Annotated in this window: 51 protein-coding genes and 4 pseudogenes (2 of these 55 cut by a window edge); 28 read left to right on the forward strand and 27 right to left on the reverse strand. The window is 59.7% G+C overall.

Features of this window, described 5'->3' with window-relative positions; translation table 11 throughout:
* Positions 1–421, reverse strand: partial view of an MBL fold metallo-hydrolase gene (locus ALO80_RS11880; RefSeq protein ID WP_055009149.1) — the 5' end (the start) only. It extends 455 nt beyond the left edge of the window; only the first 421 of its 876 coding nucleotides appear in the window; its start codon is at positions 419–421; the stop codon falls past the left edge of the window.
* A 108-nt stretch (positions 422–529) separates the two neighbouring features.
* Between ALO80_RS11880 and ALO80_RS11885 the strand changes: the two genes are divergently transcribed.
* Complete coding sequence (locus ALO80_RS11885) at positions 530–1,420, forward strand: LysR family transcriptional regulator (RefSeq protein ID WP_083493247.1); 891 nt, start codon at positions 530–532, stop codon at positions 1,418–1,420.
* Positions 1,421–1,534: 114 nt separating this feature from the next.
* Here ALO80_RS11885 and ALO80_RS32540 read toward each other — a convergent pair whose 3' ends face one another.
* From ALO80_RS32540 to ALO80_RS11935, 11 genes and pseudogenes are all read right to left on the reverse strand, one after another.
* A complete protein-coding gene (locus ALO80_RS32540) occupies positions 1,535–2,302 on the reverse strand; it encodes a methyl-accepting chemotaxis protein (RefSeq protein ID WP_395514956.1) in 768 nt (255 codons plus the stop codon).
* A 90-nt stretch (positions 2,303–2,392) separates the two neighbouring features.
* Positions 2,393–3,475 (reverse strand): annotated as a pseudogene (locus tag ALO80_RS32545) (cache domain-containing protein); the annotation flags it as partial.
* A gap of 229 nt (positions 3,476–3,704) precedes the next feature.
* Positions 3,705–4,277, reverse strand: a complete 573-nt coding sequence (locus ALO80_RS11895) for a sarcosine oxidase subunit gamma (RefSeq protein ID WP_055009151.1) — start codon at positions 4,275–4,277, stop codon at positions 3,705–3,707.
* A 3-nt stretch (positions 4,278–4,280) separates the two neighbouring features.
* Positions 4,281–7,187: pseudogene (locus tag ALO80_RS11900) on the reverse strand (2Fe-2S iron-sulfur cluster-binding protein).
* On the reverse strand, positions 7,184–7,489 hold the full coding sequence (locus ALO80_RS11905; RefSeq protein WP_055009152.1) for a sarcosine oxidase subunit delta: 306 nt from the start codon (positions 7,487–7,489) through the stop codon (positions 7,184–7,186). Before ALO80_RS11905 ends, ALO80_RS11900 begins: the two are co-directional and overlap by 4 nt.
* Positions 7,490–7,502: 13 nt before the next feature.
* Positions 7,503–8,744, reverse strand: coding sequence for an FAD-dependent oxidoreductase (locus tag ALO80_RS11910; RefSeq protein ID WP_055009153.1), 1,242 nt, complete (start codon positions 8,742–8,744; stop codon positions 7,503–7,505).
* Positions 8,726–9,628 carry a bifunctional methylenetetrahydrofolate dehydrogenase/methenyltetrahydrofolate cyclohydrolase FolD gene (gene folD / locus ALO80_RS11915; protein ID WP_055009154.1) on the reverse strand — a complete coding sequence of 301 codons (903 nt, stop codon included), beginning with the start codon at positions 9,626–9,628 and terminating at the stop codon, positions 8,726–8,728. The genes ALO80_RS11910 and folD overlap by 19 nt, the downstream gene beginning before the upstream one ends.
* On the reverse strand, positions 9,625–10,491 hold the full coding sequence (purU, locus tag ALO80_RS11920) for a formyltetrahydrofolate deformylase (RefSeq protein WP_054985370.1): 867 nt from the start codon (positions 10,489–10,491) through the stop codon (positions 9,625–9,627). Before purU ends, folD begins: the two co-directional genes overlap by 4 nt.
* Positions 10,492–10,766: 275 nt before the next feature.
* Positions 10,767–11,495: a DUF4198 domain-containing protein gene (locus ALO80_RS11925; RefSeq protein ID WP_055009155.1), complete on the reverse strand. Its 729-nt coding sequence runs from the start codon at positions 11,493–11,495 to the stop codon at positions 10,767–10,769.
* A gap of 37 nt (positions 11,496–11,532) precedes the next feature.
* Positions 11,533–13,644 (reverse strand): TonB-dependent siderophore receptor, encoded by a 2,112-nt coding sequence (locus tag ALO80_RS11930; RefSeq protein WP_055009156.1) that lies wholly within the window; start codon positions 13,642–13,644, stop codon positions 11,533–11,535.
* Between the two features lie 182 nt (positions 13,645–13,826).
* A complete protein-coding gene (locus ALO80_RS11935) occupies positions 13,827–15,128 on the reverse strand; it encodes an Nramp family divalent metal transporter (protein WP_055009157.1) in 1,302 nt (433 codons plus the stop codon).
* 158 nt (positions 15,129–15,286) lie between these two features.
* Here ALO80_RS11935 and ALO80_RS11940 point away from each other — a divergent pair, with 158 nt between their 5' ends.
* Positions 15,287–16,036 carry a carbon-nitrogen hydrolase family protein gene (locus ALO80_RS11940; protein ID WP_055009158.1) on the forward strand — a complete coding sequence of 250 codons (750 nt, stop codon included), beginning with the start codon at positions 15,287–15,289 and terminating at the stop codon, positions 16,034–16,036.
* A gap of 6 nt (positions 16,037–16,042) precedes the next feature.
* Here ALO80_RS11940 and ALO80_RS11945 read toward each other — a convergent pair whose 3' ends face one another.
* The 3 genes from ALO80_RS11945 to ALO80_RS11955 form a co-directional block, all read right to left on the reverse strand.
* Complete coding sequence (locus ALO80_RS11945) at positions 16,043–17,296, reverse strand: MFS transporter (protein WP_055009159.1); 1,254 nt, start codon at positions 17,294–17,296, stop codon at positions 16,043–16,045.
* 106 nt (positions 17,297–17,402) lie between these two features.
* Positions 17,403–17,585, reverse strand: a complete 183-nt coding sequence (locus ALO80_RS11950) for a DUF1289 domain-containing protein (RefSeq protein ID WP_005617534.1) — start codon at positions 17,583–17,585, stop codon at positions 17,403–17,405.
* A 1-nt stretch (position 17,586) separates the two neighbouring features.
* Positions 17,587–17,958 (reverse strand): hypothetical protein, encoded by a 372-nt coding sequence (locus ALO80_RS11955; protein ID WP_024656685.1) that lies wholly within the window; start codon positions 17,956–17,958, stop codon positions 17,587–17,589.
* A 77-nt stretch (positions 17,959–18,035) separates the two neighbouring features.
* Between ALO80_RS11955 and ALO80_RS11960 the strand changes: the two genes are divergently transcribed.
* The 7 genes and pseudogenes from ALO80_RS11960 to ALO80_RS11990 all read left to right on the forward strand — a co-directional run bounded on the left by ALO80_RS11960 (position 18,036) and on the right by ALO80_RS11990 (position 24,159).
* On the forward strand, positions 18,036–18,227 hold the full coding sequence (locus ALO80_RS11960) for a hypothetical protein (protein WP_055009160.1): 192 nt from the start codon (positions 18,036–18,038) through the stop codon (positions 18,225–18,227).
* Positions 18,228–18,374: 147 nt separating this feature from the next.
* Positions 18,375–18,569 (forward strand): annotated as a pseudogene (locus ALO80_RS29465) (tlde1 domain-containing protein); the annotation flags it as partial.
* Positions 18,570–18,594: 25 nt separating this feature from the next.
* The gene (locus ALO80_RS11965) at positions 18,595–18,864 is read left to right on the forward strand and encodes a hypothetical protein (RefSeq protein WP_055009161.1); all 270 of its coding nucleotides are present in this window, start codon (positions 18,595–18,597) and stop codon (positions 18,862–18,864) included.
* 122 nt (positions 18,865–18,986) lie between these two features.
* Positions 18,987–20,078: an SMP-30/gluconolactonase/LRE family protein gene (locus ALO80_RS11970; protein ID WP_055009162.1), complete on the forward strand. Its 1,092-nt coding sequence runs from the start codon at positions 18,987–18,989 to the stop codon at positions 20,076–20,078.
* 109 nt (positions 20,079–20,187) lie between these two features.
* Positions 20,188–21,024 carry a DUF1206 domain-containing protein gene (locus ALO80_RS11975; protein WP_055009163.1) on the forward strand — a complete coding sequence of 279 codons (837 nt, stop codon included), beginning with the start codon at positions 20,188–20,190 and terminating at the stop codon, positions 21,022–21,024.
* A gap of 211 nt (positions 21,025–21,235) precedes the next feature.
* Complete coding sequence (locus ALO80_RS11985; protein ID WP_055009165.1) at positions 21,236–23,221, forward strand: methyl-accepting chemotaxis protein; 1,986 nt, start codon at positions 21,236–21,238, stop codon at positions 23,219–23,221.
* 17 nt (positions 23,222–23,238) lie between these two features.
* Positions 23,239–24,159, forward strand: a complete 921-nt coding sequence (locus ALO80_RS11990) for a substrate-binding domain-containing protein (protein ID WP_055009166.1) — start codon at positions 23,239–23,241, stop codon at positions 24,157–24,159.
* Between the two features lie 70 nt (positions 24,160–24,229).
* Here the strand turns inward: ALO80_RS11990 and ALO80_RS11995 are convergent, their stop codons facing one another.
* On the reverse strand, positions 24,230–25,174 hold the full coding sequence (locus ALO80_RS11995; protein ID WP_055009196.1) for a DNA/RNA non-specific endonuclease: 945 nt from the start codon (positions 25,172–25,174) through the stop codon (positions 24,230–24,232).
* A gap of 209 nt (positions 25,175–25,383) precedes the next feature.
* Between ALO80_RS11995 and ALO80_RS12000 the strand changes: the two genes are divergently transcribed.
* The 3 genes from ALO80_RS12000 (at position 25,384) to ALO80_RS12010 (ending at position 29,420) form a co-directional block, all read left to right on the forward strand.
* Complete coding sequence (locus tag ALO80_RS12000; protein ID WP_055009167.1) at positions 25,384–26,997, forward strand: methyl-accepting chemotaxis protein; 1,614 nt, start codon at positions 25,384–25,386, stop codon at positions 26,995–26,997.
* A gap of 167 nt (positions 26,998–27,164) precedes the next feature.
* Positions 27,165–28,961 carry a methyl-accepting chemotaxis protein gene (locus ALO80_RS12005; protein ID WP_055009168.1) on the forward strand — a complete coding sequence of 599 codons (1,797 nt, stop codon included), beginning with the start codon at positions 27,165–27,167 and terminating at the stop codon, positions 28,959–28,961.
* Between the two features lie 147 nt (positions 28,962–29,108).
* Positions 29,109–29,420, forward strand: a complete 312-nt coding sequence (locus ALO80_RS12010) for a DUF6482 family protein (RefSeq protein WP_055009197.1) — start codon at positions 29,109–29,111, stop codon at positions 29,418–29,420.
* A gap of 7 nt (positions 29,421–29,427) precedes the next feature.
* Here ALO80_RS12010 and ALO80_RS12015 read toward each other — a convergent pair whose 3' ends face one another.
* The 3 genes from ALO80_RS12015 to ALO80_RS12025 form a co-directional block, all read right to left on the reverse strand.
* A complete protein-coding gene (locus tag ALO80_RS12015; protein WP_055009169.1) occupies positions 29,428–29,826 on the reverse strand; it encodes a RidA family protein in 399 nt (132 codons plus the stop codon).
* 71 nt (positions 29,827–29,897) lie between these two features.
* Entirely contained in the window at positions 29,898–31,874 is a 1,977-nt protein-coding gene (locus ALO80_RS12020) for a DNA topoisomerase III (protein WP_055009170.1), read from the reverse strand.
* Positions 31,875–32,036: 162 nt separating this feature from the next.
* Positions 32,037–32,864 (reverse strand): HDOD domain-containing protein, encoded by an 828-nt coding sequence (locus ALO80_RS12025; protein ID WP_054985352.1) that lies wholly within the window; start codon positions 32,862–32,864, stop codon positions 32,037–32,039.
* Between the two features lie 333 nt (positions 32,865–33,197).
* Between ALO80_RS12025 and ALO80_RS32550 the strand changes: the two are divergent.
* From ALO80_RS32550 to ALO80_RS12100, 16 genes and pseudogenes are all read left to right on the forward strand, one after another.
* Positions 33,198–34,229 (forward strand): annotated as a pseudogene (locus ALO80_RS32550) (HAMP domain-containing protein); the annotation flags it as partial.
* A gap of 93 nt (positions 34,230–34,322) precedes the next feature.
* On the forward strand, positions 34,323–35,087 hold the full coding sequence (locus tag ALO80_RS32555) for a methyl-accepting chemotaxis protein (protein ID WP_371904939.1): 765 nt from the start codon (positions 34,323–34,325) through the stop codon (positions 35,085–35,087).
* A 299-nt stretch (positions 35,088–35,386) separates the two neighbouring features.
* Complete coding sequence (phnC, locus tag ALO80_RS12035; RefSeq protein WP_055005898.1) at positions 35,387–36,220, forward strand: phosphonate ABC transporter ATP-binding protein; 834 nt, start codon at positions 35,387–35,389, stop codon at positions 36,218–36,220.
* 35 nt (positions 36,221–36,255) lie between these two features.
* Positions 36,256–37,266 (forward strand): phosphonate ABC transporter substrate-binding protein, encoded by a 1,011-nt coding sequence (gene phnD / locus ALO80_RS12040; RefSeq protein WP_055005897.1) that lies wholly within the window; start codon positions 36,256–36,258, stop codon positions 37,264–37,266.
* A gap of 28 nt (positions 37,267–37,294) precedes the next feature.
* A complete protein-coding gene (phnE, locus tag ALO80_RS12045) occupies positions 37,295–38,083 on the forward strand; it encodes a phosphonate ABC transporter, permease protein PhnE (RefSeq protein ID WP_055005896.1) in 789 nt (262 codons plus the stop codon).
* Between the two features lie 36 nt (positions 38,084–38,119).
* Complete coding sequence (gene phnF / locus ALO80_RS12050; protein WP_054985347.1) at positions 38,120–38,869, forward strand: phosphonate metabolism transcriptional regulator PhnF; 750 nt, start codon at positions 38,120–38,122, stop codon at positions 38,867–38,869.
* A 14-nt stretch (positions 38,870–38,883) separates the two neighbouring features.
* On the forward strand, positions 38,884–39,348 hold the full coding sequence (phnG, locus tag ALO80_RS12055; protein WP_055009171.1) for a phosphonate C-P lyase system protein PhnG: 465 nt from the start codon (positions 38,884–38,886) through the stop codon (positions 39,346–39,348).
* Complete coding sequence (gene phnH, locus ALO80_RS12060; RefSeq protein WP_055009172.1) at positions 39,348–39,944, forward strand: phosphonate C-P lyase system protein PhnH; 597 nt, start codon at positions 39,348–39,350, stop codon at positions 39,942–39,944. Before phnG ends, phnH begins: the two co-directional genes overlap by 1 nt.
* Positions 39,944–41,023: a carbon-phosphorus lyase complex subunit PhnI gene (locus tag ALO80_RS12065; RefSeq protein WP_055009173.1), complete on the forward strand. Its 1,080-nt coding sequence runs from the start codon at positions 39,944–39,946 to the stop codon at positions 41,021–41,023. Before phnH ends, ALO80_RS12065 begins: the two co-directional genes overlap by 1 nt.
* 11 nt (positions 41,024–41,034) lie before the next feature.
* On the forward strand, positions 41,035–41,907 hold the full coding sequence (locus ALO80_RS12070) for an alpha-D-ribose 1-methylphosphonate 5-phosphate C-P-lyase PhnJ (RefSeq protein WP_162491453.1): 873 nt from the start codon (positions 41,035–41,037) through the stop codon (positions 41,905–41,907).
* The gene (phnK, locus tag ALO80_RS12075) at positions 41,904–42,725 is read left to right on the forward strand and encodes a phosphonate C-P lyase system protein PhnK (protein WP_055009174.1); all 822 of its coding nucleotides are present in this window, start codon (positions 41,904–41,906) and stop codon (positions 42,723–42,725) included. The genes ALO80_RS12070 and phnK overlap by 4 nt, the downstream gene beginning before the upstream one ends.
* A gap of 41 nt (positions 42,726–42,766) precedes the next feature.
* Entirely contained in the window at positions 42,767–43,483 is a 717-nt protein-coding gene (phnL, locus tag ALO80_RS12080) for a phosphonate C-P lyase system protein PhnL (RefSeq protein WP_055009175.1), read from the forward strand.
* On the forward strand, positions 43,477–44,622 hold the full coding sequence (locus tag ALO80_RS12085; protein ID WP_055009176.1) for an alpha-D-ribose 1-methylphosphonate 5-triphosphate diphosphatase: 1,146 nt from the start codon (positions 43,477–43,479) through the stop codon (positions 44,620–44,622). Before phnL ends, ALO80_RS12085 begins: the two co-directional genes overlap by 7 nt.
* On the forward strand, positions 44,622–45,188 hold the full coding sequence (gene phnN, locus ALO80_RS12090; RefSeq protein ID WP_055009177.1) for a phosphonate metabolism protein/1,5-bisphosphokinase (PRPP-forming) PhnN: 567 nt from the start codon (positions 44,622–44,624) through the stop codon (positions 45,186–45,188). Before ALO80_RS12085 ends, phnN begins: the two co-directional genes overlap by 1 nt.
* The gene (phnP, locus tag ALO80_RS12095) at positions 45,179–45,928 is read left to right on the forward strand and encodes a phosphonate metabolism protein PhnP (RefSeq protein ID WP_055009178.1); all 750 of its coding nucleotides are present in this window, start codon (positions 45,179–45,181) and stop codon (positions 45,926–45,928) included. Before phnN ends, phnP begins: the two co-directional genes overlap by 10 nt.
* Before the next feature lie 138 nt (positions 45,929–46,066).
* On the forward strand, positions 46,067–48,430 hold the full coding sequence (locus ALO80_RS12100; protein ID WP_055009179.1) for a glucose/quinate/shikimate family membrane-bound PQQ-dependent dehydrogenase: 2,364 nt from the start codon (positions 46,067–46,069) through the stop codon (positions 48,428–48,430).
* A gap of 62 nt (positions 48,431–48,492) precedes the next feature.
* On the opposite strand, the gene ALO80_RS12105 is transcribed toward ALO80_RS12100, so the two are convergent.
* The 8 genes from ALO80_RS12105 to ALO80_RS12140 form a co-directional block, all read right to left on the reverse strand.
* On the reverse strand, positions 48,493–50,016 hold the full coding sequence (locus ALO80_RS12105) for an amidase (protein WP_055009180.1): 1,524 nt from the start codon (positions 50,014–50,016) through the stop codon (positions 48,493–48,495).
* A 122-nt stretch (positions 50,017–50,138) separates the two neighbouring features.
* Positions 50,139–51,290 (reverse strand): M20 family metallopeptidase, encoded by a 1,152-nt coding sequence (locus ALO80_RS12110; protein ID WP_055009181.1) that lies wholly within the window; start codon positions 51,288–51,290, stop codon positions 50,139–50,141.
* On the reverse strand, positions 51,287–52,714 hold the full coding sequence (locus tag ALO80_RS12115) for a M20 family metallopeptidase (RefSeq protein ID WP_055009182.1): 1,428 nt from the start codon (positions 52,712–52,714) through the stop codon (positions 51,287–51,289). Before ALO80_RS12115 ends, ALO80_RS12110 begins: the two co-directional genes overlap by 4 nt.
* Positions 52,711–53,733: an ABC transporter ATP-binding protein gene (locus ALO80_RS12120; protein ID WP_055009183.1), complete on the reverse strand. Its 1,023-nt coding sequence runs from the start codon at positions 53,731–53,733 to the stop codon at positions 52,711–52,713. The genes ALO80_RS12115 and ALO80_RS12120 overlap by 4 nt, the downstream gene beginning before the upstream one ends.
* Positions 53,730–54,731 (reverse strand): ABC transporter ATP-binding protein, encoded by a 1,002-nt coding sequence (locus tag ALO80_RS12125; RefSeq protein WP_055009184.1) that lies wholly within the window; start codon positions 54,729–54,731, stop codon positions 53,730–53,732. Before ALO80_RS12125 ends, ALO80_RS12120 begins: the two co-directional genes overlap by 4 nt.
* Positions 54,732–54,747: 16 nt before the next feature.
* Positions 54,748–55,656, reverse strand: coding sequence for an ABC transporter permease (locus tag ALO80_RS12130; RefSeq protein ID WP_055009185.1), 909 nt, complete (start codon positions 55,654–55,656; stop codon positions 54,748–54,750).
* Between the two features lie 8 nt (positions 55,657–55,664).
* Positions 55,665–56,582 carry an ABC transporter permease gene (locus ALO80_RS12135; RefSeq protein WP_055005885.1) on the reverse strand — a complete coding sequence of 306 codons (918 nt, stop codon included), beginning with the start codon at positions 56,580–56,582 and terminating at the stop codon, positions 55,665–55,667.
* Between the two features lie 102 nt (positions 56,583–56,684).
* On the reverse strand, positions 56,685–57,137 hold the end of the coding sequence (locus tag ALO80_RS12140) for an ABC transporter substrate-binding protein (RefSeq protein ID WP_055009186.1). The gene runs 1,068 nt beyond the window's last position; 453 of the gene's 1,521 nt are visible here — the last part of the coding sequence; the start codon falls outside the window, past its right edge; its stop codon occupies positions 56,685–56,687.

Consider the following 57,137-nt stretch of genomic DNA (forward strand, 5'->3'; position numbering starts at 1 on the left):
GCACGATCAGGCTGGCTGGCGCATTGTCCTTGAGAATCGGGCCCCAGTAGGCGAGTTTGCCCTGCATCGAAGCCTTGATCGCCTTCACGGTAGGCGCGCTGGCGACGATCTTTGCTTCTGGGAACGCGGCTTTGATGACGTCCAGACCGAAGTAGTAATCCGGGTCACTGTGGCTGATGTAGACCGTGGTGAGTTGCTTGCCGCTGGCCTTGATCTTTTGCACCAGAGCCTCGGCATCGTTGCGCTGGAACTGCGCATCGATGAGCACCGCGTCATGCTTGCCGGTGATCAGTTCGGAAGATACCGGGAAGACGGCTTTTTCGGCCGGGTTGTACACCTCGATTGCCAAGGGGGCGGCTGCCTGAGCTGCGAGAGGGAAAAGAGCAGCGAAGGACAGGGCAAGCAGGGATTTACGCAACATGGGATACGACCTTTGTTCGGGCAGGGCTGAGGTCGTTATCTTAGGTTGCCTCAAGTGAAACAAAAGCCTCAGTATTGACAACTATTGATTGCTCATATCGGACGAATTGTGGATCGGATCATAGCGGCACGGGTATTCATCGCTATCAACGAACGGGGCAGCCTCATTGCTGCCGCCGAGGCGCTGGACATGTCACGGGCGATGGTCACGCGATATCTGGCGCAGATGGAGAGCTGGGCCGGAGCACGATTGCTGCACCGGACCACGCGCAAGCTCGGCTTGACCGCCCCCGGACAAATGACGTTGGTGCGTTGTCAGCAGTTGATCGAGCTGGCCGACGCAGTACCACTGGCAGCCGATACGCAAGTCGACGAGCCACGCGGCATGCTGCGCATCGCCTGTTCGCAGTCGCTGGCCCTGGCCGTTCTGGCACCCGCGGTGACGGCTTACCTGCAACGCTACCCCGGCACCTCGGCAGACCTGCTTATCGGCAACGAGGCGGTGGATCTGGTCAGCGAGCGAATCGATCTGGCGATCCGCATCACTAATCAATTGGACCCCAACGTAATTGCCCGTCCGCTGGGTCAATGCGCTTCGATAGTGTGTGCTTCTCCAGCTTATCTTGCCGTGCACGGCACGCCGTCCAGACCGCAGGAACTGCCTGCCCACAATTGCCTGACCTATTCGTACTTCGGCAAGAGCCTCTGGGAGTTCACCCGCCAGCAACTGCCGCTCAGTGTGCCGGTCGATGGCAACCTGAGTGCCAACGATTCAGTGGTGCTGCTGGAGGCCGCAGTGGCTGGTGCCGGTATCAGCCTGCAGCCAGTGCATTCGGCAGCGCCGCTGATTGCCAGCGGCAAGCTGATCGCCCTGATGCCGGAATACCAGCCACAGGCACTGGGGATACATGCGATCTACACCTCAAGGCACCATCAGTCGGCAACGCTGCGCACTTTTCTGGATTTTCTGACTGAATGGTTTGAGAGGGACGCAGATTAGATCACCTGCTGTGAACAGGACGCAGAGCGTCCAGAACGGCATGCCCACGCGGAGCATGGGTACGATAGGGGACACACAGACGCCCATCGTTCCTTACGCTCCGTGTGTGCAGTATCAGGTCTTGAACTTGCGCACCAGGCCGTCCAGTTCGCTGGACAGTATTTCCAGGCTTCTGGAGTCGGCGCGGGCCGAGTCGGAGAGGTCGGCGATCAATTGGGCATCGCCATGGATCTGGCTGATGTGCCGGTTGATGTCTTCAGCGACCTGATGCTGCTCTTCGGCGGCCGTTGCGATCTGAGTGTTCATGTCGCGAATCACATCCACCGACTCACGGATTTGCCCGAAGCTGCTGCGCGCTTGCCCGATCTTGGTCACCGATTGCTGCGAAACGTCGAGACTGGCGTGCATCTGTTGCGCCACCGAAGCCGTGCGTTTGGCCAGATTGCCCAGCAGGCTGTCGATTTCGGCGGTCGAGTCGGAGGTGCGTTTGGCGAGTGCGCGGACTTCGTCTGCCACTACCGCAAAGCCGCGACCCTGTTCGCCTGCACGGGCTGCTTCGATGGCGGCGTTGAGGGCCAGCAGGTTGGTCTGCTCGGCAATCGAGCGGATGGTGTTCAAAATCGACTGGATGCCGGTGCTGTCTTTTTCCAGTTGTGTCATGTCCTTGGCCGAGCGGGCGAGTTCCTCGCTGAGCTGGTCAACACTGCGTACGGCATCATCGATCTGCCGCTGACCTTCACGCGCCTGCTGTTGACCACTGTCAGCCGAGTCGGCGGCCTGGCTGCAGGAACGGGCGACTTCATTGGACGTGGCGACCATTTCATGGAAGGCGGTGGAGACCATGTCTACCGCTTCACGCTGACGGCCAGCGGCTTCGGCCATGTCATTGGAGACACGTGTCGAACTGTGTGAGGCTTCGAGAATCTTCCCGGCGGCCTGACCGATGTGCTGGATAAGGCTGCGGATGGCGGTCAGAAACTTGTTGAACCAACCCGCCAGTTGCGCGGTTTCATCCTTGCCGCGCACCGCGAGGTTCCGGGTCAGGTCGCCTTCACCGCCAGCGATGCCTTCCAGGCCGCTGGAAACACTGTGGATCGGACGGACAATCACGCTGGCAAAACTGGCGCCGACAATCGCAAAGACCACCGCCAGTACCGCAGCGATAATGCCGATCAGCCAAGTGAGGCGGGTGGCCGAGGCCATCACTTCGTCCTGTTTGATCAGGCCGATGAAGTTCCAGCCCAGTTGCTCGGACGGGTACACGTTGGCCATGTAGCGTTCGCCGTTGAGTGTCACCTCGACCAGGCCAGTGCCAGTCTTGGCCAGCTCGGCGAAACCGTCGCCCAGATCACCCAGCTTCTTGAAGTTATGCTCTGGCTGCTTGGGGTCGACCAGCACGGTGCCGTTCTTCTCCATCAGCATCAGGTAGCCGCTGTCCCCCAGTTTGATCTGCTTGACGATGTTGGTCAGTTGCTTGAGCGATACGTCGATGTTGACCACGCCGCCAGGGTTACCCAGCTTGTTGGGAATCGCGCGGATGGTGCTGACCAGTACCGCATCATCGTTGGCCCAGTAATAGGCATCGCTGCGCACGGTCTTTCCGGCGTTGGCCATTGCGGTCTTGTACCACGGGCGTACACGCGGGTCGTAGTTGCTCATTTTTGGGTCTTCCGGCGTCATGATGTAGCTGCCGTTGATCAGACCGTAAGAGACGTAGGAGTAAGCAGGGTGAGCCTTGGCGATACTGGCGAACAGTTCGGTGGCCTGCCGGTCATTCTCGGATTGCGCGGTAGCGGCTGCGCCCATGTAGTTACGAAAATCATCGCCCGCGCCGGCAATCAGCGGGTGTGCCGCAATGTAGTTGACGTTCTGCGTGATGCCGTCGAAAAACAGCTGCATGGCGTTGTCGACCTGACGAATCTCCCGTCCGCTGCTGTCCACGAAATCGCTGGTTGCCTTGTCACGCAGGTTCACGATCACGATGGCGGCCACGACGAGTATGGGCAAACAGGCAATCACCGCAAAAGCCCAGGTCAGTTTCTGCTTGATGTTCATTTGAGCTCCAGAATATCCATAACTACCGCGAATGTTGGCGCTGCTTACCCGTAGTCGGTCGCGCCGGGCGAGGACCCGGAGCTATGTCTTGTGGCCTACCAGAAGAAAGTCGGCTCGTCGTCCGTGTTCTTTAGCTCACATGGCGGTAATGGGTATGCGTGTCGTTTCTGGGGCAGGGCTGTCCGCAATCCCTGACCCGGTGATATCGATCACAGGTCGGCACCAACCATTACAGGCAGCGCCCCCCGAACTCGGCCATGGCATCCAGCACTGCGTCCTTGAAATACGCCAGCGAAGCGCGATCGAACAGAATCTGAAAACACTGTTCGGGCTGTGCGCCAACGTTGATCACGATCACATTGATGCGCGCTGCCGAGGTCTGAGCCACCCAACCGGCTTGGAAGGCCTCGGGACGCAGATCGACGCCACACAGTTTGGCCATCACCTCCGGAATGCATGAGCCACTCAATTGCAGCCACGCATGGCTGTCTTCGCGAGGCAACAGATAGTTGGCATTGTGGTCCAGCTCCCAGCGCGCCTCCTCATCGGCAATCCGCTGGCCGTTGTCGAGCGGGCTGCCCAGCAACAGGTATTCGGTTTGCGACAGGCGTGCAACATGGCTGCCGTCGGCCTGGGTAACGGCGCGGTTCGGCGTCTCTGGCAGGCTGAAACCGCGTGCCGCCAAGTATTCGGCGCTGTGCAAACCGCGAAATCCTGTGCGTGGCAAATGGGTCAGGTCTTCCAGTGTGCACAGGGAGCGCACCTCGGTCATGCCGGAGCGGTCTTTGCTAAGGCGGGTCATGGATCAGAGCTCCTGGCGCTGGTTTTCAGGGTCAAAGAAGGGCAGTTTCACGACGGTCGCCTGAACCACTACGCCGTCTTCGACGCGAATCGGAATCTGCTGGCCGGGTGCGCTCTGGTCACACGCGGCATAGGCCATACCGATAATCAGACCCAGCGTCGACGAGTACTCGCAGGAGGTCACGTTGCCAGTAATGTCCGGACCTTTGAGCACCAAATGCCCCTCAAGCGGCAGCGGGCTGGCTTTGGGCAAGGTAAAGCCCACCAGCTTGCGCTTCTGCGGCTGCGCTTCGAGGATGTCTACCGAGCGGCGACCGACAAAGAAAGGTTTGCTCCGGCTGACCGCCCAACCCATGTCGATTTCGGCAGGGTGCGTCATGCCATCAGTGTCCTGGCTGATGATCACGTGGCCTTTTTCCAGACGTAACAAACGTTGTGTCTCGACGCCGAACGGGCGCATGTCGAACGCCTTGCCGGCCTCGGTCAATGCGTCCCAGAGCGTGAGGGCATGCCGCGCCGGGACATGAATTTCATAGCCCAGTTCGCCGACGAAACCGACCCGCAACAGCCGTGCCTTGATACCGGCAACGGTGCCCAGGCGTACGCCGAGGTAAGGGAAGCCTTCGGCCGAAAGATCCAGGTCGGTACAGACTTGCTCCAGCACCTTGCGTGAATCCGGGCCTGCCACGTTGACCGCAGCAATGGCTGCTGTGACGTTGGTGATGTCGACGTTCAGGCGCCACTGGGCATTCCACTTGAGCATCTGCTGGTAAATGCGATCCACGCCGCTGGTGGTGGCAGTGACGTAGAAATGCTGTTCGGCAAAGCGCGCGCAGACACCATCGTCGATGACCACGCCTTGCTCATTGGTCATCAGCGCATAGCGTGAACGCCCGACCGGTTGCTTGAGAAACGCAAAGGTGTACAGGCGGTTGAGCAGTTCGGCAGCATCTGGGCCGCGCACGTCCAGGCCGCCGAGTGTCGACACGTCGATGATCCCGACCTTGTTGCGCACATGCAGCGCTTCCTGCTGCATGCAGGCATCGCGTTGCGATGGCTCGCCATAGAACGCTGGACGCTGCCAGATTCCCGCCGGCATCATCTTCGCGCCTGCCTGCACATGACGCTGATGCATGGGTGTCTGGCGATACGGATCGAAGGCTCTGCCCGCAACGTGCGCCAGTTTCTCTGCCTCGAAGGGCGGCCGGGCAGTGGTCACGCCAGTTTCGCCGACGCTGCGCTGGGTCGACGCGGCCACCAGCCGTGCGGTCGGTAACGCCGAGTGACGACCTTGCGAGGGGCCCATACCGACTGTGGAATAGCGTTTCACCAACTGGATGTCGCGATAGCCGATGCGCGTTGCGTTGACGATGTCGCGTACCTGCAGGTCTTCATCGAAATCGACAAAATCCTTGCCCTTGGGATGCGGGAAGATCGGCCAGGGGAAGTTGACCTGCGCTTCGCTGCGCAGCGTGGCCGGGCTATCAAACGATTCCAGCCCCATTGCCGAGACCACGCTGGTGGCTGCACGGGTTGCATCGGACAGCACGTTGTCCAGCGCATGATAGCCGTTAACCGAACCGGCGATACTCAGGTTCTGTGGCAGGCTGCTGATCGCGAACTCGGCCTGCCGATCATCATAGGCGAGTTTGCCGCCCGCCTGACACAGCAACTGGTAGACCGGCATGTAGCCGCCGGACATGCACAGCAGGTCACATTCGATACTCGACCCTGTGTTCGCCACCTGACCCTAGCCGGTGATCGTGCGCAGCTCGACCCCGCTCACATGGCGCATGCCTTTCTCGTGTAGCGCCTCATACACCGTCGTACTCATATGGCAGACGATGCCGCGCTTTTCCAGCGCAACCTGTAATGCCTGGTCTGAGGGATGGGTGCGCATGTCGGCAACTGCAGCCACCTCGACACCCTGATCGTGCAGGTCCAGCGCTGCCAGATAGCCGTCATCGTTGCCGGTCAGCACCACAGCGCGCTTGCCGGGTTTGACGGCGTACAGCCTGATCAGGCGCTGGGCGGCGCTGGTCAGCATCACGCCGGGCAAATCATTGTTGCGAAAAATAACCGGCTGGTCGAACGAGCCGCTGCACACCAGGCAGTGTGTGGCGCGCACTTTGTACAAGCGCTTGCCCTGAATCACCGGCAGGTAGTTGTCGGTGAACCAGGCATTGCAGGTGGCTTGTGTAAGGACTCGAATATTGGCGTGCGCCTGCACCGCGTCGTTCAGTTCACGTCGCAGTTGCCCGGCACGCTGACCGTCGATATCGAAGCGCGCGTAGGTCAGTGAACCACCGAGTATCGGTTGCTGTTCGATCAATAGCACCTTGGCTCCGGCGTTGGCTGCGCTCAATGCCGCCTGCAATCCCGCAGGACCCGCGCCGATCACGGCCAGGTCAGTGAACAGGTAGGCCTTGTCGTAATATTCGGGCTGGAAGTTCAGGTCCAGCACACCAAGGCCAGCCTTCTTGCGAATGATCGGCTCCCAGACTTTCCACATGCCTTTGGGTTTGTAGAACGAGCGGTAGTAGAAACCCACCGGCATGAACTTTGAGAACTTGCCCAGCCAGGCATCCCTGTCGTGGTCCAGCGAGCCACTGAAGTTCTGTCCGGTTGCCTCCAGGCCCTCCTGCAGAGCGAAGGTGTCGGCCAGCACATTGGGCTCCCGAGGCAGTTGGACGAGACTGTTGGCGTCCTGTCCGGCCATGGTCAGCGGACCCCGAGGGCGGTGATACTTGAACGACCGCGAAAGCAGAAAACGCCCGTTGGCCAGCAGGGCACTGGCAATGCTGTCGCCTTGCAGGCCCTGATAGGTCTTGCCATCGAAGCTGAAGGTGAGCGGTTGGTTGCGATCGATCAGCAAGCCCATAGGCGCGGGCAGGCGGGCTGGGGTGGTCATCCTGCGATCTCCTTGGATGGGCGGGGAGCGAAGTCGATACGTGCGGTGAATATTTCCCGCGGGTCGAAGGTGCGAATAATCTCGTCGCTGCCGGTATGGCGCTCGGCCAGGAACCAGTAGCTGGACGGATTGTGCATCCACCACTCGCGCACCACGCCCAGGGTGTCTTCACTGTTGAACACGTAATCGGCCCACTCGGCGTCGCTACAGGTTTGCGGGTCGGGCATGTGCTTGAATTCGCCGCCGTAAGAAAACTCGCTGATATTGCGCGGCCCGTTGAGCGGGCAGTTCATGATTTTCATGTGTCGCTCTCCGTCAGTGGCTGGCCGCTGTCGCGCCCATTTCGTTGACTTGCTGAAAGGTCGAGAAGCGTTCCAGCGCGAAGGGTCTGATCAGCTCAGGCACCTTGCCGCCGCTGGCCACCAGTTCGGCCATGGTCTTGCCACAGATCGGCGTTGCCTTGAAACCCCAGGTGCCCCAACCTGCATCCAGGTAATAATTCCTGACCGGCGAAAGGCCCATGATCGGGCTGTAGTCCGGGGTCATGTCGGTGATCCCGGCCCATTGGCGCATCAGTCTGGCGTTGGCCAGGAACGGAAACATCTCGATGGCATGGGCCAGCAGACTTTCCTTGAGGTCCAGGGTCGAGCGGGTGTTGAACAGCGGGTAGGGATCAGAGCCGCCGCCAAACACCACCTCGCCACGGCTGGTCTGCTGAACGTAACAGTGCAGCGCGGACGAACTTACCAGCGGGTCAAGGAAAGGCTTGAAGGGTTGAGTGACCATCGCTTGCAGCGGGAAGGTCTGGATCGGCGAGCGGATTCCGGCCTTCTTCATCATCTGCGAACTCATGCCCGCCACCGCCTGCACGGCGCAGCCGCACTGGATGGTGCCGCGATTGGTCTTCACCGCAGTGATGGTGCCGTTCTCGATGACCAGTTCCTGCACTTCGGTCAATTGATGAATCTCCACACCGCGCTTGGCCGCCTGCCTGGCGTAGCCCCAGGCGACCGCGTCATGCCGGGCGGTGCCGCCGTCGATGTGCCACAGGCCTGCGAGCACTGGCAGATGGCCGGGGTCCAGATTCAGACTCGGCACCAGTTCGCGGATCTGCTGGCGGTCGATCATCTCGGTGCGGCCGCCGAAATGCTTGTTGACCTCGGCGCGCTGGCGGAACGAGCGTACGGTGGCATCGGTGTGTGCGAGGGTCAGTTGGCCACGCTCGGAGTACATGATGTTGAAGTCGAACTCATTGGACAGGCCCTGAAACATCTTCACCGATTCGGCATAGAACTTCACACCTTCACTGGTCAGGTAATTGGAGCGGATCACCGCCGTATTGCGCGCCGTATTACCACCGCCCAGATAGCCTTTTTCCAGCACGGCAATGTTGCTGATACCGTGGTATTTCGCCAGGTAGTACGCAGTTGCCAGTCCGTGACCGCCGCCGCCGATGATTACCACGTCGTAGCAGGGCTTGAGTTCCCTGGGCGCAGGCAGGTCCACCTCGACCGGGTATTCAGGGCTGAGCCCGTATTTCAGTAGATTGAAAGGCATACGGCCTCCGATTGGCTGCGTTGCGCGTCGGCTTGCTGTCTGGCAGCAATCACCGTGTTTTTCATCAGAAAGGCGATGGTCATAGGTCCCACGCCACCAGGCACCGGCGTGATGGCAGAGACAACATCAAGAACGTTGTCGAAGTCGACATCGCCCACCAGGCGACTGCGGCCCTGATCGTCGACGCGGTTGATGCCGACATCGATCACCACCGCGCCAGGCTTGAGCCAGCTGGCGTCGATCATGCGCGGTCGGCCAACCGCTGCGACGACAATGTCGCCCAGACGGCACAAGGCTTTGGCGTCGGTACTGCGCGAATGCACCACCGTTACCGAGCAATGCGCTCGCAACAGCAGGGCAGCCATCGGTTTGCCGACAATATTGGACCGGCCGATCACCACCGCATGCCTGCCGCTCAGATCTGCGCAGGTCTCTTCAAGCAAGTGCATGCAGCCGCTGGGAGTGCAGGGCGTCAGTACGGTACGTCCCTGGCTGAGACCGCCAACGTTTTCACTGTGAAAACCATCAACGTCCTTCATCGGGTCAATGGCTTGCAAGGCGCGCGCTTCCTCGATATGCGCTGGCAGTGGCAGTTGCAGGAGGATGCCGTGCACCGAGTCGTCGGTGTTCAGCTCGGCAATCAGCGCCAGCACCTGTGCCTGGCTGCTCCGGGCAGGCAGACGGTGCTCCAGAGAACGAATGCCTGCTTCCTCGGCGCGCAGGATCTTGTTGCGTACGTACACCTCACTGGCGGGGTCGTCACCGACCAGAATGACGGCCAGGGCGGGCTCGATGCCCTCGGCCTTCAAGGTTTTCACATCGGTTCTGACCTGTTCCAGAACACGAGCGGCGGCTGCCTTGCCGTCGATGATTCGCGCGCTCATCTGAATATCACCGTTCGGTCAGTGTTGAGAAAGACACGGTGCTCCAAGTGATACTTCACCGCCCGCGACAGGGCGATGGTTTCGTTGTTGCGTCCTGCCGCAACCAGGTCGTCGGGCAGGTAAACGTGATCGACGCGCTGCACTTCCTGCTCGATGATCGGGCCTTCGTCCAGGTCGCTGGTAACGTAGTGCGCGGTGGCACCGATCAGTTTTACGCCTCGCTCATAAGCCTGATGATAGGGCTTGGCCCCCTTGAACCCCGGCAGAAACGAGTGATGGATATTGATCGCCCGGCCTGAAAGCTGTTGGCACAGATCGTCAGAGAGAATCTGCATGTAGCGCGCCAGCACCACCAGTTCAGTGCCTGTTTCTTCGACCACCCTCATCAGCGCGGCCTCCTGTGCCGATTTGGTCTCCTTGGTCACAGGCAGATAAATGAAGCGAATACCCTCACGCTCGGCCATCGGTCGCAGGTCCAGGTGGTTGGACACGATGGCGGTGATGGTCATGTCCATCTCGCCTTTGTGATGGCGATAAAGAAGGTCCGTCAGGCAGTGATCGAACTTGCTGACCATCAGCAGCACGCGCATCGGTCGACGTGTGTCGTGCAACTCCCACTGCATGGCAAAGTCTTTGGCGACGGCGTCGAAACCGCCTTTCAACTGCTGGATATCGCCGTCGTGTCCATCGTTGAAACGAAACACCGCGCGCATGAAAAAGGTGCCGCTGTACTCGTCGTCGAACTGGGCCATTTCACCGATGTAGCAGCTGTTACCGGCCAGATAGGAAGTCACCGCCGCGACAATGCCGGAGGTCGCCGGGCAGCTGATCTTCAGGATGAAATGGTTTTTCTCGTGTTGCATGGCTCGTCCTCTGGAAAGTGGCGGCAGCTCGGCAAAAGGGCAAAAAAGTCAGATACAGAGGGTCTTGAGTCACGAATAAAATTCTCTACAGGAATTTAATATTCTTAAAGGCTGTTTTATAGGCGAAAGGAAAAGCAGCGTCCAGAGGTTTCTGGAAACTTTGTTTACTAAAGGGAATATGGAGGGGTGGAGCAGTAGCGTGCGCAGGATTTGGTTTTACCTGCCATCAGGCGGAAAACACCCGAAGCGGGCGTTTTCCAGGATACAGAAGGGGATCAGTCGTGGTGCGCTTCACCCACAAACGTCAACGAGGTAAATAATCCCCGCTCGGCGATGTCGACGTTGTCCTTGACGGGCAATGTGGCTTCGGCAGCGATGACATTCAGCCCTGCATTGCGCACGATGACGCTGGCCAGGCCCTGGGCGTCGGTTTCGGCGCTGACGACGTCTGGCGCGCTGCGGTAATCGCCGATCAGCTTGATGCCGGCGGCGGGCTTGCCGTCGATCAGCACGCGTACCGGTAATGGCTTGCCCACGCCGACTTTCAACGGATCAGCCTGCGGCACGATCACAAAATTCAGCTTGCCGAATGATGGCAACTGAGCGCCTTGCGCGTAGATAGCCACGCTGTATTTGAAGGTATGAATCGAGTCGGTGCCACTCGGCACTTTGCTGCGGCCCTCATTGATCCACTTCTTCTCGGTATTGCGCGTCCACATGCCGTTGTCCAGAGCTACCGTCATTACGGCGGGCGGTTTGAGCGGCACCAGTCGCGCGTGATCCTCCAGGCGCTGTACGGTCACCGGGATCATTTTGCCTCCCAGGTCGTAGGCCCATGCGCCGCTGACTTTCTGAGCCTTGAAGGCGTTGTCTTCTGCGCCATGACCATAGATCACTTCGATGTTGCCGCGGCGTTGTTCGGTCCACAGCCCGTGGGCACCGACCTGTGTGGCAAACAGTGCGCCGAGCAGGCCCAGGGTCAGAAAAGGTTTTGTTGACAGCATGTTGCATCCTTAGTGGTGTGAATCGAGGGTGTCGACATCAGAGGCCGAGTGTCAGGCTGACCGTGAAATTGCGCGGTTCGCCAGGCGCGACCCAGTAGTTGCTGTAAGAGCGCTCGTAGTATTTTTCGTCGAAAATGTTGTTCAGGTTCAAGCCCACTGTGACGTTATCGCTGGCTTTGTAGTGGGCCAGCAGGTCGACAGTCTGGTAGGCGGGCAGCTCGAAATCAGTCCCTGACTGACCGGAGCGGTCACCGACGTAGGTATACGCAGCACCCACGTCCGAGCCGCGTAGCACGCCTTCCTGAAATTCATAGACGCTCAGCAGGCTGCCGCTGTGTTTAGCGACACCAAGAATGCGACTGCCTGCCGGGATGGTTCGGTCGCCTTTGGTCACTTCGGCATCGATATAGGCGAACGCACCGATCACGCGAATGGCTTCGCTGACCTGACCGGTCAATTGCAGATCCAGGCCCTGGCTGCGAGCCTTGCCTACCGCGCGATTGGTGTCGGTGCCCGGATCCAGCGCCAGAACATTTTCCTTTTCGATATGGAAGGCGGCGAGGGTGGTGCTCAGACGGTCGTCGAACAGCTCGCTCTTGATCCCGACCTCGTAACCGACGCCTTCTTCCGGGTCGAAGGTCTTGCCGGCTGCGTCCAGGCCGTTGTTGGGCTTGAACGAGGTGGACGCGTTGGCAAACAGGCCCACCTGCGGCGTGAGCTGGTAAAGCAGCCCGGCACGCTGGGTGAACGCATCGTGACGCTGGCCGGAGGTGGCGTTGGTGGTGAAATCATCGACCTGTTGATCGAAATGTTCGTAGCGCGCGCCGATCATCCCGCGCAACTTGTCGGTAAAAACAATCTGGTCCTGCAGGTTAAGCGCACGGCTTTCAACGTGCTCGTAAAAGTCAGTGCCGGAGCGTGCGCCGTCGGGTTTCGGCTGGCCGTACACGGGATTGTAGATGTCGATGGCGTAAGGACCGCCTGCAATCGTGGTAACGCGCTCGTTCTTGCGGTAGTTCTCGTATTCAGTGCCGATCAGCACATCGTGTTGCAGACCGACTGCATCGAACTGGCCGCGCAATTCCAGTTGGGTGATGCTGTCATGCCAGTCATTGTCGCGCTCGCGGTAACGGCGATTGACGGTACGGCCGTCGGCGTTCAAAGGGCGTGCTTCACTGGCAAAACCTGACATTTCGCCTTGCTTGTAGTGGCTGGCCAGACGCAGAGACCATGCATCACTGAGCTGGTGGTCAAGGGCGAGCTGGACACTGTTGTTGTCATTGTCGATATCGTCGTCGGGTTCGCCGAGAAAGGTCGAGCGCGACACGCCGCTCCACTTGTTGTTGGGGGCAACTACGCCTCGGTCGAACGTCGATGTGTGGCGCACGAACTCGGTTTCCACCAACAGACTGGTCTCTGGATTCAACTGCCAGCTGAATGACGGGGCCACAAACACCCGTTTGCTCTCTACATGATCACGAAAGCTGTTGTTGTCTTCGACGGCCAGATTCACCCTGGACAGCAGTTTGCCTTCTTCATCCAGCGGCGCATTGACATCCAGTGCGGTGCGATAACGATCCCAACTGCCCGCGCTGGTCTGCAAGGTCGAGAATGCGTCACGCTGGGGTTTTTTGGTGACGATATTGACGGTTCCGCCTGGATCGCCACGGCCGTACAGACTGGCAGCGGGGCCTTTGAGCACTTCGATACGTTCGATGTTGGCGGCATCCGGCGTGGTCGGGTAGCCGCGATTGGCGCTAAAGCCGTCCTTGTAGAATTCGGAAGTGGTGAAGCCGCGGATGCTGTATTCGTAGAGAGTCAGACCGCCGAAGTTGTTCTGCTTCGACACGCCTCCGGCAAACTCCAGCGCACGCTCGACGCTGTTGCTGCCCAGATCCTTGAGCACCGAGGCAGGCACTACGCTGATTGACTGCGGAATATCCCTGATCGCGGTGTCGGTTTTTGTAGCGGTGGCCGAGCGGGTGGCCCGATAGCCCTGGAGCGGGCTCGTAGCCGTCTCGTACTGATAGTCGGAGTTTACGTTGATGTTTTCCAGTTCAAGGGTGTACGGATGTTCTTCCGCGTAGCCGGCATTGCCAATGACCCCGATTGCAAAGCCTGCCAGAGACGCGATTCTACGAGACGACATATGAGACTTCCTGATGATAATAGATACAATATAACATCTCCGTTGAGAATTATTTCTGTTTGTTGGCGGCGAGATGTAACAGTTGTGTCCGTGATCAGATAGCCAGTGCTTTCTATCCGGGGGAAGTGAAAGGAAGGCATCGTGAAGAGCCCATTACCTGAACGGAAATGGGCCCTTCATAACTATGCGAGCAGTTCCGTCCCGAGTTGAAACGCCACCCACAAGGCCAGTCCGGTAGCGAAGGTCAGCGCGATGTTCTCGAACCAGTTGTTGCGGTATTCCTTGTTCAGCAGCGATTTCTGGTTGGACATGATCAGCAGCCCCAGCGAAATGACCGGCAGCCCGACGATGTTCAACGCGTTGACGCCCAGTGTCAGGGTCACGAAGTCCGGCATGCCGGGCAGCGACCAGATCAGCGGGGTGACCAGAATGAACAGCATGAACCATTTGTGCATCGGGTCGTTGTGGAACATCTTGCCATAGCGTTCGCGACGCTTTGGGCGAATGTGCTGGAAAGCATCGGTGATCAGCATCGGAAAGGCTGTGGTTTTTCCGGAAATACTGGCAAACAGCGTGGCGAACACACCGATGAAAAAGATGTACCAGCCCAGCGGGCCGAAGAATATCTCCAATGCCTTGCCCAGATCGGCCAGGGTATTGACCTGAATGCCGTTGGGCCTAAGGATTTCGACGCCAACGACCCAGATGGCCAGATTGATGATAATGCCGACGATCACGGCAAACAGCAGATCGTTACGCTGAATACGCTTGTGCTCGGGGCCGGTCCAGCCCTTTTCACGCATGACGTAAGGGTGGACGAAGTTGGCGATGGAGCCTGCCACGGCCCCGATCACCGAAACGGCCACCAGCAGCGCGCCGTGCACGCCTTCGTCGGGCGGAATGCTGAAACCGATAGTGCCCTTGATGATGCCGGTAACATCCGGGCCAGACATGATCGCCAGAGTCAGAAACGCCAGGGTCATGATTGCCAGCAGTATCTTCATGACGCCTTCGATCATCGCGTAGATATTGCGTCCCACCAGCAGCCACACCGCAATGACCACTGCGGCAGAGCAGAGCAGCGGTTGATTGATGTGCAGCAGCATGGCGAGCGCTTCGCCAGCACCCTTGATCATGTAGGCGTTGATCAGATGACCCATCAACAACGCATAGCCGAGCATGAACCAGGCGAAGAGTGGATGCAGTTGCGCATAACCCTGCAGGATGGTCATGCCCTGGTTGTTGCAGAGCTGGAAGCGGGCAATGATGTTGACAATCAGAAACCTGAGCAGCAGCGAAATCGCCAGTACCCACATCATCGCGTAGCCATAACTGGCACCTGCCACGGACGATGTAATGAGGTCGCCCGCGCCCAGCCAGGACAATACGGCGATAATGCCGGGGCCCAGCAGTTTGGCGAGCTTTTTCAGACGAGGTTCTGCTGCGGGCGCAGCGGCTTCTTTGAGGGACGGGGTATGAGGCATGCGTTGAATCTCCGTTTTTATTGTAATGAGATGTCATTCACTGCCAAATAAGATAAGACGTCGTACAACATTGGTGGTGAGTGAAAATGTAACTATGTGTGAACGGGGAGAGGTCAGCGAATACCAGCCTCGGTCTGTTTGTTTACTCTGGAGTGCTGATGGACTTTCCAATACTTGCTGTTGCCCAGTTCTGCTCTGCAAAGGGAGATGTTCAGCGCAACCTCGCCGGACACCTTGCATTCATGCAGCGTGCGGCTGATCTGGGCGCGAATTACCTGCTGTTTCCAGAACTGTCCCTGACAGGCTACGAACCGAATCTGGCTCGCGAGCTGGCGTTGAGCCCGGACGACGCACGCCTGCAACCGATCATGGCCCTGGCTGAGAAACTGCGATTGACGACTACCCTCGGTGTTCCGCTCAGACAGCCGGATGACAGTGTCCTGATCGGCGCACTGACCTTCACCGCTCGGGGTGATGTCATCCCTTATGCCAAGCAATATCTGCATCCTGGCGAGGACGCAGTATTCAGTGCCGGGCACAGAGACTGCCTTCTGGCACTCGATCAGCAGCGGATCGGTGTGTGCATCTGTGCCGATTTCACTCACCCCGAGCATGCGCGACGTATGGCTGAAAGCGGTGCCGGAGTGTACGCCGCAAGCGTGCTGATTTCGCCAGCTGGCTATGAGCATGATGCCAGGCTGCTCGCGGGGCATGCCCGACGTCATACGTTACCGGTGCTGATGGCCAACCACGGCGGACCCACGGGTGGCTGGCAATCGGCAGGGCGCAGCGGTCTATGGGACGAGGCGGGCCGGTGGGTTGGCGGGATGCAGGGCGCAGGCAACGGGCTGGTGGTGGCGACCCGCCGGCACAGTGGCTGGCAGGTCAGCGCGACCACGCTGAAATAAGCTGCTTCATGTACTTACGGCATGATCCTGTTTGAAATCAGGTTCATTCTGCGAACGCGATAGCGTCTCCGGAACCGCCAGCCACAATAGACAGAACGCCACCGCCGCCACGCCCGCAAGGGTGAGGAACGCAGCACTGTAGCCTGCTGCGTGTACCACAAAACCAGCCAGGCTGTTACTCAGCGCCGCGCCCAGCCCGAACAGGGTGGACAAGGCACCCAGGCTCACGTTGAAACGTCCGCTGCCTTGAGTGAGGTCCTTGACCATCAATGGAAACAGCGCACCGAACAGGCCTGCACCGATGCCATCGAGCATCTGCACCGCCACCAGCCAATACGGATCATCGGACAGGGTATAAAGCACGCCCCGAATCGGCAGGATCAGAAAACCGGCCAGCAACAGCGGCTTGCGTCCCCACGCATCGGCTTTCATGCCTACCAGCAGTGCTGCCGGGACCATCACCAATTGGGCGGCGACGATACATGCCGAAGTCAGAGGCGTGGCCATCTGCATGTTGATTTGCGAGAGTTTCTGGCTGACCAGAGGCAGCATGGCGGCATTGGCCAGATGGAACAGCGCGCAACAGATCCCGAACAGCAGCAACGGCTTGTTGCTCAACAGCGCGGAGAGCCCGGAAGGCTGGCTGCCCTGCGAAGCGTGATGGGCATCGAAGCCACGTGCGACGTCGTGATCAATGGCATCTGCAGACACGAAGCTGATTGCAACAACGCTCGCAAGGGCCATTGCGGCCATCAGATAGAACACTGCAATAGGGCCGAAGAGATAGGCGAAGCCGCCGGCCAGCAGGGCCGCGCAGGCGTTACCGGCATGATTGAATGTTTCGTTGCGCCCGGTACGGCGGGTAAACGCCTTAGGCCCGGTTATGCCCAGTGAAATCGCAGCAATGGCGGGTGCGAACACCGAGGCCGCAATGCTGCTCAATGCCTGAGTCAGGGCGACGATTGAGAAGGATGACGTGAAGGGCAGGATCAGGCAACTCAGCGTGACCAGCAAGGCCGCCACACCGATCATGGCGCGTTTGTAGGGCGTGCGATCGATCAGCGCGCCCGCTGGCGTTTGTGTCAGCAGCCCGGCAATACCGGCGATTGTCATGACTACACCAATGCTGGCCGGGTCCCATTTATGCACGGCGAGCAGATAAATCGCCAGATAAGGCCCCAGCCCGTCACGCACATCGGCGAGGAAAAAATTCAGGCTATCCAGCGAAAGGGTGTTGCGGCGATCTGCATGACTGGCCAAGAGCGGGATTCCCGTAATTCGTCAGACTCCAGGTAGCTGAGTCACGGCTAATACTGACCCAAGCCGTTTTGCAGAAGTTTCCGCACCGAACATGAAAATTGCAGGTTTACCCGCTCTTCTTTTGCAGGCTCTTCATGCGCTGTGCCGCTCGTTGCACAGCGGCCATCTTCTCCGGCCGCTTCATACGCTTCCATTTGCGAATGTCATCCTTGGTGCGGCCACAACTGACGCACAGGTCGCCACTGAGCTGGCAGACCGAAATGCACGGGTTTTCGATGTCCTTGGCCATATCAACCTCGTCGGGCGTATTTGCGTTTGATACGTTGCTGCCAGTCGCCGCCGTTCTCCAGGCGGCATCGCTCTTCACAGTCGACATGCACATGGGCCGAGACGCTCGACACACTCACCTGCGCCTCTTCAAGCGCCGCTGCGGTCAACTCGATCATCCGCCCATCCAGCCCGCCCGCCAGCGCCGCATGCTTGTCGGCCAGCGTATCGAACACCCAGACCACCTGCAGGCTGGCCGGGAAGGCTGCGTAATCGACGTCGTGAGTCAGCCAGCAAAAACCGGGCATTTCAGACTTCGCGGTTTCACAGGCTTGCGTCAGCGATGTAACAAGCTGACGCTCAGTGCGGGCCTGCTCGCGTTTGCTTGAGGGCATCTGGTGTGCTCGGGCAGTAAAGGGGATGGCTGCGCACGATACCTGAATTGTTGGCAGCTTCGCAGTACTGAGCAATCATGATTTTTTTGGATACCGCGATGACAGGTGACTTAACCAGTTCGCGCGCGGCAAGAAAAAAGATGTTTGTATTTAAACTTTTTTTGACGATTATTCTTTCATTATCTTCAGATAAAGATGATGGTTTTGGCGAGGATGCTAATGTGGTCTTGCAATTTATGAGTGAATGCTTGCGAGTCTGGCGCGATTAATAAGTGGTTTTCAAAAGTAAAAAGCTCAGTTGATATAGATTTTTCTCAGTTTTAGATAGGGGGTTGTACTGTGGCGTTTGACACTTGTATGCAGATTGAGGGCATTCCAGGCGAATCTCTTGATGCGATATTTAAAGATTGGATCGAGACAATATAAGGCGAGGCGCGTTTAGGCTCCATCCCGTTGGGCCGCGTGGTATAAGCCAAGGCTGTATCACTCTTAACTCTCAGATTGGATTCGATGAGCTTAAAAAATTTCTTCGCAGTCAACACGGCGAAATTCTTCCGGGGACGAATCTGAAGTACTACGGCGTAATAGATGTTTCTGCTTTTAGTGAATAGTGAAGAGATCTAAATGAAAAAAATAATGAAGCTCATCACGAAGGGTGCGCTAATTTTAGTATTGGCTGCGCTGCTAACTAAATGGCTTGTCGCGTTAGGCCTGATGGGCTGGCTGCTTCAAACTGAAACAGGCCTCGATATGTATGTTTCGGCTGCAAATGCCTTGGGCATAATCGGCGGAGAGGATGGAGAGTTCATGCTTCTTGCCATAATGGTATTGGTGATGCTGGTGCCAGCAACGTTTATTGTATGGGGTGCGGCTAAAACTCTCTGTAGATTCAGAGCAGTACGGTAATAAACACAGAGCATGAGAGCAGAAGGGTTGTCAGAGCCCCGCCTTGACTGGAGATATCTTGTAGGATGCCTTGCGGCCGCGAGGCGGGCGCCATTCCAAAAATAACAACAAGGAGACGCATCATGGATTTCTCACCCCCAACCACCACCGCAGACCAGAGCCGTCGGAGCTTTTTGAAAAAGTCGTTGGCTGTTTCGGCAACGGTCGCGGCCATTGGCTCTCTGCCGCGCCTGTCTATTGCCGAGCCGTTGACCCAGCGTTATCCCGACCCGCTGGTGGGTGTGCTGGATGACAGTTTTCTGGACATACGCATCTTCAATGCCAGCGTTGAAAAGCTCGCCACTGGCATGCGCTGGGCCGAGGGGCCGGTATGGGTGGGGGATGGTCGCTATTTGTTGGTCAGTGATATCCCCAATAATCGCATCATGCGCTGGGACGAGGCATCGGGTGAGCTTTCTGTGTACCGTGAGCATTCGAACTTCTCCAATGGGCTGTGCCGCGATCGTCAGGGCAGGTTGCTTGTGTGTGAGGGGTCAAGCACCAGCAGCGAAGGCCGTCGTGTAACGCGTACCGAGTACAACGGACACATCACCGTGCTGGCCGACAGTTTCGACGGCAAGCCTTTCAACTCCCCCAACGACATCGTCTGCAAGCGTGACGGTTCGATCTGGTTCACCGACCCGACTTTTCAAGCCAACAGCGACTATGAAGGCCGCAAGGTCAAGCAGGAGCAGCCGTTCGGGGTCTATCGAATTGATCCTGAGAACGGCAAGGTCAGTCGGGTCATCGATGACATGGCAGGTCCGAACGGCCTGTGTTTTTCGCCGGACGAGAAAACCCTGTACGTGGTCGAAGGGCGCGCTAAGCCCACTGGGCTCATCTGGGCGGTAGCGGTCAATGAGGACGGCTCGCTTGGGGAGCGTCGCAAGCACGTCGAAGGTCTGGAATACGCGGCTATCGACGGCATCAAATGCGACGAGAGCGGCAACCTTTGGTGTGGCTGGGGTGGCAACGGCAACCCGAAGGCCGACCTGGAGAAACTCGACGGAGTGCGGATATTCAACCCGCAGGGTAAAGCCATCGGCCACATCAGCCTGCCCGAACGCTGCGCCAACATCTGCTTCGGCGGGCGAGAGGGCAATCGTTTATTCATGGCCAGCAGCCATTCGCTGTACTCAGTGTTTGTGAACGCGCGAGGTGCAACGTTTGCCTGAAGAGGCATCAGCCCAGCGGCGGCGCACCACATCACGCGCCGTCAATCGGGTCGAACCCCTGAGGACATGTCGGGTCTGTTCCTGTAATTACTTTCAGGGATGGTTATTTATGTCGGCGCAACGCGGCCTTGTTCTACTTGCACGAGGCGGTTATGCCGCCCGTGGTGTTGTTTATCTGATTATCGGTCTGTTCGCTGTATTGGCGGCGCAGGGTTCATCGCAGCCTGCCGACAGCCACAGCAGCCTTGAAGCCTTGTTGAGCCAGCCATTCGGCAGCGTTCTGGTGGGGGTGGTGATTGTCGGCCTGCTGGCGTTCGCTGCATGGCGTGTGCTGCAGGCTACGCGGGACGTCGATCATCATGGCCGGGAATTCAAAGGTCTGGTGATCCGAGGAGGCCTGTTGGTGGGCGGTTTTACTTACGGGGCATTGGCTTTTTTTGCGCTGGGGCTGCTGGTCAGTGGGCTCAAGAGCTCCGCAAGCTCATCGGGTGGCGGTCAGGCGAAGGACCTGTTGGCCACCATTCTGTCCTGGGATCACTCCAATCTGCTGGTCTACGTGGTGGCACTGGTGCCCCTCGGCCTGGGCATTGTGCACATCATCAAGGGCTATAAGGCGTCGTTCGAGAAGTATTTCGAGGCCGATGAAGACGTCATGAGGTACGTGCGTCCGGTATCACGTTTCGGCCTGATCGCCCGCGGCGTGGCATTCATCGAAGTAGCGGTGTTGCTGGCCGTAAGCGGTTCCAGTTATCAGGCCATGCATCCGCCAGGCATGAAAGACGCGCTCAACGGTTTGCAGGACCTGCCTGCCGGTGGGCTGGTGCTGCTGATCGTGGCGCTGGGTCTGATTGCGTTTTCGGTGTACAGCTTCGCCGAGGCTGCCTGGCGGAAGATCAACATGGATGTGCCCGATGCACCGGAGGCCGTCGCACGTCATTTCCGCTGATTACCAGGCGCAGGTCTGAAGGACTGCATGACTCGTCAGGTCATGCAGTCCTTTTTTATTGACCCCCGGCCGGTAAAGATAGTGTGAACACTGCCTCAAGTCGCCCACGACCCGGCCGACATTCTCTTTTGAGCTCCGATCATTTTCCGGACTGACGTGCTTTGCGCAGGCCCGGATCAGATACGACGCAATAAAAATAAAGAGGATAGCCATGACCATTCTTCAGCGAGTGATCGGTGGGTTTGCTGTGCTGGTTGTACTGTTGCTCGCCATGGCAGGTATCAGCTATCAAAGCACGCATTCCATAAGCGACCGGATCAGCATCATCACCGGGCAGTCGGCCCCCTTGAGCAGAGCGGCGAGCGAGCTTTACGTCCATGTGCTGCGTGCCAACCAGGCATTGCTCGGAATTCTGGTCAGCAATGACCCCAGGCAGATTGACGATGGCAAACAGCCCTTCAACGACAGCATGGCCCGCTTCAATCAGTTGCTGGACAGCACGCCTGCCTTTATCGGCGACCGCGCTGAACTGCGCGACAACCTTAATCAGCAGCGTCAGTTGAGCGCTGCCTACGCCGAGCAGGCACAGAGCCTGATTGCCAGTCATCGACAGCATGTGTTGCAGATGCTCCAGAGCCGGGTATTGCAGGGCTACAGCAGCAGCCAGGGCGCACAACTGACAGGCTATTTGCGTGACTACATTGCCCGCGAGCGCAGCGCGGGTTCGGCTGACAACGTGGCGGCGGGGGAAAAACTGCTGCTGGAAGTCGGTAAATCCTATGAAGGCCTTGCTGCCCATGCGGCAACGCCGGATATCCAGACGTTGCAGCGTGTGCTCAACCTGCAGGACGAAGTCATCAGTACCCGGGCGCGGGAGCTCACGGCGGTGGATCCTCGAGGTGGCCGTATCGCCGGCGTGATGGTCAACCGCCTGCTTAACGACCTTACCGGCAGCGATGGCGTCTATCAGGCCTACAAACAGGAGGCGGCGCTCGCCGAGCAAGTGGGCAAACAGCGCCAGGCGGCAGAAACACGTCTTCAAGCAACCCTGGACAAGATCGGCGAGTTCGGCAACCAGTCACTGGCGGTGGCCAGCGAAGCCAAGGCAGGTGCGGATTCGACCATCGCCACCAGCCTCAGCCTGCTGTTGATCGCCTGCCTCCTCGCCGTGATCGCTGCGGCAGTCATTGGTACCTGGGTCGCGTTCAGTCTGCGGCGTCCACTGGCGGCGTTTCGCGAGGTGCTCAAGACCTTGACCAGCGGCGACATGCGCGTGCGTTTCGATGTCAGCCGTCGCGACGAATTCGGCGAGCTGGGCGGCTATCTCAATGAATTCACCCAGTCGCTGCAACAGACGTTTCGCCAGTTGATCGGCTCCGCCGATACCCTGGCGCTGACTGCCAGCCAGAACGCGCAGATCAGTGAACAGACCACCCGCGTGGTAGACGAGCAGAAAGACCGGCTCAACTCTGCTGCGTCGGCCATGACTGAAATGGAAAGTACCGTGGAAGAAGTCGCCCGTCGGGCTCAGGACACACGCAGCGCGGTGGACAGCACCAGTGAACTGACTGACAAGGTTCAGAAGCGCGTGGCTGAAACCATCGTCAACATCCGCCAGCAGGCCGAACAGGTCAACAAGGCGTCTGCGGTGACCGATGAGCTGCAGAAATACGGGCAAAACATTGACGGCATTGTCGATGCCATTCGCACCATTGCCGAGCAGACCAACCTGCTGGCGCTCAACGCGGCCATCGAAGCGGCGCGTGCAGGCGAGCAGGGCCGGGGGTTTGCGGTGGTGGCCGATGAGGTGCGCTCGCTGGCCAGCCGTACCCAGACCTCAACCAGCGAGATCCAGGAAATGATCGGCCAGATGCAAAACAAGATCCACTCGGCCGTGCAGGTGATGAACGAAAGTCAGATCCAGTCCAGCCACTGCGTGACGCTGGCTTCCGGTGCTGACCAGTTGCTGGTGGAAATGGGTGAAGCGGTGGATACGATTCGCGACATGAATATCCAGATCGCTGCCGCCACAGAGCAGCAAAGCGCGACGGTGCAGGAAACCAGTCGCATGGTCACGCACATCAACGATTCTGCCCAGCAGGCCGCAGACGGTGCCGAACAGTCTGCGAGCAGCAGTCAGGACCTGTCGAAAATGGCCAGGGATCAGCGCGAGCTGCTCCATCATTTCAGCGTTTAACGCCCGGGAGTCAGAACATGAAACAGTGGTTATCGATTTCCCTGAGTGCAAGCCTGCTGGTCGCTGGTCTGGCGCAGGCCGATACGCCTCTGATCGGCGTGGGCATGGCCAAGTACAACGACAATTTTCAAACCATCCTGCGCCACGGCGTCGAGAAGCAAGTGGCGCTGCTGAATGCCGACCTTTTCATGGAAAACGGCCAGGACGATGTAGAGCTGCAGATGCGTCAGTTTCGCAATCTGGTCAATTCAAAAGTCGATGCCATCGTGGTCGCGATGGTGAATGGCAAAAGTGCGCCGGAAATGATGCGCCTGGCCAATGAGGCCAAGGTTGCGCTGGTATTCGTCAACCGCAATCCTGAACCTGCCAAATGGCCTGCGCTGACGGCGTTCGTAGGCTCTGATGAACTGGAGTCCGGCACGTTGCAAATGGAAGAACTGGCTCGCCGTGCCGATTACAAGGGCAACGTGGTGATTCTGGTGGGCGATCCGAGCAACAAATCATCGGTCATGCGCACCGAGGACGTGGAAAAGGTGGTTGCCAAGTACCCGAACATGAAGGTTGTACAGAAGAAAATCGGCAACTGGGAACGCAGTCAGGCCGCGTCCATTGTCATCGACTGGGTCAAACAGGGCGTGGACTTCTCTATCATCGCCGCCAACAACGACGAAATGGCAATTGGCGCGATCATGGGCCTGGAAAAAGCCGGGAAGAATGCCAGGGATTACCTTGTTGGCGGTATCGACGGCACCCCGGACGGTCTGAAATTGATGGCCGAAGGCAAAATGGCAGTGAGCGTGTTTCAGGACGCCGTCGGCCAGGCCAACGGCGCGGTAGACGCCGCGTTGCGCATGGCACGCGGCGAGACCCTGGAGTCTCCGGTTATCTGGGTACCCTTCAAACTCATCACCCCGGAGAATCGCCAGCAGTTCGAATAGGGCGCAGACGCTGTTATCGCTACACCCGGGTCGGCGAGCGTCCACGGTCGTTTCCCGGCAGGCGCGTAACCTAGACCCGGATATCCTGCGGACCGCGGATCTGTGCCTCGATGCGCGTGCCGGTCAGGCGTTCTTCGTTGGAAAAGCCGTCGTAGCTGGCCAGGTCGCCGAAGCGTATGCCGGTAAGCTGTTCGATCTGCAGGACGCTGCGCTGCCAGGTCCTGAGCGGACCGAATATGATCTCCAGCTTACCCAGCTCACGGCTCTGGTCGATCATGTACGCGCTGGCCGAAGGCTTGCCGTCGTCACCAAGAAATGCCACGACTTTCCAGAAGGCGGAAGGGATTTTGACGTTCCGGTAGCTGCGGTCGTCATCGCGCAGCACCGGGCCGCTGAAAACGGTTACCCGGGATTTCCAGCGACGCGTGTTCTCGAGGATGTAGTCCTCAAGTTCCAGCCAGGTCTTCTGGTTGAATGCGGCCATTTGCGGCGAGCAGTTGGTGAAGTGAAAGGTATCGCTGTTGGCTGTTTCGGCTTCCTTGCCCCAGTTAGGGTCCTGACGCCTGACCAGATGGCCCCGATCCAGCAGGTTGTCGGCATACAGGCTCTCACCGATCTGCGCCTCTGCGGGCAGTCTGCCATCAAACGACCATGAATCCTTGCTACGCTTGACTTCGACACTGCTGGAACCATCGATATTGACACCGACATACAGCGCCAGACGCCGACTGCGCGACATGGTGATTGAAAAGTGCGTGTAATCGAGACGATTACCGGCGTTGTCCAGCGGATACACATCAGTCGCCAGTTCTGCGTCGGCTGAGGGCCATGGTACGACGAAGTCACCGAGGAAACTCTCGACATACCCTTTGCGCTTCTGCAATTCGCTCGCCGGCGTAGTACGCGGCGATGCAATGGGCTGCGGTGCAAGCAGTTCTGCCGATGGAACCAGAGGCTTGAGGTCGGCCAGGCGTGGTCGGTAGGCGAGATCGATAGCGGGCTTCTTGTCGGGCACTTTACTGGCTCCTGCGATGGGCTTGAGTTCACTACAGTTCACCATAGCCGCGTTACAGGTCGACGTCAGGTCGATAAACGATCGTTCGCTGACCATGGCGCAGTAAAAAACTGCAAACAGGTTCAAGTAACAGGCCACTGGCGTCGATAAGCTCTGAATAAGAGCATTCCGCAGCTCGCGTTATCTCATTGATCGCAGAGGACATCAGGATGTCGATAAAGCTACGTCTATTGTTGTTGATTGGCACCAGCGTGCTGACGGTTCTGATCATCAGTCTGGTCAACTATGTGGGTAATACCAGGACGGAGACGGCGATGATCGACAGTGAGGTGAGCATGACCGCGCTGCGCAATCATCTGGAGGCCGACATGATGCACGATGCGCTACGTGCGGATGTGTTGTCGGCAATGCTGGTCGGGCTGGGCAAGAGCGATAGCACGCGTGATGAAGTACAGAAATCCCTTGATGAACACGCCGCGCATTTTCGTGCCGTGCTCGGTGATAACCTCAAACTACCCGTTACGGATGACATAAAGGCGGAATTGAACAGGATCAAGCCGAGCCTCGATACCTACATTGCCAGTGGCGAACGTATCGTCGGCCTGGCGCTGGATAATCCCGAGCAAGCGCAACAAGGATTGGGCACATTCAACAGCGCCTTCACTCAGCTTGAAGAACAGATGTCCAGTCTCAGCGAACTGATCGAAGACAACTTCAAGGCAAGCGGCGAGGCGTCCCGGCAAGCGATACGCAGTGCCAATATTGCCCTTGTCGTAGTGCTGGTGGCGAGCATTTTGCTGCTTCTGATCCAGGGGCAATGGGTAACCCGCAGTATCATGATTCCGCTTGCCTCTGCCAGCCGCATTGCCGACAGCATCGCCCACGGCAATCTTGGTGAGCCTATCGCCGAGCCTCGCGGCCGTGACGAGGCAAGCATGCTGATTCGTAGCCTGGCGGTGATGCAGCGTGACTTGCGTGGCATGATTGAAGTCGTGCGCAGCAATGCACATGGCGTCAGTGGCATGAGTCGCCAGCTCAGCAGCGGCTGCCATGAAGTGGCCGACAGCAGTCGCCAGCAGAGTTCGGCAGCGGGCACCATGTCGGCAGCGACCAGCGAGATGACCGCGAGCATCGAAGAAATCACCCGGCACGCCGGGCATGCACTGGAGATGGCCAGTCAGGCCGAGGCACTGGCCAAAAACGGGGGGCGGGTCATTCATCAGGTGGTCAGTGACATGGACAGCATTGCCCGCTCGGCGCAGCTGTCGGCACAGGTTATCCGCACGCTGGACAAGGACTCGGAGGGGATTTTCAATATTATTCAGGTGATCAAGGGCATTGCCGATCAGACCAATCTGCTGGCGCTCAACGCTGCGATCGAAGCTGCCCGCGCCGGCGAACAGGGGCGGGGTTTTGCCGTGGTTGCCGACGAAGTTCGCAGCCTGGCGGGGCGGACAAGCACATCCACTCAGGAAATCACCACGATGGTCGCGCGCATTCAGCAAAGCACCCGAGAAGCGGTGACCAGCATGGAAGCAGGCGTCGCCCAGGTCGACAAGGGGATGGCCGTCACCGCTGAAGTGGAGCGTGCGATCAGCGATATTCTGGAAGCCACGTTGAGTACGACGCAGTTGGTCAATGACATCACTCGCACCATTGGTGAACAAAGCCTGGCCAGCAACGAAATCGCTCATCAGGTGGAGATGATTGCCAGTATGTCCGAGGGTAACAGCCGGGTCATTGGGCAGACTGCCAGCACCACCGACGAACTGTCGGCAATGGCCGTGCAACTGTCGCAATCGGTGGATCGTTTCCGTCTTTGATATCAAATAGCCCCAGCCTGCAGTACTCTCCGGCGCATTCGATCCTCGGTCGAATCGCGACGGAGCCATCACAGGCCTGTATTGGCCGGTTAAACCCTTGAATCCTGGGTGCCGGCAAGCGTTAAATTCTCGCGGATGCGTCATTTTTCACCCCAAGGAGCAGCGGCATGCGGACGTTAAAGGCCTTATACGAGTCAGTCGAAATGCAGTTTTTCGACACACTGACCAAAAAGCTCTCAAGCCTTTTTCTGCTGGCTCTGGTCAGCGCTCTGCTGTACTGGGTGGCGCTGAATATCCGATCCGACATCATGCAGCAATTGCACGCCACGTCGCTGGACGCGGCCGTGCTGGGCAAGGTTCAGGGCCGGCTTGATGTCCTGAGCAATGCCATCCTGCTGAGCACTCTGTTTACGCTGGTGATGGTCGGCTTCATGGTCTGGTACTTCCGCCATTTGATTGTGCGTCCGGTCATGTTCATGACGCGCGCCCTCGAAGAAATTGCTAACGGCGAGGGCGACCTGTCCCGGGACTTGCCATTGCTGACGCACGACGAAATTCGAGTGCTGGCCAGCACCTGCAATCGCTTTCTGGCCAAGCAGCGCGAGGTGATCAGCAGTATTCAGGCGCTGACGGTGCAGATTGCAGTCGAATCGGCACGCTCGCTGAAAAACATCAGTGATTCCAGTGACAGCGCGACCGATCAGGCGCGTTTCGCCAGAGAGGTGATGGACCAGAGCAATATGGCGGTGGGCAGCATCGAGGACGTCTCTCAGCAGACGCAGGGTATTTCGAGTACCACCGCGCAGAACCTGAGTATGGCGCGCGATTCTTATGCCGAATTGTTGGAAGTGACCGGAAACATCAGCCAGATATCCAGCAGCCTTAATGAGTTCGGTGGGCTGGTATCCGGGTTGAATGAGCGTTCATCAAGCATCAAGTCGATTGTCGGGCTCATCCAGCAGATATCCTCGCAGACCAACCTGCTCGCACTGAATGCGGCCATCGAAGCTGCGCGGGCCGGTGAGAGCGGCCGGGGGTTTGCGGTGGTGGCGGATGAAGTGCGCACGCTGGCGCAGAACGTCAGTAAAGCCACTGATGATATCTCCCGGAACATCGACGCAATGCTTCAGGAAGTCAGTTCCACCCACGAGCAGACCATTCAGATCAGCCACAGCGCCCGCGAAACCCAACAGGTGGTGGAACGGGCGTCCGGTCATTTCGAGAGCATGATCGGCGATTTCGAGTCGACCAATGACAAATTGGCCGACATCGCTGCGCATATTCAGCAGTTTGCAACCACCAACACTGGCATCAACGAGCGGGTGACGCGAATTTACTCCGACAGTCAGGCCATCGATCAGCGCATGCAGCACTCCGCCACAGCAACCCGTGATCTGTCGGGTGTGGCCGAGCAGGTTCAGGCATTGCTGGGGCGTTTCGTGCTGGGACATGGCGAGCTGGACGCGGCCATTACCCGTGCGAGTCATTGCCGGGATATCCTGCAGGCGCGGCTGGCGGAACTGCACAAACAAGGCGTCAATCTGTTTGATCAGAGTTACACGCTGATCCCCGGTACTGATCCCAAGCAATACATGACCGGTTACACAGAACGCTTCGCACAAGTCTGCCAGGAAGAATGCGACAAACTGACCAAAGGCACCCGGGGCGGCAAAGTCACCTTTATCGTGGACAACAAAGGTTACTGTCCGGTCAACAACAGTTGGGTGTCGCTGAAACCTACCGGCGACCGTGCCGTCGACTTGCCGGTATGCCGTAACAAACGGATGTTCTCCGACCCGATAGGCTTGCGTGCGGCAGGCAACAAGCAGCGCTTTCTGTTGCAGACCTACCTGCGTGATACCGGCGAGATCATGACCGAAATCGACGTACCGTTCTTTTTTGACGGGCGCCACTGGGGCAACTTGCGGATGGGCTTTGACGCTGCGCTGTTGCTGGGCAGATAAGCCGTGGGGCAAGCAACAGAGCATAAGGGCCTGCGCCTGGCGCGGGCTCACGCTGATTGTCCGGTACGTATTTGAAATAACGGAACGTTCAGGCAGATGAAAACTCCACTTCTACACGGCGCTGATTTTCAGAACGCTACCGGAGGTGTGACTTTGAACATTCAAGACCTGACAAAACATGCAAAGGATAAAACGGTTCGCGAACTCGATCTGATTTCAATGGAGGGCGGCTCATACGTGCTCCACGCGCTGGTGGACGGCAAGTCTGTGCCAGTGGAAGATTCGAGTGGCAATACCCTGCACCTTGCGTCGGTAGAAGAGGCGCGCAAGGTGCTTTCTCCGGTATCGGATGTAAAGCTGTTCATGACCCAGGCCGTGGCCCACGACGAAATGGTCGGGCTGGACGGTGCTCAGGCAGAAGCTTCGCGGCACGAGATCCCGTTGCGTTCCAGCCTTTGATAACGGGTCAGGCGCTGCGCCTGACTGCAACGCACTTGATCTCCAGCAACAGTCCGGGATGTGCCAGCTCGGCAACGCCGATGCAGGTCCATGCGCATTGGCCGCGCGGGAATATACGGTTTTTCACGTCACGAAACACCGCCATGTGTTCACTCATGGCGACATGATAAGTGGTCATGTCGACTATATCGTCGAATGTGCAGCCACCTTCGGCCAATACCGTGCGCAGGTTTTCCCAGCAGGCAATGAACTGCGCCTCCGGGTTGAGGATGACTTCCATTTCTCGTGTGCGTCCCACCTGCCCGGCGCAGTACAGGGTGTCGCCCACCCTGACGGCGGGTGCATAGCCTGCACGGTCCATGATTGATTGCATGGTGGGCGGAATGATGAGCTCTCGGTCTGACATGTTGTAACACCTGTTTGTAACGCTTGAGTGTGTAGCCATTTGCTTGTTCGTGAGCCCGCGGCTGCTCCGGCCTACGTTTTGGCGGCGGGTTTGGCAGTTCGTCGCGGTTTTTTCGCTGCAGTGCCCGCTGCAGCAGTGGACGACGTGGCACTGCGCTTTGCAGTCTTGCGTTTTTTCTTCCACGGCGGCGCAACGCCTGCCGGGCTGGCCGGACCGCTGATGGTCATGCGCATGCCGACGCAGCGGCTGACCTGTTTGCTCATCCATGCCGCCTGTTTGGCGACAAACGCTTCAAGGCTCATTTCGCCGCTTTGTACCATGTCCAGAGCCTGCTCCCAGATCGCCGTGGTACCAGGGTCGGCGATGGCGCGCGGCACAGCGTCGATAAGACTGAACGCTGCCGGTGTCGCGCACAGAGCCTTGCCTTGCCGGGTCAGGTAGCCACGATCAAGCAGGCCCTGAATGATTCCGGCGCGGGTGGCTTCGGTGCCGATACCGGTGGTGTCCTTGAGTTTTTGCTTGAGCAGCGGGTCCTCCACCAGCCTGGCGACGTTCTTCATCGCCTTGATCAGGTCGCCTTCGGTAAAGGGTTTGGGGGGTTGGGTCCACAGGTCTTTGAGGATGACGTCGTCAACAGCACACTCACAACCCTGAAACAACGCAGGTAATGGTTGCGGGGCAGGTGCTTCGCGTCCCTTGGCCGGTGCCAGTGCCTCGGGCATGGCCCGCTTCCAGCCGGGTTCGACGATCTGCTTGCCAACCGCACGAAGCGGATGGCCTGCGCAGTCGAAATCCGCCTGGGTGCGGTCGTATTCGTGGTTGGGCAGAAACTGGGCCAGATAGCGCGCTCTGATCAGGGTGTATACCGCTCGGGGTTTGCCGGTCAGGCGCTCGACGCCACGTATGGCAGCCGTGGGAATGATGCCGTGGTGAGCAGTCACTTTGCTGTCGTTCCAGGCCCGTGACCGGCGTTGCGGATCAAGGTGTGGTGACAGGCTGGCCAGCGTCGGGTCTGCCTTGCACATCGCTGCGATGATACCCGCAGCTTCGCCATGCTGACTGTCTGGCAGGTAGCCGCAATCGCTGCGCGGGTAAGTGATGACCTTGTGGGTTTCATACAGCGACTGGGCTATATCAAGGGTTTCCTGCGCACCGAGCCCGAGCTTTTTCGAGCAGATTTCCTGCAGAGTGCCCAGATCGAACGGCAGCGGCGCTGCTTCGCGAATCCGCTCGGTGCGCAGCTTGATCAGTCGTGCACTCGCAGCATTGCGCATCGCTTCGGCTGCATGATGCGCCAGCGGCTGGTTCAGGCAGCGATCCTGATCGTCACAGGCGTCCGATGGGGCGCGCCATTGAGCGATAAATGCCTGATCGTCAGACAGCAATCTGACGTCAATCGCCCAGTAGGGCACCGGTACGAAGTCGGCAATGCTCCGATCACGGTCCACCACCAGCCGCAATGTCGGGGTTTGTACCCGACCCACCGGCAGCACGCCCTGATAACCCGATTGACGACCCAGCAGGGTAAACAGACGGCTCATGTTCATGCCGATCAGCCAGTCGGCGCGGGATCGACCCAATGCCGAGTGGTACAGGCTGAACGTGTCGGCACCGGGTTTGAGCGCTGCCAGCGCCTTGCGGATGGAGGCGTCATCCAGTGCCGACAACCACAAACGCTGAATCGGCCCGCGATAGCGGCAATGGTCGAGCAATTCGCGGGCGATCATTTCGCCTTCGCGGTCGGCGTCGGTGGCAATCACCAGTTCCCGGGCTTCGCCCAGCAACCGTTTGACCGCCTTGAACTGGCTGGCGGTCTTTGGCTTGACGAGCATCTTCCACTTTTCCGGAACGATGGGCAGGTCTTCCAGCACCCAACGCTTGTAACGCGCATCGTAGGCGTCGGGCGGGGCTGTCTCCAGCAGATGGCCAATGCACCAGGTCACGGTGGCATTGGGGCCTACCCAGCAGCCATCGCCACGACGGGTTGCGCCGAGCGCAGCCGCAATATCTTTGGCCTGAGAAGGTTTTTCGCAGAGAAACAGCCGCATGACTACCGTCGTCGATTACCGGTGCAAGGGCTGCAAGGATGAACGTTGAATGCGCTACGAGCAAGTTTTATCTGTATGGATATACAGATGTCCGGGGTTGCGGTCATGGGGTGAAACGCTCACGCCATGACCGCGCTTACCCTCCGCGAAGAGCGCGTCGGCTCAGCTCAACAGGTCGGAGAACGCTTTGTCGGCCTCCAGCACAGCCGGCAGCCCGGCAAACAGTGCGTCCAGATCGATGCCTTCCATTAGCGGTCCGCCGCAAGCCTGTTGCGCTTGCGGGGTCGCGCCGCCGTGTGCTTCCAGCGCATCGGAGAGGGTGATGGCCTGAGCGACGATCCTGGGCAGCGGTGCGTCAGCCGGAGCCTTCAGCGGTGTGGCCTGGTAGGCGATGGCCTGCTGGATCACCTGGGGCAGATGCCAGCGGCTGGCCAGCTCCGCACCGACTTCCGGGTAGCTGAAACCCAGTTGCAGGGTTTCATTGGCTGCACGTCCCGGCGTCCCGGCCCTGGCGGCATTGTTCAGGCGCTCCGCCACTTCAGGAGCGCCGGTCTGGATCAGCAGCTCACCGATGTTGTGCATCACCCCGCAGGTAAAAGCGATTTCAGGATCGACGCCGGTCTGTTTCGCGAGCATCCGGCAGATCCCCGCAACCTGAAAGCTTTTCAGCCAGAACCCCTTGAGGTCAAAACTGGGCCCTGCCTTGAATGCTCCGGTTACGGCCGAGGCCATTACCAGCGTACGCAGGGTATTGAAACCCAGGCGCATGGCCGCGTCTTCGATACTTGACGACTCGCGCGAGCCGCGAAACCGCGCCGAGTTGGCCAGACGCAATACCTTGGCGGCGATCACCGGGTCTTTCTCTATGTTACGGGCGATGCTTTCCAGGTTGGAGGAGGGATTGTCAAATTGCAGCATCAGGTCCTGAGCCACTTTGGGAATACTCGGGAGACTGTGCAAATCGTCAAAAAGCTTTTCGATACTCAGCATGGCAAGACCGTCCTCTGCATGGCGGGGATGAATTCAACCATAGCCAGTTTTTCCCGCTCTGCACGTTTCGCTTTCGAGAGTGGGAGACAGGTCTCGGCGCACTCCGAAAAAAATAATCAAGGACTGGTCAGTCGCGGCCGATATGGCGATACAAGCGCCTCTGTGGGTTTCGAGACCCGGACCTGCCTGATCATCGACTCCGCTGGCGGGTATGTATCGGCTCCGGTTGCTGAACGGCCTGCAGGGGTAACGTGAAAAGGACGGCACAGTTGTGAAGTTTGATTGACGATCCAGAGATCGTCCTTATTGGTTTTTGCCGTGGAAGTAACCGCTATGAAAAGTCTGGGTTTCAGCAAGAAGATCCTTCTCGCCGCTGCATTGATTGTGGTTGTCGCCTTCAGTGTGTTTATTGTCATAAACGACTATCGACAACGTCAGTCGCTTAAATCCAGCGTCAGGTCCGAGCTGTTGCAGCTGGGTACATTGACCACGCAGAATATTCAAACCTGGCTGGAGAGCCGCATTCAACTGCTGCAGTCGATGTCTCAGCAAGTTGCTGTGGACGGCAAGGAACTGCCGCAACTGCAGCGCGCCATTGGCCTGCCGACGTACAGCGAAAACTTCCAGCTGAGCTATTTCGGCAGCACTGAAGGCGTCATGTTTTCAGTACCGGCCGGCAATCGCCCGGCTGACTACGACCCGCGTGCACGCGGCTGGTACAAGGCCGCCCAGAACGCGCCTGGCACAATTGTTACCGAGCCGTACATTGCAGCGTCGTCCGGCAAGCTGGTCATGACCATTGCCACTCCGGTCAAAATCCAGAACCAGTTCGCCGGTGTCGCCGGTGCCGATATATCCCTGGACAGCGTCAGCAAAATCATCAACTCCCTGAACTTCGATGGGCATGGTTACGCGTTTCTGGTCAGCGCCGAAGGCAAAATTCTGGTGCACCCGGACAGTAAGCTGGTGCTCAAGAACATCAACGAAGCTTATCCGGTCAATACACCGAAGATCGCCACTGGCGTAACGGAAATCGATTCTGGCAAAAAGCCCGAGATCATTTCCTTCACACCGGTTCAAGGCGTGTCAACTGCCAACTGGTACGTTGCGCTGGTACTGGAGCAGGATTCCGCTTATTCGATGCTTGCAGAGTTCCGTGCCTCGGCGATTACCGCGATGGTGGTTGTGGTGATGGTTATCATCCTGCTGCTGGGCCTGTTGATCCGGGTTCTGATGCAGCCACTGCACCAGATGGGTCGTGCAATGCGTGATATCGCCGATGGCGAGGGCGACCTGACCAAGCGTCTGGCAATCACCTCGCAGGATGAGTTCGGCGCACTGGCGCAATCGTTCAACCATTTTGTCGAACGTATCCACACATCGATTCGAGAAGTCGCCTCTACTGCCGCGCAACTGGGGGAAGTGGCCACACGGGTGGTCAGGGTCTCCAACGCGTCGATGGACAACTCCGACCAACAGGCCCATCGCACTGAAAGTGTTGCAGCTGCAATCAACGAGCTGGGCGCTGCGGCACAGGAAATCGCGCAGAACGCCGCGCGTACGTCGCAGCAGTCCAGCGATGCCAGCGGCCTGGCCAGTGACGGCCAAGGCGTGGTGCAGCAGACCATCAAGGCCATGAACGAGTTGTCCGGCAAGATCAGTGAGTCCTGCGTTAACATCGAGAGCCTGAATGGCAAGACCGCCAACATCGGGCAGATTCTCGAAGTGATTACCAGTATCTCCCAGCAGACCAACCTGCTGGCGCTCAACGCTGCCATCGAAGCGGCGCGGGCCGGTGAAGCAGGGCGCGGATTTGCCGTGGTGGCTGACGAGGTGCGCAATCTGGCACACCGCACCCAGGATTCAGCCCAGCAAGTGCAGACCATGATTGAAGAGCTGCAGGTCGGCGCCCGCGAGGCGGTGACCAACATGACCGAAAGCCAGCGTCAGAGCGAGGACAGTGTAGGCATCGCCAACCTGGCCGGTGAGCGCCTGGGCAGCGTGACCCGCCGCATCGAAGAGATCAACGGCATGAACCAGTCGGTAGCCGCTGCAACAGAAGAGCAGACCTCGGTGGTGGAGTCCATCAACGTCGACATCACCCACATCAACACCCTCAACCAACTGGGTGTCGACAACCTGCGCCAGACCCTGGAAGCCTGCAACTCGCTGGAAGAGCAGGCCGCCCGCCTGCAGCAACTGGTCGGCAGCTTCCGGATCTGATCCAGCCTGTCTCTGCGCCGCTCTGCTGTTCTGGGGGCGGACGCCTGGACACCTCTCGTAGCGCACGTTGCATGCATCAGTATCGAGATGGGTATCGTGCCAACTTCGGCGGTGGGACCCTTGGCGCGCGTTGGCATGCAGTTTGTGACGCCCTGCGTCATCTCTACGCTGCAACACCTTCTGCGACAAACTGTTATCACCTCGTCACTCACGGTTCATGAGGCTGCAACAACACAGGTTCAACTTGGTTGACAACCGAATACGACCTGTCCCGGGTCGTACGCAGACCGAGAAGCCTCATGAACGAAGCCATTCATGTACAAGGCCTGAACAAGACCTTTTCACATAAAGGGGCGTTGATTGATCTCGCGTTGTCTATACAACCCGGTGAAATGGTTGCGCTGATTGGTGCTTCCGGCTCCGGCAAGTCAACCTTGCTGCGGCATCTGGCAGGTCTTGCGTGCTGTGATCGCAGCAATGGCGGCCAGGTCAAGGTACTGGGTCGCGAGGTTCAGTCTTCCGGTCGCCTGAACAGCCAGGTGCGGCGTCTGCGGGCCGATATTGGCTATATCTTCCAGCAATTCAATCTGGTCAATCGCCTCAGCGTGCTGGACAACGTCCTGCTCGGTTGTCTGGGACGGATGCCGCGCTGGCGTGGCAGTCTGGCGTTGTTCAATCGCGAGGAGAAACAGCGCGCAATGGCCGCGCTGGACCGGGTAGGGCTGGTGGATCTTGCCGCTCAGCGGGCTTCGACCTTGTCCGGTGGCCAGCAGCAACGCGTGGCGATCGCCCGTGCCTTGACCCAGCGCGCCGAAGTGATCCTGGCAGACGAACCGATTGCCTCGCTGGACCCCGAATCGGCCCGCCGGGTCATGGAAATTCTTGCCGACATCAATCGCCGCGACGGCAAGACCGTCGTCGTCACCCTGCATCAGGTGGATTACGCCGTGCGCTATTGCCCACGTGCTGTGGCTCTCAAGGGAGGGCGGATACATTTTGATGGCCAGGCAGAGGATCTCAGCAAACAGTTCCTCAATGACCTTTACGGCGCAGACGCTGACGCGAGCCTGATGATCACCGAGCGAAGCCGTCGTGTTCGCCACAAGCCACGCCTGGAGCTGGCTAAAGTCTGAAGTTCTGACATCAACCCATTATCAGGAGAGCCTGCATGTTCAAGCGTATCGGTCGTCTTTTCGCCTCTGCCGCCTTGCTGACCGCCTGCGCGTTGGGCACGGTCCAGGCGGCAGAAGAAAAAGCCATCAATTTCGGCATCATGTCCACCGAGTCATCGCAAAACCTGAAAAGTATCTGGCAGCCGTTTCTCGATGACATGAGCCGCAAGACCGGCCTCAAAGTCAACGCCACGTTCGCCTCCGATTACGCCGGTCTGATCCAGGGCATGCGTTTCAACAAGGTCGATGTGGCCTGGTTGGGCAACAAGGCCGCCATGGAAGCGGTTGACCGCTCCAACGGCGAGATTTTTGCCCAGACCTCTGCCGCCAATGGCGACGCCGGCTACTGGAGCTTGCTGATTGTGCGCAAGGACAGTCCGATCAATTCCGTCGACGACATGCTCAAGAACGCCAAGAGCCTGACCTTCGGCAACGGTGACCCGAACTCTACCTCGGGCTATCTGGTGCCTGGTTATTATGTGTTTGCCAAAAACAATGTGGATGCGTCCACTGCCTTCAAGCGCACCTTGAACTCCAGCCACGAGGTCAATGCCCTGAGTGTCGCCAAGGGCCAACTGGACGTTGCAACCTTCAATACCGAAAGCTGGGACCGCCTGGCGGTGACCCAGCCCGACAAGGTCGAGCAACTCAAGGTGATCTGGAAATCACCGTTGATTCCAGCCGATCCGATTGTCTGGAGCAAGGCACTGTCAGACGAAAACAAAGCGAAGATTCGTGAATTCTTCGCCAGTTACGGTAATACCGACGAAGAGAAAACCGTTCTGAAGAACATGCAGATGGGCAAGTTCCTCAAGTCCAGCGATGACCAGTTGTTACCCATTCGTCAACTTGAACTGTTCAAGCAGCGCACTGAAGTGGTTGCCAGCACTACGCTGGACGCTCAGGAGAAAGCTGCCCGGCTCAAGGACATCGATGCCAGCCTGAGCAAATTGCAGGAGCGCATTACCGAACTGAACCAGAAAACCGCAGGCAGCTCGGCAGGTTGAGCGTTCCGTCCGCTATCAGGAGTTTGCCATGACCACTCAAGTTGCCTATGCCCGGATTGCAGGCAAGCCCAACGGATTGCGTTACCTGGGCTGGGGGCTGTTGCTCGCGGCGCTGGCCTGGGCCTGGCAGGGCGCAGAAATGAACCCGATGGCGCTGGTTCGGGACTCGTCGAACATGGCGACATTTGCCGCCGACTTCTTCCCGCCGGACTTTCGTGAGTGGCGCAGCTACCTCAAGGAAATGCTGGTGACCCTCCAGATCGCTCTGTGGGGCACGGCGCTGGCGATTGTCTGTTCGATACCGCTGGGCATTCTTTGCGCCGAAAACATCACGCCGTGGTGGATTCATCTGCCGCTGCGGCGCTGCATGGATGCTTGTCGTTCGATCAACGAAATGGTTTTTGCGATGCTCTTTGTGGTCGCGGTCGGGCTGGGTCCGTTTGCCGGGGTACTGGCACTCTGGATCAGCACCACCGGCGTGCTCGCCAAGCTGTTCGCCGAAGCGGTCGAAGCGATAGAGCCTGGTCCTGTCGAAGGCGTACGTGCCACCGGTGCCAGTGCTTTACAAGAAGTCATCTACGGTGTAATTCCTCAGGTCATGCCGCTGTGGATCTCCTACGCTTTATACCGGTTCGAATCCAATGTGCGCTCGGCGACCGTAGTGGGCATGGTCGGTGCCGGGGGCATCGGCGTCATTCTCTGGGAAAACATCCGTGCCTTTGCGTTCGTCCAGACCAGCGCTGTGCTGCTGGTAATCATCGTTGTGGTAAGCGTCATCGACATCATGTCGCAGCGCCTGCGCAAGCAATTCATCTGACAGAAGAGGGGTGTTCAATGTACACTTTTTTTAACCATGCAGTTGTCTAGACAAGTCGAGCCGATGTATCTGGAACTGGCTGAAACCCTGCGCGATGAACTGGCCACGTATCGGCCCGGCGATTATCTGCCCGCCGAGTTTCAGTTAGCCGAGCGTTTCTGCGTCAACCGTCACACGATCCGCCGCGCCGTGGATGAACTGGTGCGTGAGGGCAGTGTGCTGCGCCGTCAGGGCAAGGGCACGCAAGTGCTGGAGCGTCCGCTGATCTATCCGATGCAGGTCGACAGTGCCTACAGCCAGTCACTGTCGGCGCAAGGCATCGGCGTGGAGGCCATTCTGCTGGCGCGTCGCGAATGCCTCGCCAGCCACGAAGATGCGTTGTACCTGGGCCTGGACGAGCACGCGCCGTTGATCGAACTGCAGACGCTGCGCAAGCTGGACGGCCAGTCCGTGAGCCTGATCTGCCATCGCTACAGTGCCAGCTACAGCGCTGTGCTGGCGGATTATCAGGGCGGTTCGGTTCGCCAGTATCTGGCCGAGCGCACGTTGTCGTTGAGTCGCGCGCAAAGTCTGATCGGTGCCCGCCTGCCATCCCGTGAAGAGGCCGGGTTGCTACTGATGCCCCGACATATGCCTGCGCTGACCGTGTTGACGGTCTCGTGTGACCGGGCGGGGCGGCCGATCGAGCTTTCCCGCTCGGTCAGTCGCTCTGACCGCTTCCAGTATCAAATGGCTTTTAACCCGATGGCCGGCAAGCAGATTGCTGGCAGCCAACCGACTGACTGACACCGAGGTGTTCCATGCAAGCAACCCCTGAAACGGCCGCGCGTCAGCACTGGATGAGCGTGCTGGCGCGCGCCCTGGTCGATGAGCCGAGCCGCGAACAGTTGCAGCGTCACGAAGCGGCGTTGCGCGATACCGATTACCAGATGATCCGCGCTCCGGAAATCGGCATGACGCTGGTGCGCGGTCGTATGGGCGGGACCGGTTCGGCCTTCAATCTTGGCGAGATGAGCGTGACGCGTTGTGTGGTTCGCCTGGCTGACGGTCGTACCGGCTACAGCTATCTGGCCGGGCGCGACAAGCGCCATGCCGAACTGGCAGCCCTGGCCGACGCTCATCTGCAAGGGGCGCAACAGGACTGGTGGCTGTCCGAACTGATCGAGCCGCTGGCACGTGCGCAAGCCGAACGTCGGGCGCGCAAGGACGCCGAAGCTGCTGCAACCAAAGTCGAGTTCTTTACCCTGGTCCGAGGAGAAGACTGATGAATGCCGTCCTTCTGCAACCTGCCTTCACCGATCCGGTGCTGGATGCCCAGCGCAGTTTTCGCCTGGCGCTCAAGGCCTTGTCCGGCCCGGGTGTGATTCAGACTCTGCCCGCCAGACACCAGCCACCTGCCTTGCAGGGCCTGGACAGTGCAACTCATGCCCTGTGCCTGGCGCTACTGGACCTAGACACTCCGCTCTGGCTCGCCCCGGCATTTGATACCCCGGCGATTCGCGCGAATATTGCCTTTCATTGCGGCAGCCCGATTGTCAGCGACCGGCACGCTGCACGCTTTGCGCTGCTCGATGCGTCGACTGCCTGCGATCTGCATGGTTTCGATACCGGTAATGATCGCTACCCGGATCAGTCATGCACCTTGTTGATCCAGCTGTCAGGCCTGGAAGGCGGGCGTGCGCTTGGCTGGAGCGGTCCCGGTATCGAGCAGCAGAACCCGGTGGCCTTGCCGCTGGAAGAAGATTTCTGGGCCGAGCGAGAAGCACGTAATGTCTTCCCCTGCGGGCTGGATGTGTTTTTTCTGTCGGGCAGTCAGATGCTCGGCTTGCCACGCAGCACTCGCGTGCAGGAGTGTGCCTGATGTACGTCGCGGTCAAGGGTGGCGAACAGGCCATCGATAATGCTCACCGTCTGCTGGCCAACAAGCGTCGTGGCGATACAGGCATTGCCGAGCTCGACGTCGAGCAGATCCGTCAGCAACTGCCACTGGCAGTTGCACGGGTCATGAGCGAAGGCTCGCTGTATGACCCGCAGCTGGCCGCGCTGGCGATCAAGCAATCGGCAGGGGATCTGATCGAAGCGATCTTCCTGCTGCGCGCCTACCGCACGACGCTGACGCGTTTTTGCGCCAGCGTGCCCATCGACACGTCGAACATGCAGCTCAACCGTCGCCTGTCGGCCACGTTCAAGGACGTCCCCGGCGGTCAACTGCTGGGCCCGACCTTTGACTACACCCACCGCCTGCTGGATTTCACCTTGCTGGCCGAAGGCGAGCACCCTGGCCCGGACGTGGTGCCGGAGGCAACGCTGCAATCCTGCCCCCGAGTGCTGGGGTTGCTGGCCAAAGAAGGGTTGATCAAACCTGAAGTGGACGACGGCGAGAGCATCGCGGACATTACCCGCGAACCGCTGGAGTATCCGTCCAGTCGTGCCCAGCGTTTGCAGGCGCTGGCCCGTGGCGACGAGGGTTTTCTGCTGGCGCTCGGCTATTCGACCCAGCGTGGTTACGGGCGCAACCATCCATTCGCCGGGGAAATCCGCATCGGCGAGGTAGAGGTCTGGATCGAGCCTGAAGAGCTGGGCTTTCCGATTGTGATCGGCGACATCGAAGTGACCGAATGCGAGATGGTCAACCAGTTCGTTGGTTCGGCCAGCGAACCGGCGCAATTCACCCGTGGCTACGGCCTGGCATTCGGCAACGCAGAGCGCAAGGCTATGGGCATGGCACTGGTGGACCGCTCGTTGCGCGCCGGGGAATTCAACGAAGAAGTCCGCTCCCCGGCCCAGCAGGAGGAATTCGTGCTGGCGCATTGCGACAACGTCGAGGCGGCCGGTTTTGTTTCGCACCTCAAGCTGCCGCATTACGTGGACTTCCAGTCCGAGCTGGAGTTGATCCGCAAGCTGCGCAAGTCCGCACCGAATCCGGAGAGCGACCAATGAGCAATGCACCCATGAACACCGCACAGCAAATGCCCGTACGGGACGATGCCTACAACTTCGCTTACCTGGACGAACAGACCAAACGCATGATTCGCCGTGCCTTGCTCAAGGCGGTGGCGATTCCCGGTTATCAGGTGCCGTTCGGCGGACGCGAGATGCCGCTGCCTTATGGCTGGGGCACCGGCGGGATGCAACTGACCGCTGCAATCCTGGGGGCCGATGATGTGCTCAAGGTCATCGACCAAGGCGCTGACGACACCACCAATGCGGTCTCGATACGACGCTTTTTTGCCCGTACGGCAGGCATCGCCACCACCGAGCGCACCCCCGAGGCGACCGTCATCCAGACCCGTCACCGCATTCCGGAAACACCGTTGCACGCCGACCAGATCATGGTCTATCAGGTGCCGATTCCCGAGCCGTTGCGCTTTATCGAGCCGTCGGAAACCGAAACACGCACCATGCACGCGCTGGATGATTACGGGGTCATGCACGTCAAGCTCTACGAAGACATCGCTACCTTCGGCCATATCGCTACCAGTTACGCTTACCCGGTCATGGTCGATGAGCGTTACGTGATGGACCCGTCGCCGATTCCGAAATTCGACAACCCCAAGCTGCACATGAGCCCGGCGCTGATGCTGTTCGGTGCAGGACGGGAAAAGCGTCTGTACGCCGTGCCGCCGTTTACCCAAGTGGTAAGCCTGGACTTTGAAGATCACCCGTTTGAAGTGCAGCGCTGGGAGCAGTGCTGCGCAATCTGCGGCAGCCATGACTCCTTTCTCGACGAGCTGATTCTTGACGACGCCGGGACGCAGAGCTTTGTCTGCTCCGACACCGATTACTGCGCCCAACGCGTCAAACAGCAGGAGAACGCCCGATGATCAGTGCTCTCTCATTGAACCCGGCGGGCAACCGCCAGCCCGAACCTGCGCAACCGCTGCTCAAGGTGCGCGGCCTGACCCGTCTATACGGGGTGCAAAAGGGTTGCCAGGACGTGAGTTTCGACCTGTATCCCGGCGAAGTGCTGGGCATCGTCGGCGAATCGGGCTCGGGTAAGTCCACGCTGCTGTCGCTGTTGAGCGGACGTTGCCCGCCGGATCGCGGCAGCATCGATTATCGCGGCAAGGAGGGTGACTGGTTCGACTTGTACAGTGCCAGCGAAGCGCAGCGTCGTACCTTGTTACGTACCGAGTGGGGCTTTGTCGAACAGAACCCGCGTGACGGCCTGCGTATGGGCGTCTCTGCCGGAGCCAATATCGGCGAGCGCCTGATGGCCCAGGGCGTGCGCAATTATCAGCAATTGCGCAGCGCAGCGGTGGACTGGCTGAGCCAGGTCGAGATCGACCCGCTACGCATTGATGATCTGCCGCGCACATTTTCCGGCGGCATGCAGCAACGCCTGCAGATCGCCCGCAATCTGGTGTCCAGCCCGAGGCTGGTGTTCATGGACGAACCCACCGGTGGGCTGGATGTGTCGGTGCAGGCACGGTTGCTCGACCTGTTGCGTGGTCTGGTTCGAGAGCTGGACCTGGCCGTGGTCATTGTCACTCACGACCTGGCGGTCGCGCGGTTGCTGGCTGATCGGCTGATGGTCATGCGGCGCTCGGAAGTGGTCGAGAGCGGCCTGACCGATCAGATTCTCGATGACCCGCAGCATCCGTATTCACAACTGTTGGTGTCCTCGGTATTGCAGCCATGAGTCGCACTGTCCAAACAGCCTGTACAGATGAGGTGAGCCCGATGACAACGTTGATCGAGGTCCGTGACCTCTCGAAAACCTTTACCCTGCATCAGCACAATGGCGTGGTCCTCAATGTGCTGCGCGGGCTCAATTTCTCGGTGCGCGCAGGTGAATGCCTGGTGCTCAGCGGGCAGTCCGGCGCGGGTAAAAGCACATTGTTGCGCACTTTGTACGGCAACTACCTGCCTGCCGCTGGCAGTATCCGCGTGCAGCACGAAGGCCAGTGGACCGAGCTGGTCGGGGCGACCCCGCGCCAGGTGCTTGAAGTACGTCGCAAAACGCTCGGCTACGTCAGTCAGTTCTTGCGCGTCATTCCGCGTGTATCGAGCCTGGATGTAGTGATGGAGCCAGCACTCGCACTCGGTTGGTCGCGCGAACAGGCCCAGGAGCGCGCACAACTGCTGCTGAACCGGCTGAACATTCCCCAGCGCCTTTGGCCACTGGCTCCCAGCACCTTTTCCGGTGGTGAACAGCAGCGTATCAACATCGCCCGGGCATTCATGGTGCCGTGGCCGATTTTGTTACTCGACGAACCAACTGCTTCGCTGGACGACGCCAACCGTCAGGTGGTGCTGGATCTGGTCGATGAGGCCAAACAGGCCGGTGCCGCACTGATCGGTATTTTCCATGATCGCGACGCCCGCGAGGCAGTCGCCAATCGTCAACTCGACATGAGCCCGGTGGACCTCACCGCCAAGGAGTTGCTGCAATGCTGAACGAACAGATCTTCAGTAACGCCCGTGTGGTGACTGCCGAGCAGGTGTTCGTCGGCACAGTTGTGGTCCGCGACGGCCTGATTGCCGAGGTTCAGAGTGGGCGCAGCCAACTGAGCCAGGCTCAGGACATGCAGGGCGATTACCTGCTGCCGGGGCTGGTGGAATTGCACACCGACAACCTGGAAAAGCACCTGTCGCCACGGCCGGGTGTCGATTGGCCGTCGATGTCGGCGGTGATCAGTCATGATGCGCAAATCGTCGCGGCCGGTATTACCACGGTGTTCGATGCACTGTCGATTGGCGACATCAACCCCAAAGGCAAGCGCATGCAGCAACTGCCCGCGATGCTTCAGGCGATTGCCGACGCCAACGCAGCGGGCCTGACCCGCGCCGAGCACCTGTTGCACCTACGTTGCGAGGTCAGTCATCCGGATACCCTGAGCGTGTTTCGTGACCTGGTCGACCAGCCGCTGGTGCAACTGGTCTCGGTGATGGACCACGCGCCCGGCCAGCGTCAGTTTGCCCTGGAGTCCAAGTACCGCGAGTACTACATGGGCAAGTACCACATGAATCATGAGGAAATGGATCGCTTCATCGTCGAGCAGGTCGCCAACTCCACCGAGTACGCCGACCGCTACCGGCGCGCGATTGTCGAACTGTGCCTGGCGCGTGGCCTGTCGATTGCCAGCCACGACGACGCAACCATGGCGCATGTCGAGGAATCGGCAGGTTTCGGCATGAACATCGCCGAATTCCCGACCACACTGGAAGCGGCCCGCGGCTGTCGACAACTGGGCATGAGCGTGCTGATGGGCGCACCGAACATCGTGCGCGGCGGCTCGCACTCCGGTAACGTGGCGGCAGCATCGCTGGCCAGAAACGGGCTGCTGGACATTCTGTCCAGCGACTACTACCCGGCCAGTCTGTTGCAGGCCGCGTTCATGCTGGCCGAACAGGACAATGACTGCGAGCTGCCGCAAGCGATCAATATGGTCAGCCGCACGCCCGCTGTTGCGGCAGGGTTGGCGGATCGTGGCGAGATTCGCATCGGTCTGCGCGCTGATCTGATTCAGGCGCGCAATCATGCAGGCCTGCCGGTTATCGACAAGGTCTGGCGACAAGGCAAGAGGGTGTTTTGATGGTTGGCAGGTTGATCTATCTCATCGGGCCATCCGGTTCAGGCAAGGACAGCCTGCTGGATGCAGCCCGTGAAGCGCTGGCGCAACGCAACTGCCGGGTTGTCCGGCGGGTGATCACCCGTTCCGCCGAAGCGGTGGGCGAGGCGGCGCAGGCGGTGACGGTCGAACAGTTCGAGCAGATGCGCGAGCGTGGCGCGTTTGCCTTGAGCTGGCAGGCCAATGGCTTGTACTACGGCATTCCCGTCGAGATCGATCAGTGGCTTCTGGAGGGCCACGACGTGTTGATCAACGGCTCCCGGGCGCATCTGCAGAAAGCGCAAATGCGTTACCCGACGTTGCTCGCGGTGCTGCTGACCGTCAACCAGAACGTGCTGCGCCAGCGTCTGCTGGCGCGCAACAGGGAAACCCTGCCGGAAATCGAGGAGCGTCTTGCGCGCAACTCGCGCTTTGCCGGAGATTTACTCGCGAACAATCCGCACGTCTTCCCGCTGGACAATTCTGCTGATCTGCAACAGACCGTCGCCACGCTTATCGACCTGATGGAGCGGCGTGACGCATGCGCCTGACCCTGTTGGGCACCGGTGATGCACGGCAGGTGCCCGTCTACGGTTGCCAGTGCCCGGCCTGCTCGGCGGCACGGGCGAATCAGGACCTGCGGCGTTTGCCGTGCAGCGCGCTGATTGAATGCGCCGATCAGCGCTGGTTGATCGACAGTGGTCTGACCGACCTTGCAGAACGTTTCCCGCCGGGCAGCCTGAGCGGCATCCTGCAGACGCATTACCATGCCGATCATGCCCAAGGCCTGCTGCACCTGCGCTGGGGCCAGGGGCTGGTGATTCCGGTCCACGGCCCTGCTGACCCGGAAGGCCTGGCCGATCTTTACAAGCACCCTGGCATTCTCGATTTCAGCCAGCCGTTTGCAGCCTTCGAAACCCGGGCACTGGGCACGTTGCAGGTCACAGCGCTGCCACTGACGCACTCAAAGCCCACGTTCGGGTACATGTTCGAAGGCGACGGGCAACGTTTTGCCTACCTGACCGACACCGTCGGCTTGCCTGACGACACCCGCGAATTCCTGCAACGCCATCCGCTGGACGTGCTGATTCTCGATTGCTCCATGCCCCCGCAGCCTCAGCCGCCACGTAATCACAATGACCTGACCCTGGCGCTGGAAACCATTGACCTTTTACGACCAGGTAAAGCCGTATTGACGCACATCGGTCACACGCTGGATGCATGGTTGATGGGGCAAGCGAAGCAACTGCCGCCTCAGGTACTGATCGGCCGGGATGGAATGACACTCTAGACACAAATGCGAACAGAAAAATTGTTCGCTGATCGCCCGAAAACGCTCGTTGCAGACGTCGGGCAGGCTGCGACAATTTGTCATTATGAACCGTTTGGTACATTCTGTTCGGCTGTAAAAATCCGACAGGTTTGAAAAATGACAAACAAGCAATACACAGGCGCTGGCAGCAGGTTGCTGCTGCTCGGGCTGGGAGTACTGATCGCTCTGATCGGGCTCGGTCTGGCAGGTGGCGGTGGCTACCTGGTGACATTGGGCGGCAGCTGGTTCTTCCTGCTGATGGGGCTGGCGATGCTGATCAGTGGTGCGCTGATCTCCGTGCGCAAACCCAAAGGTGCCTTGTTGTATGGCATCGCCCTGATACTGACCGCCATCTGGGCTATCTCGGATGCAGGCCTGCACTATTGGCCGCTGGTGTCCCGCCTATTGACCTTTGCCGTGATCGGGCTGGTGATTGCGCTGATCTACCCGACACTGGTGCGCGCTTCAGGTGCTCAGGCAGGTCGTGGCGCATATGGCTTGGCCGGTTTGCTGGCCATTGGTGTTGTGGCAACCATTGGCTACATGTTTGTACCGAGTCCTGTGATTAGCGCCAGCAGCATGCCGCCTATTGTCCCGGTAGCGCCGGGCGCCGAGCAGAAGGACTGGGCACACTGGGGCAACACCCCGGCAGGTAACCGGTTCGCTGCTCTGGATCAGATCAACAAGAGCAATGTCGACAAGCTGCAGGTTGCCTGGACCTTCCACACCGGCGACATTCCGCAGAGCACCGGTGCCGGTGCAGAAGACCAGAACACTCCGCTGCAGATTGGCGATACGGTTTACACCTGTACCGCTTACGGCAAAGTTTTTGCACTGGATGCGGACACCGGCACCCAACGCTGGAAGTTCGACCCGCAGGGCAGTGCGCCCAACTGGCAGCGCTGCCGCGGCCTGGGCTACTTCGCCGCACCCGCAGCCGACGCACCTGCCCAGCCATCTGCCGCGTGTGCCACACGCGTGTTTCTGCCGACTGGCGACGCTCGCCTGATCGCACTCGACGCCAGGACCGGAGAGACCTGCAAGGACTTTGGTAATCAAGGCGTAGTCGATCTGAAAACCGACATGGGCGAAGTCAAGGAAGGCTACTACCAGCAGACCTCTACGCCGCTGGTGGCGGGCAATGTGGTTGTGGTGGGTGGTCGTGTTGCCGACAACTTCTCCACCGGCGAACCTCCAGGCGTGGTGCGTGCTTTCGACGTACATAGCGGCGAGCTGGTCTGGGCCTGGGATCCGGGTAACCCGAATACCAACAAGCGTCCGCCAGCAGGCGAAACCTACACGCGTGGCACGCCGAACGTCTGGTCGGCCATGTCCTACGATGACAAGCTCGGCCTGATCTACCTGCCGACCGGTAACGCTACACCCGATTTTTTCGGTGGGACGCGTACCGAGCAGGACGACAAATGGTCCTCCTCAGTCGTTGCGGTGGACGTCAAAACCGGTCAGGTGCGCTGGAACTTCCAGATGACCCACCACGATCTGTGGGACTTCGACATTCCGGCCCAGCCGTTGCTGTATGACATCCCGGACGGCAAGGGCGGTACGCAGCCAGCATTGGCGCAAGTCACCAAGCAGGGCGAGATTTTCCTGCTCAACCGCGAAACCGGCGTGCCGATCTCGCGTGTCGAAGAGCGCCCTGTACCGCAGGGTAATGTGCCGGGCGAGCGCTATTCGCCGACTCAGCCGTTCTCGGTGGACATGCCGTCGATCGGCAACCAGACCCTCAAAGAGTCCGACATGTGGGGTGCTACGGCGTTCGACCAGTTGATGTGCCGCATCGCTTTCAAAGGCATGCGTCACGAGGGCGTTTACACACCGCCAGGCCTGGACCCTGCGTTGCAGTTCCCAGGCTCGCTGGGCGGCATGAACTGGGGCAGTGTCTCAGTCGACCCGACCAACAACTATATGTTCGTCAATGACATGCGTCTGGGCCTGGCTAACTACATGATCCCGCGCGACAAGATCGCCGCCGGTGCCAGCGGTATCGAAATGGGCGTCGTGCCGCAGACCGGTACACCGTTCGGTGCCATGCGCCAGCGCTTCCTGTCTGCCGTCGGCATTCCGTGCCAGGCACCGCCGTTCGGCACCATGTCAGCGATTGACCTGAAGACCAAAAAGCTCATGTGGCAGGTCCCGGTCGGCACCGTGAAAGACACTGGCCCGATGGGTATTCGCATGGGCCTGCCGATCCCGATCGGCATGCCGACGCTGGGCGCTTCGTTGTCCACACAGTCGGGCTTGCTGTTCTTCGCCGGCACCCAGGACTTTTATCTGCGCGCCTTCGACAGCGGCAACGGCAACGAAATCTGGAGGGCCCGCCTGCCCGTGGGCAGCCAGTCCGGCCCGATGACGTACGTATCGCCCAAGACCGGCAGGCAGTACATTGTGCTTACCGCCGGTGGTGCCCGCCAATCGCCTGACCGTGGCGATTACGTGATTGCTTACGCGTTGCCCAAGTAACGTGCTCTAACGTTGAGGGGCAGGTTTTGCCCCTCATCTTTCCGAAGCTGGCTGCGCCACGTTCACATCGCACCAATCTCCGGCTTGCCCGTTCTCGACCCGCCGTAAACCGGCGGATGCGTGACGATATGCGTCAGATCGACCGCCGAGGCCAGCAGTTTCTGCAGATCAGGGCGTGGCCGGGACAAGCGGTGGTCGTTTGCCGTTGCTTGTTCAAGCGCTTCGGCGCAAGCCAGCAGTTTAGCGTCGCTCCGAAATCCGCCGATCACCTGTAACCCGAACGGCATGCCGTGGTGATCAGTGCCGCAGGGCACGGACAGTGAAGGGTTGGTGGTCAGCGTGATGGTGTAGCACAGCGCCAGCCAGCGGTAGTAATTGTCCAGTGGCACGCCGTTGACTTCGCGCAGGTACAGTTCGCTCCAGGGGAAGGGCGAGACTGGCGTGGTCGGTGCGAGGATCAGGTCGTAGTGTTCGAATTGCTTCTGGAAACCGCGAAAGATCCGGCTCTGCTCGCCATGTGCCTTGACGCAGTCCTGCAGCGACATGGCGGCGCCCATCTCAAAGTTGGCGCGGGTGTTGGGCCCCAACGCATCAGGGTCGCGGTCGTGGGCGTCCTGCAATCCTGCGACGAAGGCTTCGGCACGCAGCACGTCGAAGGTGCGATGGGCGCTGCCCAGGTTCAGGTCAATGGCTTCGCAGGATTTGAAGAGCGTCTTCAGTGCGTTGATTTTTTTCCTGAAGACGGCACGGATTGTGTCATCGACTGCGCACGCGCCGAAGTCTTCGCTATAGCCGACCCGCAGCTGGCTGAGGTCGACAGTGTGTGGTGCAAACTCGTTATCGGCAATGGCATAGCTCAGCGGGTCGGACTGCCCCAGCCCGGCGCTGGCGCGCAGTTGCAGCAGCGTGTCGGCGACGTTGCGGCCCATCGGGCCGACCACGGAGATCGGCGTCCAGCCGAGTTTCTTGCGTTCGCTCGGCACCAGCCCCGGCGAAGGTCGCAGGCCAACGATGCCGCACAGTGCCGCGGGAATGCGCAACGAACCACCGGTGTCCGAGCCACTGCACAACGGCACCATGTCTACGGCTAGCGCGGCGGCTGAGCCACCCGAAGACCCACCGGCGTTCAGCTCGGGATTGAACGGGTTTCCGGTCGCGCCCCAGACCACGTTACGGGTATTGGCCCCTGCGCCCAGTTCCGGAACATTGGTCTTGCCGACCATGATCGCTCCGGCAGCGCGCAGGCGGGCCACGAACAGGTTGTCCTGCGCAGGGATATTGTCGCGGAACAATGGTGAACCGTAGGTGGTGAGCACGCCGGCGGTTTCTTCCAGATCCTTGATGCCGATGGGCAGGCCATGCAACAGCCCGAGTGGTCTGCCTTGCATCACGGCATGCTCGGCCAGCAGCGCCTCGTCGCGGGCGCGCTCGAAACAGGTCGCGGCAAAAGCGTTGATCTTCGGGTTCAGGCGTTCAATCCGCTCGATACAGGCGTCCAGTAATTCCACCGGAGAGAGCTGTTTGTTGCCGATCAGCGCACGCAGTTCGGTGGCGGATTTACCGAGCAGCTCGGACGAATTTTGCATGGAGTGTTCTCCCGAATGTCATCGTTCCGCACGCTCCGCGTGGGAATGCATTTCGTGACGCTCTGCGTCACACATCTGCGTCGCGCCTCTTTTTCCAGGTTGGGCGCACGTGGGCAGTCTCTTCAAACATCCCCTAGTGCCAGTATCGTCGCCACCAGCGCCTGGCCTCTGGGCACCAGGGTATTAAGCTCCAGATACTCACGCTCGGTGTGTACCTTGCCGCCGACCGGGCCGAGGCCGCACAGAGTGGGGATACCCAGGCTAGCGGTGAAACCCGAATCGGCGCAGCCGCCGGTGAACTCGCCGTCCACGCTGAAACCCAGTTCCTGCGCAAGGCCCTGATAGATAGTCAGCAGTTCAGTGCTGTGGCGGGCTTCCATGGGCAGGAAGGTCGTGGCTTCCAGCAGCCTGGCCGATGTGCCGGGCAGCTCCTCTTCGGCGACGATGGCCTGGACTGCGGCGAGAATTTCATCCCATTGGCGGAGTTCGACAAAGCGCACGTCGAGTTTTGCCGTTGCAGTGGGCGCAACGGTGTTGCTGGACGTGCCGCCCGAGATCAAGCCGACGTTGGTGGTAATGCCCGCTGCGTAGTCGGTCAGCGCATGCAGCTTGATCACCTTGTGCGCGAGCGCCTGAATGGCGCTGGCACCGTCGGCGTGATTGACCCCGGAATGCGCCGCGCGGCCGTTCACTTCGATGATCAGCGTGGCACCGCCTTTGCGGGCACTGACCACGTTGCCGCTGGCGCGTCCCGGTTCCGGGTTGAGCACCGCGCGCGCCTGACGTGCGTACTTTTCGATGTGAACACGAGCGCTGGCGGAGCCGATTTCTTCGTCGCCGGTATAGAGGATCTGTACCGGAAACGGCAGCGGAACGACACGTTTCAACGCTTTCAGCGCAAAGCAGTTCAGTACCAGACCGCCTTTCATGTCGGCCACGCCTGGGCCGTAGGCCAGCTCGGCATCTTTGGTATAGCCGCGAGTGGACGTGGTGCCTTTGGGAAATACCGTGTCGCGGTGCCCCAGCAGCAGCACCGGTTTTCCGGGGCCGCCGGGCAGCTCGGCGAGCAGTACGTCGCCGAAACCCTCAACCGGGATGCGTTTGACGCTGATCCCGTCGGCCTGCAATTGCGCGGCGAGCAGTTCGCCGACCGCATCCACCCCGGCCTTGTCGTAACTGTTGGAGTCGGTGTCGACCAGGCTCTGCAACAGCGCTTCCATCGCCTCGTACTGCCCGCTCAGCCAGTCGGTTGCCTGCCGTTGTGCCTCATTCATTCACTCAGCTCCTGTGCCCGATGCTCGCGGGTCAGCCGTGCGCCGTCGGTTCCCAGGTCCCAGAACAGTCCGGCCATGATTTGCAGACTTTCTTTGACCACCGGAGCCAGCAAATGCTCGTCGGGGGCATGCTGCGAGCACGCCGGGTATGAGTGTGGCACCCAGACCGTCGGCAGGCCCAGCACTTCGGCGAACACATCGTTGGGCAGTGAACCGCCCAGATTAGGCAGCAGTGCAGGCTTCTTGCCGGTGGTGGTGGCCAACGACTCCAATGCCCAGCCGACCCACGGGCTGTCCGGTGACAGGCGCGTAGCGTGCATTACGTCCATGCGCGTCTGCCGGACCTCGACCTGAGTGAAACCGTGGGCGTCCAGGTGGGCACGCACCGCTGGGATAAAGGCGTTGTAGTCGCTGTCGACCACAAAGCGAATGTGGCACAGCGCATGCGCCTTGCCGGGAATGGCGTGTACCGGTGCGTCCGGGTTGCCGGTCTTGAAGGCGAGAACGTCGAGGGTGTTCCAGCCGAAGACTTTTTCGCTGAGCGACAGCGCCGGGTCGCCCCAATCGGGGTCGATGTCCGGATCGCCGGGGCCGCCGCCGACCTCGATATCTGCCAGCGCAGTTTTGACCGCTTCGGGAATGGCGGTGGGCATGAGCCCCGCGACTTTTACCCGGCCGTGCTCATCGACCATGCTGGCGATGGCATTGGCCAGAATGATGCCGGGGTTGGCCAGCAGCCCGCCCCAATTGCCGGAATGGTGCGCGCCTTCACGCAGGTTCACCGTCAGTTCGAAATTGAACACGCCGCGCGAGCCAAGAAACAGGGTAGGGCGCGCCGCTGCCAGGCGTGGGCCGTCGGAGGCGATGAAAATGTCTGCGGCGAGCTCTCCAGCGTGGGCCTGGCAGAACGCACCGAGGCCGGGAGAGCCATCTTCTTCGCCCATCTCCAGCAGCAGTTTAACGTTGAAACCCAGTTTGCCGTCGCGCGCTTTGAGGGTTTGTTCCAGGGCGGTCAGATTGATCAGGTGCTGGCCTTTGTTGTCCGCGGTGCCACGCCCGTACCAACGTTCGCCACGTTCGACGACTTGCCACGGGGACAACCCTTGCTGCCATTGCGCGTCATAGCCGCGAACCACATCGCCATGGCCATAACTGAGCAGCGTCGGCAGTTCAGGGGCCTCGATGCGCGTCGCGATCATCAGTGGCCCGCGCCCGGCGACCGGGTTGTGGTGCACGGCAACGCTGAAACCCAGACGCTCGACATGCGGCGTGATGAACTCATGAAGATAACGGTACAGCTCAGGCAGACTTTCGGCCTCCTGGCTTTGGGTCGGATAGGCAACACTTTCGCCAAGCAGGGCGAAAAATGCGCCGTTGTCGAACTGTTCAGTGACGTTTTCGATGGCGTGCGAACGGCTACTCATGAGGGCATCAGCTCCAGGGTTTTCGGGGTATCGCGCAAGTGGCAGCGAACGGTTCCGCCTTCGATGCGGCCTGTCAGCGGGGACTGCTCTTTGCACACGCTCATACAGGCCGGGCAGCGCGGATGAAAGGCGCAGCCGGACGGCGGCGACATCGGGTTGGGGAAGGTGCCGTGCAAACCCAGTTCGGGAATGCCCAGATGCGGGTCGGGGGTCAATACCGAGTCGAGCAATGCCTGGGTGTAGGGATGACCGGGTCTGGCGAACAGCGATTCGCGGCTGCGTTCCTCGACGATCCGTCCCAGGTACATTACGGCTACGCGGTCGGCCAGATGCTCGATGACTGCCAGATTGTGGCTGATCAGCAGGTAGGTCAGGCCGAATTCCTGTTTGAGTTCCTGTAGCAGATTAAGAATTTGCGCCTGCACCGACACGTCCAGGGCCGACGTCGGTTCATCGCAGATCAACACATCCGGGCGCATCACCAGTGCTCGGGCGATCGCCACGCGCTGGCGCTGACCACCGGAGAGCTGACTGGGGTAGCTGTCGATCACACGCTTGGGCAAACCAACCACGTCCATCATCGCTTCGGCACGCTGGCGGCGTTCGGCGTGGGTGCCGATGTCATGCACGATCAGCGGCAGCGTAACGATTTCACGCAGGGTTTTGCGCGGGTTGAGGGACGAATAGGGGTCCTGAAAGATCGGCTGGATACGCCGCGCCATCTCCTTGCGGTCAGTCCCGGCCAAGTGCTTGCCGTTGACCAGTACATCACCGCTGCTGGGCGCAATCAGGCCGAGGAGCATCTTGGCCAGGGTGCTTTTGCCGCAGCCCGACTCGCCGACCAGCCCGAGAGTTTCGCCACGCATCAGGCGCAGCGACACACCATCGACGGCTTTCAACGTGGCATTGGGTTTAAAAAATCCACGGCTGATACTGAATTCGCGACGGATGTCGCACAGCTCCAGAGCAATGTCTTTCTTGACGCTGGTGGTGGGGACCTGTTGCACGGCTGTGTTCATGACGGTACACCCTCACGGTGAAACACGGGTTCGGTGCCCGCTGTGGCAAACAGGCAGCGAGTCATGTGGTCGTGGCTATTGACCGGCGGGACGTCTTCCGCGCAGGCCGGAATCGCCTGTGGGCAGCGATTGCGAAATGCACAGCCGTGTTGCTCGCCGACCAGACTGGGCACCAGGCCCGGAATCGAGCCCAGCGGCTGGCCTGGCTGGGTGCGTCCGGGGATCGGTATGCTTGCCAGCAAGCCGCGGGTGTAAGGATGTTGCGGATTCTCGAACAGCTCGACGGCCGGGGCGGTTTCAACGATCTGTCCGGCGTACATCACCGCAACCCGGTCGGCGATGCGCGCTACCAGTCCCAGGTCATGGGTAATGAAGATCACTGCCAGCCCAAGCTCTTTCTGAACGTCGCGGATCAGGCGCAGGATCTGTGCCTGAATAGTGACGTCCAGCGCGGTGGTCGGCTCGTCGGCGATGATCACGTCGGGTTCGCACATCAGTGCCATGGCGATGATCACTCGCTGGCGCAGGCCGCCTGACAATTGATGCGGATACTGACGAAGGCGCTCGCCCGCGTTGCTGATCCCGACTTTTTCGAGCATCTGCGCGGCACGTTGCAGGGCTTCCTTGCGGGACACCTTGCGATGCCGGGTCAGCACTTCGCAAAGCTGATCGCCGATGCTGTAAGCCGGGTTCAGCGAGGTCATGGGTTCCTGGAAAATCATTGCCAGGCGGTTGCCGCGCAGGTCGCACATCTGCCGCTCGCTCTGCGTCAGCATATCGATGCCGTCCAGGCGCAGTGTCGTTGCAGTACGCCGGGCCTTGCGCGGCAGCAGGTCCATCAGCGCCAGCGATGTCAGGGATTTGCCGCAGCCCGATTCGCCGACAATGCACAGCATTTCGCCGCGCTCGACTTGAAAGTCCAGGCCGCGCACTGCGTGAAGCGTATCTTGGCCGAGAGGGATCTCGACACGCAGGTTTTCAACATGCAACAGCGCCATGTGCGGAGCTCCTCTGTCAGTTGCGCCCGTCGGGCAGGATCAGGTCGCGCAGGCCGTCGCCGACCAGATTGATACCCAGCACCAGCACCATCAGGGCGACGCCGGGAATGGCGATGACCCACGGGGAAAAAAACATGTACGGTTTGCCTTCGGCGATCATCAGTCCCCAGGATGGAATAGGCGGTTGTACGCCGACCCCGAGAAAAGACAGCGCTGATTCCAGGAGGATCGCGTGGGCCATCTCCAGGGTGGCGACCACGATCAGGGCACCGACCAGGTTGGGCAGGATTTCACTGGCCAGAATGCGCAGCGTCGAACAGCCCAATGCCTGGGCCGAGGCGACGTATTCGGCATCACGAATCTGCTGCACGGCGGCACGCACGACCACCGCGAAGCGATCCCACAGCAGGCAGCCAAGCAGAACGATCACCACCTTCAGGGAACCGCCGATCAGCGATGCGGAGGCCAGCGCGATCATCACCACCGGCATCGCCAGGCGTGTGGTGATCAGGTAGCTGATCACAGCGTCGGTCTTGCCGCCGAAGTAGCCGGCCAACAGGCCCATGATGGTGCCGATGACGCCAGAGATCAGCGCCGCCGAGAAGCCGATGAACAGCGAGATGCGTGCGCCGTACAGCAGGCGCGACAGGTAATCCCGGCCCAGTTTGTCAGTACCCAGCACATAGTCCCAGGTGCCGTTGGCCATCCATACCGGTGGTTTCATGCGCAGCATCACATCCTGCGCATAAGGATCGTAGGGTGCCAGCCAGGGCGCGAACAGCGCGCCGAGCAGGATGATCAGCAGCAGTACCGCGCCGATGGCGAAGCCACGATGCGCGAAGCTGCTGCGCAACGTGCGCCAGACGCTGCGCGCCGGAGGCTGATAATCGTTGATCGATAGCGGCGATGAGGTGGTTGTGCTCATGGGGCCTCCTATTTCACGCGGATGCGCGGGTCGAGCAGTGCGTTAAGCACGTCGGCCAGCAGAGTGAGGACGATGTAGATCACCGCGATCAACAGCACGACTGCCTGCACCACCGGGAAGTCGTCGCGGGCAATCGCATCCCAGGCCAGTTGGCCGATGCCCTGCAGCGAGAAGACCGTTTCGATGACCACCGAGCCGCCGAGCATGAAACCGAACTCGACGGCGGCCAGTGCGACCACCGGGATCAATGCGTTACGCAACGCATGCTTGAACAGCACGGTGGCAGGGCGCAGGCCCTTGGCACGTGCGGTGCGTATGTAATCGGAGTTGAGCACGTCGAGCATGCCGGCCCGGGTCAGGCGCATGATTGCGGGCGTGGCGTAGTAGCCCAGCGCAATGGCTGGCATGACAAAATGTGCCCAGGTCGAGTTTCCCGACACCGGCAGCCATTTCAGCGTGACCGAGAACACCACGATCAGCATCAGCGCGAACCAGAAACTCGGCATTGCCTGGCCCAGCACGGCAATGCTCAGTGCCAGGCGGTCAACCCAGGTGTCGCGCTTCACGGCAGCCAGCACGCCCAGTGGAATGGCGATCAGCAACGCAATGCTCAAGGCCATCGCGCCCAGCCCCAGGGTGATCGACAGGCGCGAGGCGATCAGGTTGTAGACCGATTCCTGAAAGAAGAACGAGTCGCCCAGGTCCAGGCGCACCACGTCGGCCAGCCATTCGAAATACTGCGTTACCAATGGCTTGTTGAGGCCGTATTGCACGCGAATCTGTTCGATCTGCTCGCTGCTGGCTTCCGGGCCGCCGATGGCGGTGGCCAGGTCGCCGGACAGGTGCAGCAGGGAAAAGCTGATCACCGAGACAGTGATCGCTACGCACAGGGCGATACCCAGGCGGCGCAAGAGAAATCCGAACATGGCAAGTGACCTTGTGTTCAGGGGGTGACGGGTTGGCTGCCGATACTGCAAGGTGCTTCACGCACCTCACAGCCGGTCTCGCCGATTGGCTTCACGAACCGCCTATTTCCAGCTCGACAGTACGAATCGTGGCAGTTCGTCCGGGTAGGGCTTGAAGTTCAGGTCTGAGACATAGGCGTAGTTCATCGAGTAGTTGAACAGCGGGGCCCAATAGGCCTGTTCGCTGATGCGCTGCAACGCCTTGCGGTAGTTGTCCTTGCGCACCTGCGGGTCCAGGGCGTTATCGGCGGTCTGCAGCCAGCCCTGGACTTGCGGGTCCTTGATGTTGTCGTCGGGGTTGCCTTTGAACCAGGTGCCGGCCGAGGCCGAGGTATCAAGGATCGAGAACGAGCCCCAGGCCTGGAATGACATCGGCACCTTGCCTCCGCGCTGCTGATCACGCAGCGCCGCGTACTTGAGGTAGCGCAGCTTGGCGTTGATGCCGACTGCGCGCAGGTTGCCGATGATGGCTTCGACGTAGTCGCGGTCCCGGTAGGCAAATATTTCAGTCTCAAA

This window comes from Pseudomonas caricapapayae, from assembly GCF_001400735.1.
Lineage (GTDB): Bacteria > Pseudomonadota > Gammaproteobacteria > Pseudomonadales > Pseudomonadaceae > Aquipseudomonas > Aquipseudomonas caricapapayae.

Excerpts from the sequence above, each read along its gene's own strand:
- ALO80_RS32540 (WP_395514956.1), bottom strand. The coding sequence starts at position 2,302 with ATGGCCGAAGCCGCTGGCCGTCAGCGTGAAGCGGTAGACATGGTCTCC.
- ALO80_RS11895 (WP_055009151.1), bottom strand. The coding sequence starts at position 4,277 with ATGACCCGCCTTAGCAAAGACCGCTCCGGCATGACCGAGGTGCGCTCC.
- ALO80_RS11905 (WP_055009152.1), bottom strand. The coding sequence starts at position 7,489 with ATGAAAATCATGAACTGCCCGCTCAACGGGCCGCGCAATATCAGCGAG.
- ALO80_RS11910 (WP_055009153.1), bottom strand. The coding sequence starts at position 8,744 with ATGCCTTTCAATCTACTGAAATACGGGCTCAGCCCTGAATACCCGGTC.
- folD (WP_055009154.1), bottom strand. The coding sequence starts at position 9,628 with ATGAGCGCGCGAATCATCGACGGCAAGGCAGCCGCCGCTCGTGTTCTG.
- purU (WP_054985370.1), bottom strand. The coding sequence starts at position 10,491 with ATGCAACACGAGAAAAACCATTTCATCCTGAAGATCAGCTGCCCGGCG.
- ALO80_RS11925 (WP_055009155.1), bottom strand. The coding sequence starts at position 11,495 with ATGCTGTCAACAAAACCTTTTCTGACCCTGGGCCTGCTCGGCGCACTG.
- ALO80_RS11930 (WP_055009156.1), bottom strand. The coding sequence starts at position 13,644 with ATGTCGTCTCGTAGAATCGCGTCTCTGGCAGGCTTTGCAATCGGGGTC.
- ALO80_RS11935 (WP_055009157.1), bottom strand. The coding sequence starts at position 15,128 with ATGCCTCATACCCCGTCCCTCAAAGAAGCCGCTGCGCCCGCAGCAGAA.
- ALO80_RS11940 (WP_055009158.1), top strand. The coding sequence starts at position 15,287 with ATGGACTTTCCAATACTTGCTGTTGCCCAGTTCTGCTCTGCAAAGGGA.
- ALO80_RS11950 (WP_005617534.1), bottom strand. The coding sequence starts at position 17,585 with ATGGCCAAGGACATCGAAAACCCGTGCATTTCGGTCTGCCAGCTCAGT.
- ALO80_RS11955 (WP_024656685.1), bottom strand. The coding sequence starts at position 17,958 with ATGCCCTCAAGCAAACGCGAGCAGGCCCGCACTGAGCGTCAGCTTGTT.
- ALO80_RS11960 (WP_055009160.1), top strand. The coding sequence starts at position 18,036 with ATGATTTTTTTGGATACCGCGATGACAGGTGACTTAACCAGTTCGCGC.
- ALO80_RS11965 (WP_055009161.1), top strand. The coding sequence starts at position 18,595 with ATGAAGCTCATCACGAAGGGTGCGCTAATTTTAGTATTGGCTGCGCTG.
- ALO80_RS11970 (WP_055009162.1), top strand. The coding sequence starts at position 18,987 with ATGGATTTCTCACCCCCAACCACCACCGCAGACCAGAGCCGTCGGAGC.
- ALO80_RS11975 (WP_055009163.1), top strand. The coding sequence starts at position 20,188 with ATGTCGGCGCAACGCGGCCTTGTTCTACTTGCACGAGGCGGTTATGCC.
- ALO80_RS11985 (WP_055009165.1), top strand. The coding sequence starts at position 21,236 with ATGACCATTCTTCAGCGAGTGATCGGTGGGTTTGCTGTGCTGGTTGTA.
- ALO80_RS11990 (WP_055009166.1), top strand. The coding sequence starts at position 23,239 with ATGAAACAGTGGTTATCGATTTCCCTGAGTGCAAGCCTGCTGGTCGCT.
- ALO80_RS12000 (WP_055009167.1), top strand. The coding sequence starts at position 25,384 with ATGTCGATAAAGCTACGTCTATTGTTGTTGATTGGCACCAGCGTGCTG.
- ALO80_RS12005 (WP_055009168.1), top strand. The coding sequence starts at position 27,165 with ATGCGGACGTTAAAGGCCTTATACGAGTCAGTCGAAATGCAGTTTTTC.
- ALO80_RS12015 (WP_055009169.1), bottom strand. The coding sequence starts at position 29,826 with ATGTCAGACCGAGAGCTCATCATTCCGCCCACCATGCAATCAATCATG.
- ALO80_RS12020 (WP_055009170.1), bottom strand. The coding sequence starts at position 31,874 with ATGCGGCTGTTTCTCTGCGAAAAACCTTCTCAGGCCAAAGATATTGCG.
- ALO80_RS12025 (WP_054985352.1), bottom strand. The coding sequence starts at position 32,864 with ATGCTGAGTATCGAAAAGCTTTTTGACGATTTGCACAGTCTCCCGAGT.
- ALO80_RS32555 (WP_371904939.1), top strand. The coding sequence starts at position 34,323 with ATGGACAACTCCGACCAACAGGCCCATCGCACTGAAAGTGTTGCAGCT.
- phnC (WP_055005898.1), top strand. The coding sequence starts at position 35,387 with ATGAACGAAGCCATTCATGTACAAGGCCTGAACAAGACCTTTTCACAT.
- phnD (WP_055005897.1), top strand. The coding sequence starts at position 36,256 with ATGTTCAAGCGTATCGGTCGTCTTTTCGCCTCTGCCGCCTTGCTGACC.
- phnE (WP_055005896.1), top strand. The coding sequence starts at position 37,295 with ATGACCACTCAAGTTGCCTATGCCCGGATTGCAGGCAAGCCCAACGGA.
- phnF (WP_054985347.1), top strand. The coding sequence starts at position 38,120 with ATGCAGTTGTCTAGACAAGTCGAGCCGATGTATCTGGAACTGGCTGAA.
- phnG (WP_055009171.1), top strand. The coding sequence starts at position 38,884 with ATGCAAGCAACCCCTGAAACGGCCGCGCGTCAGCACTGGATGAGCGTG.
- phnH (WP_055009172.1), top strand. The coding sequence starts at position 39,348 with ATGAATGCCGTCCTTCTGCAACCTGCCTTCACCGATCCGGTGCTGGAT.
- ALO80_RS12065 (WP_055009173.1), top strand. The coding sequence starts at position 39,944 with ATGTACGTCGCGGTCAAGGGTGGCGAACAGGCCATCGATAATGCTCAC.
- ALO80_RS12070 (WP_162491453.1), top strand. The coding sequence starts at position 41,035 with ATGAACACCGCACAGCAAATGCCCGTACGGGACGATGCCTACAACTTC.
- phnK (WP_055009174.1), top strand. The coding sequence starts at position 41,904 with ATGATCAGTGCTCTCTCATTGAACCCGGCGGGCAACCGCCAGCCCGAA.
- phnL (WP_055009175.1), top strand. The coding sequence starts at position 42,767 with ATGACAACGTTGATCGAGGTCCGTGACCTCTCGAAAACCTTTACCCTG.
- ALO80_RS12085 (WP_055009176.1), top strand. The coding sequence starts at position 43,477 with ATGCTGAACGAACAGATCTTCAGTAACGCCCGTGTGGTGACTGCCGAG.
- phnN (WP_055009177.1), top strand. The coding sequence starts at position 44,622 with ATGGTTGGCAGGTTGATCTATCTCATCGGGCCATCCGGTTCAGGCAAG.
- phnP (WP_055009178.1), top strand. The coding sequence starts at position 45,179 with ATGCGCCTGACCCTGTTGGGCACCGGTGATGCACGGCAGGTGCCCGTC.
- ALO80_RS12100 (WP_055009179.1), top strand. The coding sequence starts at position 46,067 with ATGACAAACAAGCAATACACAGGCGCTGGCAGCAGGTTGCTGCTGCTC.
- ALO80_RS12105 (WP_055009180.1), bottom strand. The coding sequence starts at position 50,016 with ATGCAAAATTCGTCCGAGCTGCTCGGTAAATCCGCCACCGAACTGCGT.
- ALO80_RS12110 (WP_055009181.1), bottom strand. The coding sequence starts at position 51,290 with ATGAATGAGGCACAACGGCAGGCAACCGACTGGCTGAGCGGGCAGTAC.
- ALO80_RS12115 (WP_055009182.1), bottom strand. The coding sequence starts at position 52,714 with ATGAGTAGCCGTTCGCACGCCATCGAAAACGTCACTGAACAGTTCGAC.
- ALO80_RS12120 (WP_055009183.1), bottom strand. The coding sequence starts at position 53,733 with ATGAACACAGCCGTGCAACAGGTCCCCACCACCAGCGTCAAGAAAGAC.
- ALO80_RS12125 (WP_055009184.1), bottom strand. The coding sequence starts at position 54,731 with ATGGCGCTGTTGCATGTTGAAAACCTGCGTGTCGAGATCCCTCTCGGC.
- ALO80_RS12130 (WP_055009185.1), bottom strand. The coding sequence starts at position 55,656 with ATGAGCACAACCACCTCATCGCCGCTATCGATCAACGATTATCAGCCT.
- ALO80_RS12135 (WP_055005885.1), bottom strand. The coding sequence starts at position 56,582 with ATGTTCGGATTTCTCTTGCGCCGCCTGGGTATCGCCCTGTGCGTAGCG.